At 35.1% G+C, this 57671-nt stretch carries 47 protein-coding genes, 3 tRNA genes and 3 pseudogenes (1 of these 53 only partly in view); 31 read left to right on the top strand and 22 right to left on the bottom strand.

Annotated features, from left to right (window positions below; translation table 11 throughout):
- On the bottom strand, positions 1 to 480 hold the 5' end (the start) of the coding sequence (locus ABWU36_RS04050) for a hypothetical protein (protein ID WP_264687810.1). The gene continues 1308 nt to the left of window position 1, outside the view; 480 of the gene's 1788 nt are visible here — the first part of the coding sequence; its start codon is at positions 478 to 480; its stop codon lies beyond the left edge, outside the window.
- Positions 481 to 625: 145 nt separating this feature from the next.
- Here ABWU36_RS04050 and pheS point away from each other — a divergent pair, with 145 nt between their 5' ends.
- The 11 genes from pheS to ruvC all read left to right on the top strand — a co-directional run bounded on the left by pheS (position 626) and on the right by ruvC (position 8600).
- A complete protein-coding gene (gene pheS / locus ABWU36_RS04045; RefSeq protein ID WP_265017357.1) occupies positions 626 to 1669 on the top strand; it encodes a phenylalanine--tRNA ligase subunit alpha in 1044 nt (347 codons plus the stop codon).
- A complete protein-coding gene (gene glmU / locus ABWU36_RS04040) occupies positions 1670 to 2962 on the top strand; it encodes a bifunctional UDP-N-acetylglucosamine diphosphorylase/glucosamine-1-phosphate N-acetyltransferase GlmU (RefSeq protein WP_253307320.1) in 1293 nt (430 codons plus the stop codon).
- Between the two features lie 71 nt (positions 2963 to 3033).
- Positions 3034 to 3501, top strand: coding sequence for a P44/Msp2 family outer membrane protein (locus tag ABWU36_RS04035; protein ID WP_353273033.1), 468 nt, complete (start codon positions 3034 to 3036; stop codon positions 3499 to 3501).
- A 330-nt stretch (positions 3502 to 3831) separates the two neighbouring features.
- The gene (gene rplU, locus ABWU36_RS04030; protein WP_096617066.1) at positions 3832 to 4134 is read left to right on the top strand and encodes a 50S ribosomal protein L21; all 303 of its coding nucleotides are present in this window, start codon (positions 3832 to 3834) and stop codon (positions 4132 to 4134) included.
- Positions 4135 to 4144: 10 nt separating this feature from the next.
- Positions 4145 to 4414, top strand: a complete 270-nt coding sequence (gene rpmA, locus ABWU36_RS04025; RefSeq protein WP_096617064.1) for a 50S ribosomal protein L27 — start codon at positions 4145 to 4147, stop codon at positions 4412 to 4414.
- A gap of 9 nt (positions 4415 to 4423) precedes the next feature.
- Positions 4424 to 4500: transfer RNA gene (locus ABWU36_RS04020), tRNA-Ile, on the top strand.
- A 63-nt stretch (positions 4501 to 4563) separates the two neighbouring features.
- Positions 4564 to 5736 carry a methionine adenosyltransferase gene (metK, locus tag ABWU36_RS04015; RefSeq protein WP_353273032.1) on the top strand — a complete coding sequence of 391 codons (1173 nt, stop codon included), beginning with the start codon at positions 4564 to 4566 and terminating at the stop codon, positions 5734 to 5736.
- Positions 5737 to 5861: 125 nt separating this feature from the next.
- Complete coding sequence (locus ABWU36_RS04010) at positions 5862 to 6536, top strand: TenA family transcriptional regulator (RefSeq protein WP_264687814.1); 675 nt, start codon at positions 5862 to 5864, stop codon at positions 6534 to 6536.
- A 40-nt stretch (positions 6537 to 6576) separates the two neighbouring features.
- Positions 6577 to 7236: a TenA family transcriptional regulator gene (locus tag ABWU36_RS04005; RefSeq protein ID WP_341816373.1), complete on the top strand. Its 660-nt coding sequence runs from the start codon at positions 6577 to 6579 to the stop codon at positions 7234 to 7236.
- Positions 7237 to 7283: 47 nt separating this feature from the next.
- Positions 7284 to 8111, top strand: a complete 828-nt coding sequence (locus ABWU36_RS04000; RefSeq protein WP_265017353.1) for a cytochrome c oxidase subunit 3 — start codon at positions 7284 to 7286, stop codon at positions 8109 to 8111.
- Positions 8112 to 8600 carry a crossover junction endodeoxyribonuclease RuvC gene (gene ruvC / locus ABWU36_RS03995; protein ID WP_253309367.1) on the top strand — a complete coding sequence of 163 codons (489 nt, stop codon included), beginning with the start codon at positions 8112 to 8114 and terminating at the stop codon, positions 8598 to 8600.
- 44 nt (positions 8601 to 8644) lie between these two features.
- Here ruvC and ruvX read toward each other — a convergent pair whose 3' ends face one another.
- Positions 8645 to 9112: a Holliday junction resolvase RuvX gene (gene ruvX, locus ABWU36_RS03990; protein WP_253309368.1), complete on the bottom strand. Its 468-nt coding sequence runs from the start codon at positions 9110 to 9112 to the stop codon at positions 8645 to 8647.
- Between the two features lie 374 nt (positions 9113 to 9486).
- Here ruvX and gatB point away from each other — a divergent pair, with 374 nt between their 5' ends.
- Entirely contained in the window at positions 9487 to 10911 is a 1425-nt protein-coding gene (gatB, locus tag ABWU36_RS03985) for an Asp-tRNA(Asn)/Glu-tRNA(Gln) amidotransferase subunit GatB (RefSeq protein WP_353273031.1), read from the top strand.
- A gap of 132 nt (positions 10912 to 11043) precedes the next feature.
- Positions 11044 to 12570: a hypothetical protein gene (locus tag ABWU36_RS03980; RefSeq protein WP_353273030.1), complete on the top strand. Its 1527-nt coding sequence runs from the start codon at positions 11044 to 11046 to the stop codon at positions 12568 to 12570.
- A gap of 189 nt (positions 12571 to 12759) precedes the next feature.
- On the opposite strand, the pseudogene ABWU36_RS03975 reads toward ABWU36_RS03980, so the two are convergent.
- A pseudogene (locus ABWU36_RS03975) lies at positions 12760 to 13775 on the bottom strand (IS110 family transposase).
- 223 nt (positions 13776 to 13998) lie between these two features.
- Between ABWU36_RS03975 and ABWU36_RS03970 the strand changes: the two are divergent.
- A pseudogene (locus tag ABWU36_RS03970) lies at positions 13999 to 14544 on the top strand (IS256-like element ISWpi15 family transposase); the annotation flags it as partial.
- 19 nt (positions 14545 to 14563) lie between these two features.
- On the opposite strand, the gene ABWU36_RS03965 reads toward ABWU36_RS03970, so the two are convergent.
- Together ABWU36_RS03965 and ABWU36_RS03960 are read right to left on the bottom strand one after the other, a co-directional pair.
- Positions 14564 to 15847, bottom strand: coding sequence for a M16 family metallopeptidase (locus tag ABWU36_RS03965; RefSeq protein WP_253309213.1), 1284 nt, complete (start codon positions 15845 to 15847; stop codon positions 14564 to 14566).
- A gap of 1 nt (position 15848) precedes the next feature.
- Positions 15849 to 16458 (bottom strand): annotated as a pseudogene (locus ABWU36_RS03960) (superoxide dismutase).
- Positions 16459 to 17416: 958 nt separating this feature from the next.
- On the opposite strand from ABWU36_RS03960, the gene ABWU36_RS03955 reads away from it, so the two are divergent.
- The 11 genes from ABWU36_RS03955 to dapA all read left to right on the top strand — a co-directional run bounded on the left by ABWU36_RS03955 (position 17417) and on the right by dapA (position 27045).
- The gene (locus ABWU36_RS03955) at positions 17417 to 18154 is read left to right on the top strand and encodes a hypothetical protein (protein WP_264735927.1); all 738 of its coding nucleotides are present in this window, start codon (positions 17417 to 17419) and stop codon (positions 18152 to 18154) included.
- Between the two features lie 191 nt (positions 18155 to 18345).
- Positions 18346 to 18636: a GIY-YIG nuclease family protein gene (locus tag ABWU36_RS03950; protein WP_253309210.1), complete on the top strand. Its 291-nt coding sequence runs from the start codon at positions 18346 to 18348 to the stop codon at positions 18634 to 18636.
- Between the two features lie 234 nt (positions 18637 to 18870).
- Positions 18871 to 19878: a tRNA (adenosine(37)-N6)-threonylcarbamoyltransferase complex transferase subunit TsaD gene (gene tsaD, locus ABWU36_RS03945; RefSeq protein WP_253309209.1), complete on the top strand. Its 1008-nt coding sequence runs from the start codon at positions 18871 to 18873 to the stop codon at positions 19876 to 19878.
- A gap of 558 nt (positions 19879 to 20436) precedes the next feature.
- Positions 20437 to 22182: a type I secretion system permease/ATPase gene (locus ABWU36_RS03940; protein WP_353273029.1), complete on the top strand. Its 1746-nt coding sequence runs from the start codon at positions 20437 to 20439 to the stop codon at positions 22180 to 22182.
- Positions 22175 to 22300 (top strand): hypothetical protein, encoded by a 126-nt coding sequence (locus tag ABWU36_RS03935; RefSeq protein ID WP_264687919.1) that lies wholly within the window; start codon positions 22175 to 22177, stop codon positions 22298 to 22300. The genes ABWU36_RS03940 and ABWU36_RS03935 overlap by 8 nt, the downstream gene beginning before the upstream one ends.
- Positions 22301 to 22505: 205 nt before the next feature.
- Entirely contained in the window at positions 22506 to 23945 is a 1440-nt protein-coding gene (locus ABWU36_RS03930) for a hypothetical protein (protein ID WP_353273028.1), read from the top strand.
- 4 nt (positions 23946 to 23949) lie between these two features.
- Entirely contained in the window at positions 23950 to 24558 is a 609-nt protein-coding gene (locus ABWU36_RS03925) for a hypothetical protein (protein ID WP_253309205.1), read from the top strand.
- A 4-nt stretch (positions 24559 to 24562) separates the two neighbouring features.
- The gene (locus ABWU36_RS03920) at positions 24563 to 25378 is read left to right on the top strand and encodes a hypothetical protein (RefSeq protein WP_253309204.1); all 816 of its coding nucleotides are present in this window, start codon (positions 24563 to 24565) and stop codon (positions 25376 to 25378) included.
- A 110-nt stretch (positions 25379 to 25488) separates the two neighbouring features.
- A tRNA-Arg gene (locus ABWU36_RS03915) sits at positions 25489 to 25562 on the top strand.
- A gap of 67 nt (positions 25563 to 25629) precedes the next feature.
- Positions 25630 to 26103, top strand: coding sequence for a single-stranded DNA-binding protein (gene ssb, locus ABWU36_RS03910; RefSeq protein WP_096616007.1), 474 nt, complete (start codon positions 25630 to 25632; stop codon positions 26101 to 26103).
- 9 nt (positions 26104 to 26112) lie between these two features.
- Positions 26113 to 27045: a 4-hydroxy-tetrahydrodipicolinate synthase gene (dapA, locus tag ABWU36_RS03905; protein WP_253309202.1), complete on the top strand. Its 933-nt coding sequence runs from the start codon at positions 26113 to 26115 to the stop codon at positions 27043 to 27045.
- Here dapA and ABWU36_RS03900 read toward each other — a convergent pair.
- The 4 genes from ABWU36_RS03900 to ABWU36_RS03885 form a co-directional block, all read right to left on the bottom strand.
- Entirely contained in the window at positions 27035 to 27580 is a 546-nt protein-coding gene (locus ABWU36_RS03900; protein ID WP_353273027.1) for a hypothetical protein, read from the bottom strand. The genes dapA and ABWU36_RS03900 overlap by 11 nt on opposite strands.
- 167 nt (positions 27581 to 27747) lie before the next feature.
- The gene (locus tag ABWU36_RS03895) at positions 27748 to 28653 is read right to left on the bottom strand and encodes an Rpn family recombination-promoting nuclease/putative transposase (RefSeq protein WP_353273026.1); all 906 of its coding nucleotides are present in this window, start codon (positions 28651 to 28653) and stop codon (positions 27748 to 27750) included.
- Positions 28654 to 28997: 344 nt separating this feature from the next.
- Positions 28998 to 30995: an NAD-dependent DNA ligase LigA gene (gene ligA / locus ABWU36_RS03890; RefSeq protein WP_253309199.1), complete on the bottom strand. Its 1998-nt coding sequence runs from the start codon at positions 30993 to 30995 to the stop codon at positions 28998 to 29000.
- A 4-nt stretch (positions 30996 to 30999) separates the two neighbouring features.
- Entirely contained in the window at positions 31000 to 31146 is a 147-nt protein-coding gene (locus tag ABWU36_RS03885) for a hypothetical protein (protein WP_264687924.1), read from the bottom strand.
- A gap of 78 nt (positions 31147 to 31224) precedes the next feature.
- Between ABWU36_RS03885 and gltX the strand changes: the two genes are divergently transcribed.
- Complete coding sequence (gene gltX / locus ABWU36_RS03880; protein ID WP_264687925.1) at positions 31225 to 32547, top strand: glutamate--tRNA ligase; 1323 nt, start codon at positions 31225 to 31227, stop codon at positions 32545 to 32547.
- Between the two features lie 163 nt (positions 32548 to 32710).
- A complete protein-coding gene (locus ABWU36_RS03875) occupies positions 32711 to 33592 on the top strand; it encodes an Rpn family recombination-promoting nuclease/putative transposase (protein ID WP_353273025.1) in 882 nt (293 codons plus the stop codon).
- Between the two features lie 9 nt (positions 33593 to 33601).
- Here ABWU36_RS03875 and ABWU36_RS03870 read toward each other — a convergent pair whose 3' ends face one another.
- The 3 genes from ABWU36_RS03870 to ABWU36_RS03860 are packed head-to-tail and all read right to left on the bottom strand — an operon-like array spanning position 33602 to position 35383.
- Positions 33602 to 33997: a cytochrome c-type biogenesis protein CcmH gene (locus ABWU36_RS03870; protein WP_264735675.1), complete on the bottom strand. Its 396-nt coding sequence runs from the start codon at positions 33995 to 33997 to the stop codon at positions 33602 to 33604.
- Positions 33981 to 35021, bottom strand: coding sequence for a hypothetical protein (locus ABWU36_RS03865; protein WP_264687927.1), 1041 nt, complete (start codon positions 35019 to 35021; stop codon positions 33981 to 33983). Before ABWU36_RS03865 ends, ABWU36_RS03870 begins: the two co-directional genes overlap by 17 nt.
- Before the next feature lie 2 nt (positions 35022 to 35023).
- The gene (locus tag ABWU36_RS03860) at positions 35024 to 35383 is read right to left on the bottom strand and encodes a ferredoxin family 2Fe-2S iron-sulfur cluster binding protein (RefSeq protein WP_064125547.1); all 360 of its coding nucleotides are present in this window, start codon (positions 35381 to 35383) and stop codon (positions 35024 to 35026) included.
- A gap of 919 nt (positions 35384 to 36302) precedes the next feature.
- Here ABWU36_RS03860 and murD point away from each other — a divergent pair.
- The 3 genes from murD to ABWU36_RS03845 all read left to right on the top strand — a co-directional run bounded on the left by murD (position 36303) and on the right by ABWU36_RS03845 (position 39764).
- On the top strand, positions 36303 to 37709 hold the full coding sequence (gene murD / locus ABWU36_RS03855; protein WP_265016666.1) for a UDP-N-acetylmuramoyl-L-alanine--D-glutamate ligase: 1407 nt from the start codon (positions 36303 to 36305) through the stop codon (positions 37707 to 37709).
- Between the two features lie 6 nt (positions 37710 to 37715).
- Positions 37716 to 38315: a COQ9 family protein gene (locus ABWU36_RS03850; protein WP_264329272.1), complete on the top strand. Its 600-nt coding sequence runs from the start codon at positions 37716 to 37718 to the stop codon at positions 38313 to 38315.
- A 90-nt stretch (positions 38316 to 38405) separates the two neighbouring features.
- The gene (locus tag ABWU36_RS03845; RefSeq protein WP_353273024.1) at positions 38406 to 39764 is read left to right on the top strand and encodes a hypothetical protein; all 1359 of its coding nucleotides are present in this window, start codon (positions 38406 to 38408) and stop codon (positions 39762 to 39764) included.
- Here ABWU36_RS03845 and rsmD read toward each other — a convergent pair.
- The 8 genes from rsmD to ABWU36_RS03805 all read right to left on the bottom strand — a co-directional run bounded on the left by rsmD (position 39761) and on the right by ABWU36_RS03805 (position 55190).
- Positions 39761 to 40309, bottom strand: coding sequence for a 16S rRNA (guanine(966)-N(2))-methyltransferase RsmD (gene rsmD / locus ABWU36_RS03840; protein ID WP_253309159.1), 549 nt, complete (start codon positions 40307 to 40309; stop codon positions 39761 to 39763). The two genes, ABWU36_RS03845 and rsmD, sit on opposite strands and share 4 nt — an antisense overlap.
- Positions 40310 to 40429: 120 nt before the next feature.
- Complete coding sequence (locus ABWU36_RS03835) at positions 40430 to 41062, bottom strand: hypothetical protein (RefSeq protein WP_253309160.1); 633 nt, start codon at positions 41060 to 41062, stop codon at positions 40430 to 40432.
- Complete coding sequence (locus tag ABWU36_RS03830) at positions 41046 to 44420, bottom strand: type IV secretion system protein (protein WP_353273023.1); 3375 nt, start codon at positions 44418 to 44420, stop codon at positions 41046 to 41048. The genes ABWU36_RS03835 and ABWU36_RS03830 overlap by 17 nt, the downstream gene beginning before the upstream one ends.
- Positions 44421 to 44510: 90 nt before the next feature.
- Entirely contained in the window at positions 44511 to 47504 is a 2994-nt protein-coding gene (locus ABWU36_RS03825; protein ID WP_353273022.1) for a type IV secretion system protein, read from the bottom strand.
- Positions 47501 to 49900, bottom strand: coding sequence for a type IV secretion system protein (locus ABWU36_RS03820; RefSeq protein ID WP_353273021.1), 2400 nt, complete (start codon positions 49898 to 49900; stop codon positions 47501 to 47503). Before ABWU36_RS03820 ends, ABWU36_RS03825 begins: the two co-directional genes overlap by 4 nt.
- Positions 49901 to 49933: 33 nt before the next feature.
- On the bottom strand, positions 49934 to 52486 hold the full coding sequence (locus tag ABWU36_RS03815) for a type IV secretion system protein (protein WP_353273020.1): 2553 nt from the start codon (positions 52484 to 52486) through the stop codon (positions 49934 to 49936).
- On the bottom strand, positions 52479 to 54884 hold the full coding sequence (locus tag ABWU36_RS03810) for a VirB4 family type IV secretion/conjugal transfer ATPase (protein WP_353273218.1): 2406 nt from the start codon (positions 54882 to 54884) through the stop codon (positions 52479 to 52481). Before ABWU36_RS03810 ends, ABWU36_RS03815 begins: the two co-directional genes overlap by 8 nt.
- A gap of 9 nt (positions 54885 to 54893) precedes the next feature.
- On the bottom strand, positions 54894 to 55190 hold the full coding sequence (locus ABWU36_RS03805) for a type IV secretion system protein VirB3 (protein ID WP_253307377.1): 297 nt from the start codon (positions 55188 to 55190) through the stop codon (positions 54894 to 54896).
- A gap of 116 nt (positions 55191 to 55306) precedes the next feature.
- On the opposite strand from ABWU36_RS03805, the gene ABWU36_RS03800 reads away from it, so the two are divergent.
- Complete coding sequence (locus ABWU36_RS03800) at positions 55307 to 56842, top strand: lysine--tRNA ligase (protein WP_353273019.1); 1536 nt, start codon at positions 55307 to 55309, stop codon at positions 56840 to 56842.
- 33 nt (positions 56843 to 56875) lie between these two features.
- Here the strand turns inward: ABWU36_RS03800 and ABWU36_RS03795 are convergent, their stop codons facing one another.
- Complete coding sequence (locus ABWU36_RS03795; RefSeq protein ID WP_253309168.1) at positions 56876 to 57472, bottom strand: RDD family protein; 597 nt, start codon at positions 57470 to 57472, stop codon at positions 56876 to 56878.
- A 24-nt stretch (positions 57473 to 57496) separates the two neighbouring features.
- Positions 57497 to 57579: transfer RNA gene (locus tag ABWU36_RS03790), tRNA-Leu, on the bottom strand.
- Positions 57580 to 57671 lie beyond the last annotated feature (92 nt).

The raw sequence follows: 57671 nt of genomic DNA, 5'->3' as shown, positions 1-57671 counted from the left end.
TTTTAGCCTTTCATTTAAAAATGACCCTATTTGGTGCAAATTATCTAAGTTAATGTCTTTAACATTTGTTTGTAGTATGATTGTTATTCCTTGCAGAAGGATTTGAGGCGGAGCATTATTTACGAATTCTTCTACAGTTTTATCACTACTAGTTTTACAGTAGTTATTATATAATTCACTGCTTTCTTTTGGTACTTTTATGTTGACTGTAAAATTTTTTTCCCGAGAAAGGCAGATTTTAAAAAAATCAATTAAAGATTTTATTTGAAATGGTCTTGTATTAAAGGTGTCTTTACCTGTTGCTGTTAGCTCAAATGAAAATTCTTGTATATTACTTTCAATACTTCTCGAGCGAATGGTACTGATCTTAATTATTTTGCTAGAAAATGCTTTACTTATGTTTTTGGATCTTTCCTTAAAGAACTTAGGTAAATCCTCTATTTTGTACTTATTATCAGTTTCAGTGTCACTGTTGTGCATGGTTGATACAGCAAATTCATCAACGCAAAGGTAAATAAAAAAAACTAATTGGTCAATAAATTAATAATCAAAATGGGACAGTTTTTAGATTGTTGATGCTATTCAAGATTTTACTATAATTAAAGTTTAAGCCAGCGTTTCTAAGATGAATAAAGAGCTACTGAATGAAATACCTTCACTTGAAGATAAAGCGGTCTCTGAAATTGAGAATGCTTCTTCTTTACAAGATTTAGAAAAAGTCAGGCTATCATATTTGGGAAAAAAGGGTGTAATTAAAGCTTATTTTGACAACTTAAAAGAGATAGAAGACGCAGGAAAAAAGCGCAATTTAGGCGAAGTTATCAACGTTTTACGTAATAAGCTAGATCAGCTTATAATGAATAAGGAAAATGCACTAAAAGCCGAAGAAGTTAACTTTAAATTGCAGAACGAGGCGGTTGATATCACGTTGCCCGTTAGACCAGAAAAAATGGGCAAGGTCCATCCACTCAGTAAGGTTCTAAATGAAGTAAAGCTTATTTTTGCACATATGGGTTTTAAAGCAGTTGATGGCCCTGACATTGAAGATGAATTTCATGTATTTGATGCACTGAATACTCCAAGTCACCACCCTGCGCGGGAGGAGCAAGATACCTTCTACTTAAAGAATAAAATAAACGACAAAAGAATGGTGCTGCGCACTCATACCTCATCTGTGGAGATCAGAACTATGGAAAAAGCGAAAACTTTTCCGATTAAAATCGTATCTCCTGGTAGAGTATACAGAAACGACTTTGATGCAACTCACACCCCTATGTTCCATCAAATAGAGGGGTTATATGTCAATGAGAATGTCAATATGGGCCAGTTAAAATTTACTATTCATCACTTCCTTAATAAGTTTTTTGGAGATAAAGGGCTGAAGATACGTTTTCGTAATAGTTTTTTCCCTTTTACCGAGCCTTCTGCAGAAGTGGACATAAGTTATAAAGGTAGTAAATGGATAGAAGTACTGGGATGCGGTATGACGCATCCAAATGTATTTCAAAATGTTGGAATAGATCACACTAAATACAGCGGTTTTGCGTTTGGCATTGGTATAGAAAGGCTTGCAATGCTAAAATATCAAATTAGCGACTTAAGGAGCTTTTATGACAACAAAATCAGATGGCTTGATCATTACGGTTTTCATTTTTCATCTTTAAGATAAGTGATAAGTAAAACTCATACGTTCGTTATACTTGCTGCAGGGCATGGCAGGCGGATGAATTCAGATTTGCCTAAGGTCCTACACAAAATAGGCAGTTTTTCCATGCTCCAGCATGTCATTTACAATGCAAAACAGTTAAATCCTGAAAATATTGCTGTTGTAGTTGATCTGCCTTTAATTGAAAGACTAAAGTGCTTTAAGGATATACAGTTAATTACACAAGAATTAACACTTGGCACGGGAGATGCAGTCAAAACTGCGATGAGAAACCTGAAAGAATTGCCAGATTCGAGCATAATTATTGTGCAGTATGGAGATACCCCACTCATAAAAAGCAGCACAATAACTAAAATGGTTAGTTGCTTAGAAGGCAAGGCTCTAGTTTGCCTAGGTTTTAGGACAAGCAATAAAGAATACGGTAGGTTAATTATTGAGAATGGTTCCTTAAGAGAAATCGTAGAAGCAAAGAGTGATAAAAATAATCATGAAGAGTTTCTTGCAAATGCTGGAATAATGGTTGCATGTGCAAAGAATTTACGTGAATTGGTGGAGAAAATAGAGTGCAATAGCTCAACTCATGAATATTATTTGACCGATATAGTTTCCATTGCAGTGAAGAGTAATTTAAATGTCGGTTACGTTATTACCGGTGGAGAAGAGGCAACGGGAATAAATAACAGAAATGACCTTATAAAAGCTGAATTTTACTTTCAAGAAAACAAAAGAAAATTTTTTACCAACTCTGGAGTAACGCTTGTTGCTCCAGAGACTGTTTTCTTTTCTCTTGATACGCAAATTGCCAGAGATTCAGTTATTTACCCATATGTTTTTTTCGGTACTGGAGTGAAAATAGAGTCTGGTGCGAAAATACTGCCATTTTCGCATTTAAAAAACTGCTTAATTAAAAGTAATGCTGAGGTCGGTCCATTTACCAGAATACGCGGAAACACAACAATTGGTAATAAGGCAAAAATAGGAAATTTTGTGGAAGTGAAAACAAGTGAAGTTGGTCAAAACACTAGAATAAAACACTTAAGTTATATAGGAAATGCTAAAGTAGGGCAGAGGAGTAATATAGGAGCAGGTACTATTGTTTGTAATTATGATGGGAAAAAGAAACATAAAACGAACATAGGAAGCAATTGCTTTATTGGTGCCAATAGCTCACTCATTGCACCGCTTAATGTTCATGATGACTCTGTAATTGCGGCAGGTAGTGTTATAGTGGAAGATGTACCAGAAAAAAGCCTTGCAATAGCAAGAGAAAAGCAGGTGATTAAGAGAATAAAGTAATTCGCTGTAATTATATTATTTTTAATGCTTATATTTGTATACATGCGTATATCAATATTTGGAGGGTAAAAATGAAAAAATTACTTACCTTAGTAGCTATATTGCCTGCTGTTTCTTTGTCAGTACCATGTTTTGGAGTTGATTGGGTTAGAGATAGGATCTATACTTCTTCGTCATACAGTTCTGGCAATTTTAGTCATAGTATCGGTTATCACTACACAAACAGCGTAAAAATTTCAGTTGAGCCTATGATTTCAGTTGCAAATATTTTTAAATACAGACTGCAAGGAGGAATTTTAGCAAATTTACGTTATCATTACGAGTTTACAAACACGGATATCACTCCGTATGTCAATATTGGTATAGGTGCTGCTATCGATTTTATTGGACAGTCAAAGTTTGGTTTCTCATATAAAATAAGCTCTGGTCTTGATTTTCCGCTTTCTTCAAGGACAAGTGCTTTTGCTGGTTATAGTCTATTGAAAGCATTTGAAGATTATAATCATGGATTTGAGCTTGGAATAAATTATAACTTATAAAACCCCAGCTGAATAGCAACAGGTTGTACTTTTTTCAAATTGAAGCTGAATTTTTGCTAGATAATTAATAAGCCATATTATGGAGTTTTAATTAGAGACCTACCGCAAAAGCAAAGTGAGGGAGATTAAAAATGATCAAGTTTTGCTTCTGTTCAAAACAAGATTTTTTGAGAATTAATTATTGTCTGAGAAAAAGCAGATAACAAGGTGAAAAAAGATAGAAGTATTTAAGTAGCTCAGAAGGAGCATTAAGTCATGTTTTTTATTTATATTGACAGCATATATGACATCGTTTACGATTAAAGTTAATAACAATAATTTATATTTATCATGTTTGCAGTAATTGAGACTGGTGGAAAACAATATTTAGTAAAAGAAGGCAGTATAATAAAAGTAGAGAAGTTAGAAGTTGAAGAAAAAAAAGAGGTAGAAATCAATAAGGTGATTTGTATTTCAAATAATGGCTTATCTTATTCATCTAATGCTACTGTTAAAGCTGAAGTATTGGAGCAGTGTAGAGGAGAAAAAATTATAATCTTTAAGAAGAAAAGAAGAAAAAATTACCGTAGAAAGACTGGTCATAGGCAGTATATAACTGTTCTTCGTATCAATGAAATTAATCTTCAAAAGTAAGAGGTAAGATATGGCAACTAAAAAATCAGGTGGTAGTTCCTGTAATGGTAGAGATTCAGCAGGTCGTAGGTTAGGAATAAAGAAGAATGGGAAGGTTATTCCTGGTAACATAATTGTGCGCCAAAGAGGCACAAAATTCCATCCTGGGAAGAATGTTGGTATAGGTAAAGATCATACGATTTTTGCCAAAGTAGAAGGCTGGGTCAGCTTTAGAAGGTCAGCAAATAAAAAGACTTTTATTGATATCTTGCCTACAGATAATATGAAAGCTTCAGCTTGAATAAATCAGGGGTCTGTAGCTCAGGTGGTTAGAGCGCACGCCTGATAAGCGTGAGGTCGGAGGTTCAACTCTTCCCAGGCCCACCATTTAGTAATTACTAACTGTGTTTTTATAGCGGTTTTGGTATTGTATAAGCAGAAACCTAAAGCATGAGTTTATATAAAAATTTAGTAACCAGTGAGTCAATGGCGGCTGGTCATCCAGATAAAGTAGCAGATCAAATTTCAGATGCAATACTTGATGAATACCTTTTCACTGATCCTTTTGCGCGAGCTGCAATAGAGACTTTAGTCACCAAAGATAACGTTATTATAGCTGGGGAAGTATTCGGACCTAACATCAAAAATAGCAGGATTGAAAGTATTGTACGGAATACAATAAAAGATATTGGTTATGAGCATGATGGTTTCCACTGGAGAAAAGTGAAGGTAAATATACTGCTGCATGAGCAATCAAATGACATTGTAATAGGGTTGGATCAAGGTGCTGGCGATCAGGGCATAATGTATGGCTATGCAACAACAGAGACAGAAAACCTTATGCCAGCACCCATTTTTTATGCACACTCGATTCTGAAAAATATCATGAGCGCAGTTAAAGAAGCAAAGCTTGGTCCGGATGCAAAATCACAAATCACTTTGGCATATGAGAATAACCTCCCGGTACGTGCTGAAAGTATCATTGTCTCAATACAGCACCCTGAGGATTTGGATCAATCAAAAGTAAAAGAAATAATTTATCCTTACATAGTTTCATCTTTACCTAAAGGGTGGATATGTCCTGAGGAAAATCTCTTAGTCAATCCAACTGGTAGATTTGTTATTGGTGGACCGGTTAGTGATTGTGGATTAACCGGACGAAAAATTATGGTTGATACCTATGGAGGTTATATTCCACACGGTGGAGGGGCATTTTCCGGAAAAGATGCAACCAAAGTTGATAGATCTGCAGCTTATATGGCAAGATACCTTGCTAAAAATATTGTCTTTGCAGGTTTAGCTGAACGTTGTCTTGTGCAGCTTTCTTATGCAATTGGTGTATCAAAACCTACTTCATTCTATATTGATACATTTGGTACGAATGCGGTGGAGGAAAGAGTAATTAAAGAGTTTATCGAGAATAGTATAGATTTATCAACAAAAGGCATAATCAAGCATTTATCGCTTAATCGCCCTATATATAAACGTACAGCCTGTTATGGACATTTTGGTAAAGAGTCAGAAAATGACGGTGGATTTTCTTGGGAAAGCATGAACTTGTCTGCTGATCTTTGTAGAGAATTCAATATAGAAGGTAATAGTAAAATTTCTTTAGATTGCTAAAATTTTTGATTTACAGCCTCATATTTATATACTAGCTTATTGTTGAAGTATAATTGCTTTTTCATAATAATTATACTATATTAGTGATAATTATTATATTCAGTTTTTATTATGAGGCTCATAAAGTGTATAACGAAATAGAAGGAGAACTGTACAACGTAATTGTAAAAGAGCTTTCCGATCTTATTGATAGGATGAAAGAACATCCTTTTTATGTTGAATTGATGAATGGTACTTTAGATTATAAAAGATTTAAATTTTACCTTCAGCAGGATTTTCTAGGTTCTGTAGATTGTGCTCGTGCTCATTTAGTTGTTGCAGCTAAAGTTAATGATGTTGAAACAATAAGTAGGTTAATTGATATAGCAAAAGGAGCATTTGATTTTCGAGAACAATATAAAAAATATTTCGAGGATTGTGATCTATCTGATAATCATAAAAAGTCAAGAGCTTGTTCTGCCTGTGTTGACCTTTTCATGAGTACTGCGTATCACAATTCTGTTACTGAGACCTTAGTATTGTCTTATTCTTCCTTTAATGTATACCAAATTGTTATATGCCATATGGCAAATGAGATAACAACTAAGGGGATTAAAAATAACAAATACAAAAAGTGGATTGATATCTGTAATAGCAAAGGAATGGACGCGGTGGTTGAGGAGGTTAGTGATATTACAAGTAGGCTATACAAAAGAGCTAGTGACTGTGAAAAGGAAAAGATATATGAGCTTTGTAGGAAAGGACTGGAGCTAGAGATAATGTTTTTGGATGAGGCATATTGCTCTAATATACCTCAATAAAAACGCATTAGCACAAGTTGTTTACGTTGGCAGTATTGTAGTGTTCAGTGGTATAATTAAGAGTTGTTATGGATCAAATCTTTTAAAGGATATAATTAAGCATCCTTTTAATGTTGAATTGGAGAATAACACTCTAAGTATAGAAAGTTTCAGATTCTATATTCAACAAGGTACATTACTCTTGAGTGATTATATTCGTACCGTCTTAATTACTGCATCCAGGGTAGAAGGCTGTAACAATGTTGTTTCACTTATTAGGGTGGCTCGAGGGGCAATTGCTATTGAGAGAATTTTGCATAACCACTACTTTGCTATATATGCTATAAGTCGTGGAGAGAAATCTCTTGAGTGCTTAAATTTTACTAATTTTCTTTTGTCTACCTCATATAGCAACACTTATGAAGCCATAACAGTTTTGTATTCTTATATGTTTATATACAAGACTATCGTTGATAGTATGAAAAATAGATTCAAGAAAAATAATAGATATAAGGATTGGTTTGATTATTATAGCGGTAGTTTTATAGAATCTGGATGCATTATTTTGGAAAATATTGTTGATGAATATTGCAGCAGGGCAAGAGAAAATGAAAAGAGCAGGATGCTTAAGTTATTTAGAATAAGCGCCCAATTCATGTTAGATTTTTTGAATGGTGCATATAATTTTTCAAGATTCAATCAATTTCCTAAGGAACATTGACAATTTTAAGCTAATTTGTATCCTTAGTAAGTATTTTTTAAAATGCTATGAAAAGTAAAGAACATGATTTTCATTTAGTGGACCCAAGTCCTTGGCCAATTGCTATATCAGCAGCAATTCTTATTCTTGCACTTGGATTAGTTGGCGCGCTTCATAAACAAATTTTCGGAATGTTTTGTTTAGTTCTGGGAATCTCCGCAGTATCAGGGGTGCTGTTCTATTGGTGGAGAGATGTAATAAGGGAGGCCATTTATGATAAATGTCATACTACCATTGTAAAACATGGACTCAAATTTGCAATGTACTTATTTATTCTCTCGGAGGTCGTATTTTTTATAGTGTTCTTTTGTTCATTCTTTAAAGCCTGGCTTGATCCAGTTTTTTTATTTGAGGCGTTTTCTCCTGCAAAAAAAGTTGAATGGCCCCCTGAGGGAATTTTGCCACCTGATCCGTGGTCACTACCATTCATGAATACATTAATATTATTGCTTTCTGGTACAACAATTACTTGGGCAAATCACTCTTTACTTGAAAATGATAAAAAGAGCACGATTAAAATGCTGTCCATAACTATATTGCTTGGGGTTTTTTTTATAATAGTGCAAGCAATAGAGTATCATGAAGCGAGTTTTTCTCTACAAGAAACAGGAGAAAAGCTTATTTATACATCCAATTTTTATATGATTACCGGTTTTCACTGCGCACACGTTATAATAGGAATAATATTTTTATCAGTGTGTTTATTTAGAGCGCGGAAAGGCCAGTTTACACCTCAGGACCATTTGTGCTTTGAGTTTGCCTCCTGGTATTGGCACTTTGTAGATGTAGTCTGGATGTTTTTATTTTTGTTTGTCTATTGGTTAAGCGTTTATTAAGTGGTTAAAATAATAGGTCTAGATCCAGGGATAAGCAAGACTGGTTGGGCCATTATCAGCCTGAACGAGAAAAATAATATTGAATTTTTGGGCGGCGGTACCATATCAACTGATGGAAAATTGGGTACAGGTGAACGCTTACATATAATTTTTGAACAATTAAAGAAAGTAATATTTCAATATTCTCCGAATGAAGCTGCAGTAGAAAAAATTTTTGTTAATAAAAATCCTAAATCTTCACTAACTTTAGGATATGCAAGAGGGGTTGTAATTTTAGCGTTAAAAATAACAAAGCTAACTATGAATGAATATGATGCAAACTATGTAAAAAAAAGCATTACCGGAAATGGCCATGCTGATAAGGATCAGATTATATTTATGGTGAAGCAAATAGTTAAAAATTTGAGTATAAAATGTCACCATGCTGCTGATGCTCTTGCTGTAGCAATTTGTCATGCTTATACGAAAGGTTCTTGTTTTGTTGAGTAACTTTTATATGAGATTCAGTTTGAAGATTTCCAGATCTGAAAAAACTATTTGATTGTATTTATTTTGTCTAACGTTCGTTGCAAAATAATACATGCGGAGATTTTATCATCTATTTTTTTTGATTTTGTGATTGATATTCCAGTGATTTTTAGTGTATGAGTTGCGATAGATGTTGAGAAGCTTTCGTCTTGTAAGTATATATGTACTTTATATTTTTTTATTATTTTATTTGCGAATTGGATTATGGTTTTACACCATTTAGTTTCTTGCTCGTCCATTTTTAATGGTAGTCCTATTACCATTGATCCAGCTTCATTTTCTTTGAATATTCTATGCAGATAACCTAAATCTTTGCTCATATTTTTCCTATAATATACACTATGAGCTGTGGCTATAAGCTGTGTTTTATCGCTAAATGCTATACCTATTTGCTTTTCTCCCATGTCAAGGCACATTATGCGCTTATCTTTTGGAATAGACTTTAGAAACTCATCTGGATTTCTATGTAGCATCTATTAGACTTCCTTTAAAGTGACCTTACCCAGAAAAAGTAGAGAGAAAGTCAAGAAAATTTTTTACAAAAAGAATAATGAATCAAATTGCTCAGGAATGCAATAATTAATAGCAGAATGTCTACGCTGTTTAATACACAGCTTCTAATTAAAACTCAACTGTATATTCTCTTCTTTTTGTCATTACTACTCCTTTTGAAAAAACATTTTTATTATAAAAAAACGCCTTTTCTTTCTCTTCACTCTTTCTGGGTAAGGTCATATTTTAATTACTATAGGTTAAAAAGTTAAGACAAAAAATAAAAATGTGGGTTTTGTTTTGACTTTTTGTGTTAATTTTGCAGAATATTAAGATTATCATTTAAATAAAATACATGACGAAAGAGGATTGGGAAGCGGTAATTGGGCTTGAGGTGCACGCTCAAGTTTCTTCTAATACGAAGCTATTTTCTAGCTCATCAACGGAGTTTGGTGCTGAGCATAACACTCAAGTTTCTCTAGTTGATGCAGCAATGCCAGGTACGCTGCCAATACTAAATTATTACTGCATAGAGCAAGCAATACGCACCGGTCTTGCAATTTCTGCAGAAATTAATAAGTGTTCTTACTTTGATCGGAAAAATTATTTTTATCCTGATTTACCGCAAGGTTACCAGATAACCCAGTTTTTTGAGCCAATAGTTAAAAATGGTAGAGTATTTATCAACGACAATGAAAAGGAAATAAGAATTGCGAGAATTCATTTAGAGCAAGACGCAGGAAAGAGCGTTCATGAGGAAAGCAAAACTTATGTGGATTTAAATCGTGCAGGGGTTGCTTTAATGGAAATTGTTTCAGAACCAGATCTCCGTTCATCTGCGGAAGCTGCAGAATGCATGAAAAAATTGAGGCAGATTTTGCGTTACATTGGTTCATGTGATGGTGATATGGAAAAGGGATCACTTCGTTGTGATGCAAATGTTTCTGTCCGCCTAAAAGGCAGTAGCACATTTGGCACTCGTTGTGAGATAAAAAATCTGAACTCGATACGTTATATTGTGCAAGCTATAGACTATGAAATACAAAGACAAATTGAAATTTTAGAAGGTGGGGAAGAAATAAGTCAAGATACCTTATTGTTTGACGTTGCTTCGGGAAAAACAAAAGTGATGCGAAACAAAGAAGATGCAAGCGACTATAGATACTTCCCTGAGCCTGATTTATTACCTGTTGAGGTAAGCCAGGAGAAAATTGATTTAATTCAATCATCTTTGCCTGAGTTGCCAGAGCAGAAAAAGCAGCGATACATTGAAAAATTAGGTATCAACGAATACGATGCAAATGTCATTACTTTCGATAAGGCGATTGCTGATTACTTTGAGGAATTGATAAAAAAACATGATTCAAAGCTCGCGGTCACCTGGTTAACTGTAGAGCTTTTCGGTCGTTTAAATAAAGCAAATATTGATATTGTGAGCTCCCCAATCAAAGCAAATGCTTTGTCAGAACTCTTAGATTTTATCGTTGATGGAACGATCTCTGCTAAACTTGGTAAACAAGTTTTTGATATTATGTTTGAAACTGGAAAGCCTGCATCCCTTATTATAGAAGAGCAGGATCTCAAGCAAATAACTGACAAATGTCAAATTTCAGAGGTAATAGATAAAATCATCAATGACAACCAAGATAAAGTTCAAGAATACAAAAGCGGTAAAACAAAATTATATGGTTTCTTTGTTGGTGAAGTCATGAAATTCACCAAGGGAAAAGCCAGCCCTGATGTTGTGAATTCAATTTTGAGTGAAAGATTAAGTAATTAGTCACATTTTTTTATTTACATAACAGCACATCTCGTAGATATTCCAAGGTCTTTGTTACGATATCTGTATATCATGACATATAACTTTTTTACCATTTATGGGTACTATTTATAAAATTATGTGAGGTTGAGGATGCCTGAAACTTATCCTGCTGGAGGGAGAAAACGCTCTTTTCATGGTGATATTTACCAATTGAAGTGGCTAATGCTGTTTCTCAAACGTGCAGTAGATAGAGAATATTCTTTCCGCTTAGCCACAGAAATGGAATCAGCTGCAGGTTTTGATGATATTGTTTTTCGATATAGGCAAAATGGAACAACAGTACATAGGTTTGTACAAATCAAACACAAGCAAAATGAATGCGAAAAAATCGGTGTAGGCAAATTGCTTTCAAAAGATAAAAGTGGTGAATTTAGCTTGGCAAAATATTTTGTTCCCTACCTAAAGACTAAAAATAATCAAGATTTTGCAGATGGTGACCTAGAGGACTTTATTATCTGTACTAATATCGGTTTCGATCTAGCTCAAAGTACAACACAAAATACAATAAAAAAGTTGAAAGTAAAAACTTCGGGACCAAACAAGGGAATAGAAATTGCAGTTGAAGTAATAAGCATTAGTGATATTTTTTTTAAATACGGCGGTACGAGATACAAGTTCTCTTATACTCACGATAACATGATTTCAATAGTGCAACCGGCATTTAAGAGTGCTGTAAAAGAAGCAATAGAAGAATTGGAAAAGGAGATAAAAGAACTTCAAGGTAAATCAGATCAAAACTCAAAAAGAAAATTGGAAAGAAATCAGGTATGGCAACGTGAGTTTGAGCGAATGACAAATGAAGGCAGGTTAGAAGAGAATATAAGGGAATTTTTTGATAAATTAGTATTTGCAGTAAATCAACCTAACGAGATAAAACTAGCGGAAATCATTGAGAATGAGTTAGGCAAAGAATTTAATAATATCGATAAAAAGAACGTTTATGGTCGCTTTCTGGTAGAAGTTCTGGATTGGATGAAAGCAAGAGAGGGAAAGTTTCTATCACATGAAGAAATAAATGAGTTTTTTGAAAAAATAAGAGAGGAAATTTTAGGAGCGATTTGGTTTGGCATAATAGAGCCAGTGGCATCTTTTACTGGTAGAAGTATTGAATTAAAAGCCTTACATGACGCACTACAAAGGAGCACGGGCAGGCAAGCGGTGATATCGCAGGTTGCTACTATTAGTGGTCTTGGAGGAGTGGGAAAAAGTGAGTTAGCTAGGAAATATGCTTACAAGTATGGAAAGTATTATGGTGGCAATGTTATATGGATAAGTGCTGAAAACTCTAAGACTATGGAAAGTTCTTTTCTGGACTTAGCTAAAGATGATAAACTAGGCATTTCTCCCCAGGATAAGTACGGAAATGACAAGATGATAGAAACTATTGTTAAAGAAACATATGCTTTTTTTGCAAGAAGGGGAAGGAGAAGCCTGTTCATTTTTGATAATGCTGAGGGATATAAAGGTATTAAAAGGTTTTTACCTTCATCTTTACATCCTAGGCATAAAAAACCTTATGTTTTAATTACTTCTCGTGACTGTAAGTGGAATGTGAGAGGAGATACCGTCTTGTTAGTCAACAAAAAAATTATAAAAATTTCCCAAGTTGCATCATAAAATCAAAAAATACTTCCAATTGTGTAACAGTACACAGATTATAGTTAGTGGATATGTTGATAAGTAAATTAGTTTTATACGCACAAAACAGATGAAGTTTACTTATCAACATATCCACTAACCAACAACATTCAATAAATTTGTGTAAGATACCACTTTACATAAGATAGATAGGAAGCATTTTTGATTTTAAAGTACTAAACCTTCAGTCAACCTCCTAGCCCTGTAGTTTTTGATATGGTTAGGATCAAAAGCACTTTTGGATGTCAGAATACCGAAAATGATATGGAGTAGCTTACGCATTGCAGCACCAACGATGGCCATATTATGCTTACCCTTTTCCTTTAATCTTTGGCAAAAGCTCATAATGATAGGATTGTGATTCTTAGCTACTATGGCAGGAAAGAAAAGTGCCTTACGTAATGTTTGTGAACCGGATTTACTTAATCTGGGTTTGGCATATACAGAGGAACCTGACGTCATATTTCGTGGTATAACTCCTGTATATGCTGCCAATTGCCTGGCATCTCTAAAAACCTCTATATCAGAAACTTCAGCTAAAATAGCTATTGCTGATTCTTCTCCTATGCCTGGAATAGTCAATAGAAGTTGAAAATTTTCCAACAATTCTTTGTGTTGATTTAATAGTTCACGTACGGAGTTTTTTATTGTTTCTATTTTTTGAGCTATATTCATTGCAAGGTCTTCCCAAGCATTTGCAACTTCTTTAGGCAGTCTCTCTTTTTTTTCTAAGTGGTTATTTACTAATGTTAACTCATCTTTTAACGCAACTGAGCAACGATAAAGATGTTTTAATTTTTTCATTTCAGGAGAAGGTGGTGTCCAACTAGAAGGTTCCTGTCTTTGGCAATAATCAGCAATAACTTCTGCATCGGTCTGATCATTCTTTTGTCGTATCAGCTTACTCCTTGCATAAGATTTTATGCAATAAGGATTTACAACACTTACAAAATGTCCAGCATTGTGTAGAAATTCAGCCAGTGCTTCGCTATAACAACCAGTAGATTCCATGCAGGTTTTTACTTTTTCTACATTATGTTTGTGTAGAAAATTCAGTAGACTTTGAAACCATCGTTCTTAAAGCTTCTTTTTCTAGTTTCACGCTTTCCTTTTTTGCTTATAAATGAGAGAAAAACATCAAAGCGATCTTTTGATATATCTATGCCCAAAAAGTTGTTGATCATATATAACCCCATACGTTACCATTAAAAATGAAAAGTAAGGCTAGTCTTGTGAATACAGAATTAGAACCATTCAGGTCTTTCTACGATACCGTCCAGCCTATACTTTTGAGAAGGGAATTCTTATCTCCTCTACAGATTTTATATCTAAGAAGAAGCACAGAGTTCCTCCCTTCTCCACCTAATGCTTAAGCTTAAAACATTAGATGCTTTTGACAAGATACAAGTAGAAGATATCCTTATTGCCTGCGTTGATGGGCTGAAAAGCTTTCCTGCAGCTATAAACAGTGTCTTTCCTAATGCGGAAGTGCAGATGTGTATAGTGCATCAGATACGCAACTCACTGAAGTATGTGGCCAGTAAAGATGCGAAGAGTTTTTTGAGCGATTTAAAGAAGGTATATCAAGCTTCAAGCAAGGAAATTGCCGAGAATTATCTGTTGGAATTGGATGAAAAATGGGGCACAAAGTACCCTATGGTTATAAAATCTTGGCAGAATAATTGGGAAAACTTGTCTGGTTATTTTAAGTATTCTGGTCCAGTTAGGAGGATAATCTACACCACCAATCCCATAGAGGGGCTACATAGGCAAATTAGGAAATTCACTAAGACCAAAGGCTCATTTACCAGCATAAATGCCTTGTATAAGCAGGTATATTGTGCTATAAAGAAGGCAGAGGAAAAGTGGACGATGCCTGTACATGATTGGGCATTAACTATCTCTCAACTTGATGTTTTCTTTCCTGGCAGATTGAAAATTGAGTTGAACTAAAAATGCGGTTTGACACAGTTTATTTAACACTCCCTTTAAGCATAGAAACCACTTTATCGTAACTTGGCAATGATTTAATTTCTCCAATTGCAGCTAGAGTGGTTTTTTCATGCTGAGATAACAATTCTTTTGCTGCTTTTTTTACGTTAGCAGTGGTAACTGCACTAATTTTTTCTATTAATTCATTTTTACTGATGTACCTATTATAGTTACCATAGTAGTGCCCCAATGTTTCAGCGCGTGAGCTAACACTTTCGCGTGACATTAAAATTTGGGATTTTATTCGCTCTTTCACTCTATTTACTTCTTCTTCCCTCAGATTATCTGTAGACAGCTTCTTCAACTCTGTCGTCATAGATTTTAAAAGCTTATCTAAGTTACTACTATCTGTGCCAGCAAAAATGGAAAACATCCCTGTATCAGTGTAGCTGGAATTAAATGAATAAACAGAGTAAGCTAATCCCTGCTTTTCCCTTACTTCCTGGAACAGACGTGATGACATTCCGCTCCCTAATATAGAATCAAGCACTTGAAACGTGTGATATTTATCGTCATAACGAGAAACGCTAGGTAGACCAATTAGCAAGTGCACCTGATCTAATTTACGATGTTCTAAATACTCACCACCAGTGTAGCTCGTCGCATTTTGGCTTTTTTTCAGCTTTTTAGAATGAATCTTTGAGAGAAAATCTTTGGTTAATGCAACAACTTCTTCATGTTCAACATTTCCTGCAACGGCAAATAGCATATTCTCGCCAAAGTAATGCTCATTTATGTAGTTATTTAGATCTTCTCGAGTAAAAGATTTTACAGTATCTTGCGTGCCTAAGATTGACCTGCCGAAAGGTTGATCTTCATAAGCTGCCTCAAAATATTTATCGAAAACAATGTCACTTGGTGAATCATTAGTTTGAAAAATCTCTTGTATTACAACGCCCTTCTCACGTTCCAATTCATCTTCTGGAAATGTTGAATTCATCAATATATCTATTAATATATCAATACCAGTTTTTATGTCTTTCTTGAGGACTTTTGCATAATAGGTGGTGCTTTCCCTACCGGTGCTGGCGTTGAAAACCCCACCTATGTCGTCAAAAGCTTTTGCAATTTCAAACGCAGTTCTTGTCTTCGTTCCTTTGAAAGCCATGTGTTCTAGAAAATGGGATATTCCATTTTGATTTGCACTTTCCGCTCTACTGCCAACACCAACTCGTATGCTTAAAGCTACGGAATCAACATCACGCACCTGCTCAGTTATTATGCGCAGACCATTATCTAATTTTGTTACCTGAGGTGTATTCATCTTATGTATTCTTTTTTAAATTTTCTTCTGCAAAATCCCAATTAATCAAATGGTCAAGGAAAAACTTTTATGTAGTCAATTCTACGGTTTTGACAATCTAAATAATAGGCGTGCTCCCAGACATCCATAGTGAGTAATGGAACTTGGCCATAAATTAATGGCAAATCTGCATTTGGAGTTTTGGTGATTTTGAGCTTTCCTTTTTCGAGCACTAACCATACCCATCCACTACCAAATTGGCTTACTCCATGATTGGCAAATTCCCCACAAAACTTATCAAAACCACCGATATCATCTTGAATTTTTTTTGCCAGAAAACCATCATCTTTAGGTTTACCATCACCATTCTTCTTCATTGAATTCCAATAAAAAGTGTGGTTCCAAACTTGCGCTGCGTTATTAAATATGGGAACTTTATCGCTATTACCATGCACTTTTGTTATTAATTCCTCAATTTTCACATGTTGATAATCTGTATTTTCAACTAGCTCGTTGAGTTTATTTAAATATCCTTTATGGTGCTTATCATAATGAAAATCTAAGGTTTTTGCAGATATGTAAGGCTCCAAAGCTGTTTTATCATATGGTAATTCAGGTAAAGTAAAACTCATGACAATCTCCTTATTTTTGACCTACTTGGATGGTATTGTAATATGTGCTCTTGTGCAACATATAATTAATAGCTAAAACATTAGGTATCTATTGCATTATTCTAAGTTTTATATCACAATAATGATTATTATATAAGCCATAGAAACGGATTAAATACAAAAACTTCCTTGACAAACTCCGCCAGCCCCCTTATCATGGTATTGAAGGTATTCAGTTATCTTCATCTGTGCAGATTAAACAGCAAAAAAACAACGTACTTGGCGTCTTATTTTTAATTTTTCGCACTATGTGCACCTTATGTCTTCACAATATTTCTAGGTTTTTACCTACACAAGCTGAAACGCGCTTATAAGTCGTTTAAGACAGTATAGTACGCCAATTTGCAGGATTAGAGAGTGACAACTAGCTAACGCGGGGTTTCTTTTGCCTTTTTTTCTGCTTAGTAAATTTCTTAAACATTTAAACTAAGGTGAGTTGCATTTAAAAGCAGCTAAATTGCAGTATTTAAGACTTAAAAAACGCCAAATACTGAAAATAGATAATGACCAGGGCTTCTTTTGCCTTTTTTCTTCGTTTAGTAAATTTCTTAATGTTTATAGCTAAAGTAACTTAGGTTCATCGACAATCGTCATCCCGCTACTTGTTAGCGGGATCTATGCTAAGAGATACCGCGAATGAATCGCGGTATGACGGTTCGTGACGGTATGACGGTTTGCGGTGGCATCTCGTCATCCCGCTACGTGTTAGCGGGATCTATGCTAAGAGATACCGCGAATGAATCGCGGTATGACGGTTCGTGACGGTATGACGGTTCGCGGTGGCATCTCGTCATCCCGCTACGTGTTAGCGGTATGACGGTTGTCAGTAAACCTGAATTACTTTAGCTATGCAATGAGATTTCCTAAAAAACACTTTATAGCTCTTGAGTATAAAAAAAAATTCCTTTAATAATAAGGCATGCTAATCAGGAATTTAATCAAACAAGCGACTAAAGTAGGAAGCAGTGAAAATGCAATACGATATATTGAGTATCTCTATCAATTTGAGAAGTTTAGAAACACATTAAACCTCACTTTATCACTAATAAAGCAAAATAAGCTTTCGTTTGAAATATACCAAGAGGGATTAGTGGATATGGAAGAAGGGGTGTGTAAGACAATCAGGTCTTCCGGTGTAAATAGGTATGTTATTGTGCTGAGAAGGTCAAATCCATACATTATAGTGCATGAACTTTCACATATGGTTGAAAATGAGCTTAACTTGAGCCTAGAGCAGGAATTTCTCCATAAGGTTTACCAGGATATTGAGCAGAATTTAAGGCAAGCAAATGTTCTTGTGCAGAAAATTATTAGCCAAGTTATATTTAAGGAGATACAAGCTTATCAAACTGCAAAGTCACGCGCATCTGAATTGTTTGCACGCTATTTTGAGCTATTTGCTTGGGCACAAGAGGTTTATCCTAAGGATAAAGAATACTTAATTCGCACTCAAGATTTAAACAAAGTGTTCCTTGCTACTGATCAATGGAAAAAGAGCTGCCTGGATCCACAAATGATGGATAGAATAGATAAGGAAATCAAGGAATACAGCAATAAAACCGCCACTAAAGACGTAACCAAAGTGCAAAGCAGTTGGACTAATAAATTTTCTCCTGGGGGCAAAAAAATTAGCTCCATATTTGGAGATGATGATTAGCTTATAGTGCAGGTTTTCCTACGTCATACCGCAATTCATTCCACGACTGTACGAACGTCTAGTTTAGTGATAAAATGTATATAATTATTGATGTCATTCAAGCATTTACATTTGTTACATCAGCACTCACATTTGTCATCTCAGTCTCCTCTTCCTGTCATCCCAGTGCGTGACACTGGGATCTAAATTTTATGAAAAACTATTATATTTATATACTTGCAAGTAGACACAATAAGGCTCTATGTATAGGTGTTACGTCGAATTTAATTAAACGAATTTGGGAGCATAAGAACAAGGTTATTCCCGGTTTTACGTCGAAATATAATGTACAAAAATTAGTTTATTTTGAAGAATTTCAAGACGTAGATTCGGCTCTTGATAGAGAAAAACTTCTAAAAAGTTGGAGAAGGGAATGGAAAATCAATTTAGTTGCAAGAAAAAACCCAAATTGGTATGATTTATATTACGAAATTACTAAGTGAGATCCCAGTGTCACGCACTGGGATGACGAGAGAGGAGACCTGGAATAACAAGAAAGTGCTCCATCTCAATAGCGCAATGTTCATACGATTGTAGATTCATTCGCGGTATCTCATCAGCTAACAAGCAGCGGAATGACGGTTGTCGGTAAATCTTTTAGCTATAGAAGTTAACTTTGCAGTTAACTTCTACAGCGTTTCAAGGTATAGTTTTTATAATAAAGTGCTCGAATATACATGAAAACCATTTTAGCTGTTGAAACAAGCTGCGATGAAACTGCAGTAGCGATTGTAAATAGTGACAAGCAAGTCCTTGCTCACGAAATTCTCTCCCAAGCAGAACACAAAAAACGCGGTGGGGTGATCCCTGAAATAGCCTCACGTGCTCATATGGAGCATTTAAGTGGTCTAATAAAAAGCGCCGTGGAAAAATCTAACCTTAACTTTTGTGATCTCAATGCAATTGCAGCAACATCAGGACCAGGACTCATAGGTGGATTAATAGTTGGTACAATGATGGCTAAAGCAATTGCGCATGTAGCACAAAAACCGTTCATTGCAGTGAATCACTTAGAAGCGCATGCATTAGTTATTAGGTTACTGCATGAGGTGAAATTTCCGTTTTTAGTTCTATTAATATCAGGTGGTCACTGTCAATTTTTAATTGCACAGGATGTAGGTAAATATATTAAACTCGGGGAGACACTTGATGACTCGTTAGGAGAAGCATTTGATAAAGTTGCTAAGATGCTGGGTTTAAGCTATCCCGGAGGGCCATTAATTGAAAAGTTAGCTAAAAAAGGCAATGGTGCAAGATTTAAACTGCCAAGGGCGATGATAAAACGTTCTGGATGTAACTTTTCGTTTTCTGGAATCAAGACAGCAGTAAAAAACTTAGTGCAGAAACTCGAAATGAGCGAGCAAGATGTGTGTGATGTGTGTGCTTCGTTTCAAGAGTGTATTAGTGACATACTGCTGGACAGGGTTAGTAATGCGATTATTATGGCCGAATCTTTAAATATCAAAATCAATGACTTTGTGATTACCGGCGGAGTTGCAGCAAATAATTTTTTGAGAGAAAAACTGAAAGAACACATAAACTTAAACATATTTTTCCCCCCTAATAATCTATGTACAGACAATGCAGTAATGGTTGGATGGGCAGGAATTGAAAGGTTACAGAAGAATTATATAGATCCACTTAATTTTGCACCAAGACCTAAGTGGGAGTTAGAAAGTTATTAAAAACTCTCAATTCTGAATTATAGCTAAAGTGACTTAGGTTTATCGACGATTTGAAAAACGACAAATTCGTCATTCCGCTACGTGTTAGCGGAATCTACGCCGCGAATGAATCTATAGCTGTACGAACATTGTGATTTGAGAACAATTTCCACAAGGGATGACAGCTACCCTGACAACCGTCATCCCGCTACGTGTTAGCGGGATCTCTTGTTAGCGCCGTGGCGGTATGACGTAGGATTGCTGTCATTCCGCTGCTTGTTAGCGGATGAGATACCGCGAATAAACCGCGGTATGACGGTTTGCGGCTGCATGACGATGGTTTATACCTCGTCATCCCGCTGCTTGTTAGCGGGATCTCTTGTTAGCGCCGCGGCGGTATGACGTAGCTCAGCTATAGGCAATGAAGGAAATATTAACTATACTTCTTTTTACCATTGTTTATATTTCCTATTCACATATATTAATATTTTACTCACTTAAAGCAGGCTAACTGCCGTTATTAATATTTTTGTAATAAAAATTGTATATGGTGCATGTAATTAAATTAAGAGGAAGATTGTGGAAATTACGCCATCAATAAAAAAAGAATTGAAGCAAAGTACTCTATATATTTGCCTAGAAAAATGCAAAAGTGCATTTTGGTTTATCTTTTGGTTTAGTGCGGGAATCAATTTATTAATGTTATTTCTACCACTTTATACCTCTCAAGTGCTTGATCGGGTGATATCAAGCGAAAGTGTATCAACACTAATTATGCTGACAATTATCACTTTATCTGCATTTGCATGTTCTGCAATGCTTGAAACTTGTCGATATTTAGCCATGGCAAAAATAGGTGATTGGATCGATAAAACTGCAACACCAGATCTGATAGTAAGGTCAATCAGGCTAACGTCAGTGCAGAGCTCAACTTCAAGTGGTGAAGCAATACGAGATCTCGGGGTAATAAAAAATTTCATTACAGGAAATGGTATATTCTCACTGTTTGATACTCCATGGTCGTTAATTTACCTTGTTGTGATTTTCATGATACACACCTCCACGGGGTTTATAGCTATTGCTGGAATCATTATATTAGTCTCTATGGCAATATGGAATGAACTTGCCACTAAACGAATATTACAAGAAACCAACGAAGAAACTATACGGAATATCAATGCTATAGATGTTGCAACAAGAAATGCAGAAGTAGTTGAAGCTATGGGCATGTCAGAATTCATAGTCTCTGATTGGTGTAAACGAAATGATCAGAATCGAGCAATGCAAATTAAAGCACAAAATCGCTCTAATGTAATTACTGGAATCACTAAGTTTTTGCGCTCAACTCTGCAAATATCAGTAATTGGAACAGGTGCATTACTTGCAATTACAGCTCATAAAACTGCTGGTAGCATCATCGCTGCTTCAATTTTAATGGGTAGAGTATTAGCACCATTTGACGCTGCGGTTCATACTTGGAAGTTTTTAAATCAGGCTAGAATGTCATATGGAAGGCTACAAAGACTTATATTAACATCACCAAAAAGAGAGCAAACGATGGCTCTACCAGAACCTGAAGGAAAATTGGAATTTGATAGAGTATTTTTTACTCCTTATGGAAGCAATAAGCCAACAGTAAAAGGAATATCATTTATTATAGAACCAGGGGACGTAGTAGGTGTGATTGGTGCAAGTGCTTCTGGTAAATCCACTATCGCAAAATTAACTGTTGGTGTATGGAAGCCAATATCTGGTGTAGTCAGACTAGATGGCGCTGATGTATATACTTGGAATCGAGAAAATTTTGGTAATTATGTTGGCTACTTACCTCAAGATATTGAGTTATTTAACACTAGTGTCAAAGCTAATATTGCTCGCATGAGACCAGATCCAAATCCTGAAGAAATAATCAAAGCAGCAAAAATTGCAGGAATACATGAACTAATACTAAGCTTACCAAATGGATATGATACAACAATAGGAGGTCCTGGAGGAGTAACGCTCTCTGGCGGCCAAAAACAGCTTCTTGGACTTGCCAGAGCTTTTTATGGTCACACAAAACTTTTAGTACTTGATGAACCAAACGCTAACTTAGATAGCAATGGAGAGGCATGCTTAATTAATGCAATTGGCATTGCAAGAAAGCAAAATACTACTACTGTTATCATCACTCACAAGCTACCGTTATTGTCCGTAGTTGATAAGGTGATCCTCATGTCAGATGGTGTCATTTACGCTATGGGACCAAAAGATGAGATTTTGAGCAAATTAGTTGCTCCATCATCAAATACCAAAGAAGATGAGCGCTCTTCAGCAAATGGTTAGTTTACTTACACTAAATTCTGTATCTGAAATAACAACTGTTCCAGTATTACTAGAAATGTTTACCATTAGAAATAATATTACAAGAATAGTAAATAGATTAATAACTCCTATTAATTAAAGTTAATCGGCAGATAGTGTATATTTCTAATTAATGAGTTTTCTTAATTTATTAATTAAATAGCTTAATATTAGTAGTGATTTTATAAAAAAATTATAATATAAATAATGTTGCTGCGAAAATTTATAACAATATTTCCCTCTAACGTTTAATGAATTTCAATAAATTGCCTTTTTAATTCTAGATAAGTATATGCTTTGTTAATATGTTTAGTTTAAAATCCAAAAGTAAGTTTATGCTTTCTATTGGAGAAGAAGGCATAATGTTACTATATTTTAAAAATAATACTTTAAATAAAAGGTATTTTGTTAAGGGCAAAAACGATAAAGCAGTTTCCGATTTAATTTCATGTCTTTCATCAGACAAAAAAGCACCTTTATACCTGGTGCTTAATCATGCAGATCAAAATTACTCGCTACAGTTTATTACAAGGGCAAACAAGATTAGTGCCTATCTATCAGCAAAAACAAAGATGGAGCATTTTTCTCGTAATAATGACATAAGTTCAGTTTTTTTGGTTGAGAAGCCAAACAAATTCAATCAAAACTGGTGCTATCTTCTTGTTTCATCAAAAGCAAAGCATTTAGTAGAATATTGGTTGAATGTGTTTATTGAGATAGGCTCCAACTTTAAGGGAATATTAATGTTTCCTATAGAAATAAGTAATATAACAAAAAAGATTCTACATAAAGATCCTAATAATTGGAAAATTATAGTTGCTGCAACTAAAACGGGAGGCTATAGACAAGTGGTTCTTAAAGAGAATAAAATGATATTTACGCGTTTAGTACCATTTACTAATGATAATTTACCAGGAATTATTGCTGGTGGAATATATCAGGAAGTGCAAGATACTATTCGATCCTTAACTAAGTTTGGGTTTGAAAAAAATAACCCTATCGACCTTTGCATCATAGTGTCAGAAGATATTAAAGCTAGTTTATCAGTCATAAATTTTTCAGAGAACAGTGTGAACATATTAACTCCATATGAGTTAGGCAAACTATTAGGAGCAGAACTAGCTATAAGTGAAAAAGATAACTTTTGCGATACCATAATTTTGTTTCACAGCTTTAAGAATAAATTAGCAGCTATTTTTAATACAAAGGAAACTAAAGAATTTTATCTATTCAATTATCTTTATTTAAACTCTCCTCAAATTTTTCTATACTTCGCTTTGGTTTTAGTCGTAATTAACGCCCTTTGTTTGCTAAATTTGTATTCAAACTTCAGTGTCGCTGATAATTTATCCGCAAAGCAGAGCACCTTAAATAACCAATTAACAAAACTTAGCCAAAGCTATAATGTAAAAAAAATAGATGAAATTTATGATTTTATTAATATCAATAATATTTTATCAAAAATAGAATACTCTCCTCTTACACAAGTTAAGTATGTAGAAAAGTTAAAAGTACCAGGTATAGAGCTTCGATCATTTGAATGGAATTATAATGAGGCAAAAAGTTATATTACCACAACTTTAAGGTTTAATTTTCGATCCGGTAAAAATATTTCCTATCAATACGAGAAACTACGAAAAAATTTAAACGATAATTTTCGTACCTATGACATTAATATTTCTAACTTACCTGCTGCTAAAGGGCAAAATCTATCTATTGATGTTGAAATAGGAGAGGCAATGTAGATTAATGACTATCTCTCAATTAAAAAGAAAAGCTACAATTCAGTTTATATCGTGTTTGTTATTATCTGTTGGATTAATAGGGTTATTAACATATGTTGTTATCTATAACGAAAAGGTTTATAATAAAAACCAAATTGCGATTGATAAAATACGTTCTATTAATTTACAGATTACTGGAATTCAAAAAAAGGAAGTTGTTCTAAATAAAAACCTAGATTTATGGAAAAAAATTTCTTCTTCAAATTTACACAGTAGCAGATACATTGCAAATTTAAATTTCGAGCTTAGCAGGTTATATAAAAAGTACTATATATTAGAACCTGAAATATCAATTTCTATACCCGAAGAAGTTGAGCTCCACAACAAAAGTGAACGCACAAAAGTAATAAAAAGTGAAGTGGTCCTAAATTTAAGTTCAATCAGCGATAAGCATATTTTTTTATTTCTACAGTCTATTCCAAATCTGCCCGGTTATGTTATGATCAAATCTCTTATTTTAAACAAGCAGAGAAATATTGATGCTGCAACTATGAATCAAATTTTGAATGGTAATATGATAGAGATAGTGAGAGTTAATATAGTCTTTGATTGGTATACTATATTAAGTAGATAAGGTGATGAACATAAAGCTGTTTTTTATTTTTACGCTACTCATTTCCAATGTTAATGCATATTGCAGTTGTGAAGATATCATAGAAAGCATAGAAATTTGTAAGGAGTATTCTTGCCGACAATATATTGGCAATGAAGATTTTATTGAGCATAAAATATTAGGATTAAATAGTGGAAATTTATGCGTATATATAGAAAAACAAGGTGATGATGAAATGGTTTGTCATCATTCTCAGTATGGAATGATGATAGAAAAAAGATATTTTGAAAGTATTCTTAAAGTTGGCAATCAAGAAATCGATGATTTTATTGATATAGCAAATTTGCGTGCAAAAGAGTGTTTCTTTATTAACAATCAAAAACTAAGCTATACAGATCGGGACGATATAATAAGAGAAGCAGTGGAAAGTGACTTTGACGTTTTGTCACAATATAGTAACGTAAAAAGCATTTTTTTTGATGAAGAGCCAGTTAATAGAATGGTCAATGAAATGGAAAAGTTCAATTTACGGTCTTCAAGAGCTGCAAAAGAGGAGGTATCAGATAATTTCAACTGTAAGGTAGTGAGTTTAGACTCAATTTTATATCTTTCTTCCGATACATGGAAAATATGGGTAAATGGAAAGCTGTTTATAAATACTAAGGACTTAAAGGTGCACTCAGTCACTGAAAATTGTGTGACTTTTGTATGGGCCGTAGATCAAAAAGCAATAAAAAAGCATGCGAATGATTCTCAAAATGTATATCTTGGACATGGGAGTGTTATGTTTACGCTTTATCCAAAACAAAAATTTGACTTGGATAGCTTATCTATTAAATAATTTAGTATATAGCCAAAGTGACTTAGGTTTACCGACAATTTGAAAAACCGTCATCCCGCTGCTCGTTAGCGGGATCTCAACATAGATACCGCGGGTGGGTAGCTATATATGCGCTTGTAGCTCAGTTGGATAGAGCGTTACCCTCCGGAGGCAAAGGCCGTGGGTTCGAATCCCTCCAAGCGCACTTTTAATTAAATTTGACAATAGTACTTTCACATAAGATAATAAAGGGATTTATTTAGAGCATAATTATGTCTGGTGGTACCATAAACAAAGTCATATTAGTTGGTAATTTAGGAAAAGATCCTGAAATTAGGACTACACAAAATGGAAAAGAGATGGCAAGTTTTTCAATAGCCACGTCTGAAAGTTGGACTGACAAACTTTCCGGTATGCGCTCTGAAAAGACAGAATGGCATAATATTGTAATTTTTAGTGAAGGATTAGTAAAAATCGTCAAAGATTTTGCACGCAAAGGCAGTAAAGTTTATGTTGAAGGTTCTTTGAGAACTAGAAAATGGACTGACCAAAACGGTAGTGAAAGATACACAACAGAGGTGGTTCTATATAATTTTAATAGCGCTCTTACTCTCTTGGATTCGCGACCAAATTCCGATTACAAGCCAAGTGAATACAAGCAAAATGAAACAGAACAAAAAAATAAGCACGAAAGTTTTGACAACGATATAAAAGATGAACTAATCGACGATGAAATACCATTTTAACAATTTAAATTGAAATTTATATTTTTATGGACTGCTTGTGTTACTCCTTTTAATTGCAATGGGGATGACATAGATTACCGCAGTTTGCAGCGTTTACTTACAATACAAGCTGAAGCTGAAAATGGCGTAGTGTTACTGGGTAGCACAGGTGAAGGCCTATCGCTTACTGATTCTGAAAAGCGTACATTAGTTGAATTTGTATGTAAGCTAAAATTAAATACGAAAATTATAATTGGTGTACCAGGAGTGAATCTATATCAAACTCTTGAATGGCTTGATTTTTGCAAGGGTATGCCTATTCATGGCTATCTAATGACAACTCCCATTTATGCAAAGCCCGGAATTATGGGGCAGACTTTATGGTTTGAAAAGCTGCTTGAGAAAGCACATGTGCCGGCTATGTTTTACAATATTCCATCGAGAGCAGGAGTGAGTCTTCACGCTGAAACTGTACGCAACTTATCCAGCCACGAAAAATTTTGGGCTATCAAAGATTCAAGTGGCACCGTTGATACTTTAGCTCAGTATAAGAAAGTTGCTCCAAATATTGAGGTCTTTTACGGAGATGATAATATGATATCCGATATGGCCGCTTATGGTGCGGCTGGTCTGGTTTCCGTTGCTTCCAATGTTTGGCCACATGTAGCACATGAATATGTTAAGCAATGCCTACTGTCATTCCAGCACGTAACTAGAAAAAAAACAACTCCTCAAATGACAGGAAATGACATGAAAAGTTCAACAGATATCTGGCAACAAGCTTGCAAAGCTCTATTTATTGCCAGCAACCCAATACCCACTAAAGCACTTTTGCATGATATTGGTCTTATAGAACATCAAACTGTCCGCCTACCACTCAGCACAGAAGACTTGCCTTCTGTTGAAAAATTGAGGCAAGCCAATAAAATGATTCTTGGATGGAAAGAACTGACTAATGACTAGGGCTAGGAACACAATCTGCACTAGCACCATTAACTTTCACACCGCTGTCAACCGAGCTACCTGGTGGTGTTGGTGGAGAAGAAGAGCGTTCAGTTATTGCACTAAAAAGTGACATAATAACTTTGCATGCTACTGCAGCTAAGACGGCTATAGCTAGGGGCGATTCAAGGCCAAGGGCAGCTAAACCTGCTCCAACTCCAAAAGAAACAACAGCCCCTGCTATAAGAGGTAAAACACACTTACTCAATTTATCAAACAATTCAGCTTTTTCATTTATCTTTTTTTGGTCATATATATTACCGTATATTTTATCGAGAGAGCTTCTATCTATAAGCAATAAAATGCCAACAAGCGTACACGCAACTAGCGGGAGCATAGAGCCAATCATCCCCCCTGCGATCAAAGGCGGTAAACTAGGATAATATTTAAGAGCTGTGATACTAGCTATAAGCCCTACAGACCCTATGGCTATTGCTGCATATGATGCAAACTTTTTTAGGTTTACCGACGATTTGAAAAACGACAAATTCGTCATTCCGCTACTAGTTAGTGGAATCTATGCCGAGATACCGCGAATGAATCGCGGTATGACGTGTTGCTTGGGTCAGCTATAGGACCTGTACCAGCACCATGACCTTACCCAGAAAAAATGGAGAGAAAGAAAGGAGTTTTTTTGTGGTAATCCAATCAATCCGTAACCGTTCACAGATTTCCACTTAATTCTTCAATCTCACTAATAGAAAGGCCTGTAAACTTGACAATAGTGTTGACATCAACATTATTAGCCAGCATTGCTTTTGCGACTTCAATTTTCCCTTCAATTTTCCCTTCAATTTTTCCTTTCTCTATACCTTTTTGTATACCTTTCTCTTCAGCAAGATCAAGTCTGTATTCAAGAATGGCTTCTTCTTTCCGTAGATCCATTATTCTTTCTTCGTAAGCTACTAAATCTTTTTCGTTCCAACGAAACTTGTCTAATTCATCATATGCTAGCTTTATTATTGGCGCTTTTTCTGCAATTTTCTTTAGATCTTCATCTGTCGTTTCTTCAGCATATTTAAAGAAAAATAGCCAACGATCTACTATGCTTTCTAGCTGTTCTACTTTGCTTTTTGTAAATTTAGGTAACTCAATAAAGAAAAATTGAAAATCTTTTAAGTAATGGCCGTTGGTTTTTATATCACGTATATTATGAGTAGAGATATAACCAACTTCTTCAGGAAGTAAGTTACAATTGGAAATAGCAATAAAGAAGACTTTCTTTAAATCAATGTAGTTGCCAGATTTATCTAATTGTCTTGAGTAGGCTTTAGCGGCATATAATTGAGCGCGTTTTTCGAAGCCCTTGTCTCTAGCGAGCTGCATTTCTGCTATATATCTATTTCCATGAGAATCCTTGCAGAGAACATCAACAATACTTTGTTTATCAGAGGCAACTTCGGGATCCATAATAGTGCTAAGAAACTCAACTTCTTGTATTGCATTTATCTCAGTAAACCCTAAAATATCGTTCAAAAAGTGGATCAGGATATTCTTATTTTTTTCCGTTCCAAAGATTTTTTTGAAACACAAATCATTGCGAGGATCGAGAAATTTTGAAAGAGCCATGGCAAAAATGCTTGAAAATATTAATAATTATACACTATTATTAACAATTATTCAACCATATTTTTGAAGATAGCTATAGCTAAAGTGACTTAGGTTTACCGATAATTTGAAAAACAAAAATTCGTCATTCCGCTACTTGTTAGCGGAATCTATGCTGAGATACTGCGAATAAATCGCGGTATGACGTGTTGCTTGGGTCAGCTATAGGACCTGTACCAGCACCATGACCTTACCCAGAAAAAATGGAGAGAAAGAAAGGAGTTTTTTTGTGGTAATCCAATCAATCCAATTAACAGCTTGCTCATTATAGTCTTGCAACTTTGATTTAATATACAATCCAAATGTTATTTGAACACTCCCAAACTTATCACTTTATGCCACTGGTCTTCATCTAAAATTTCTACACCTAATTCCACTGCCTTTTTATATTTGGATCCTGGTTTTTCTCCTGCAATTAGGTAGTCAGTTTTAGCAGAAAGATGTGAGCTGACCTTTGCTCCTAGAGTTTTGGCTCTTACTTTTGCCTCTCCTCTACTCATAGCAAGTAGCTTACCAGTAAACACTATAATTTTATTATTTAAAACAGAGTCACTAGAGTTGGAGTTCACAGGAAGAATTTGAAGACAAGCAGTAAGATCATTTAACATTTTGATGTTATGTTCCTTAGAAAAAAATGATTCCAAAGATTCAGCCCCTTTTTTTCCTATGCCGTCTATACCGACTAGCTCAGTATTATCTGATGACAGTTCAATCATCGAATTATACCAATTATCATAAGAAACATAATAATCTGCAAGCAATTCTGCTGCAACTTGGCCAATAAATCTAATACCTAAAGAAAATATAAACCTATCTAGAGTTATTACCCTTCTGCTTTGTATAGAATTTAACAAATTAGCTATAGATTTCTCGCCCCAGCCAGACTGTCCTTCCAGATTAAATTCATCCAATTTTTCTTCTAAAGTAAAAATATCATGGATTTGTTTTATCAGATCAAGGTCGTAAAAAAACTCTATCTGCTTATCACCAAGGCCAACAATGTCAAATGCATCTTTCGATACAAAATGCTTTAGTTTTTCTATTATTTGAGCTTTACAGGCAAATTCCTCAGGACATCTTACTGCCGCCTCTCCCTCAACCTGACGTACTTTACTACCACATTCAGGGCATACTCCAGGAAACACAAATTCAGGTGTATTTGGAAGACGAGAATCTCTGCTTACTTCAACGATCTGGGGAATTACATCTCCTGCCCTTTTGATTGTTACAATATCTCCCTCTCTTATGTCTTTACGTTTTATCTCATCTTGGTTATGCAGACTTGCTCTACTAACTAGCACCCCACCAATATTGACTGGCACTAAATCTGCAACTGGAGTTAAAACCCCTGTTCTGCCCACCTGTATAAATATCTTATTTAACTTTGTTTTTGCATAAACCGCAGAAAACTTGTATGCAAGTGCTGAGCGCGGTGCTTTGTGAGTATTCCCTAGACGATTTTGTAGTACCAAATCATTTACTTTATAGACTATTCCATCAATATCATAATCCAAGTTATAGCGACAATTATAGACCTCGTTATAGAACTTCAGCATTCCATCCAAACTACTCGTTAAGGACTGATGCTCATTTACGCAAAAACCAAGTGCCTCAAGCTTATTTAGTATTTCACTTTGACTTTTCTCTGCTCCACCAATCAAAGAATAAGCAAAATATCTAAGTGGTCTACTTGCTGTAATGTTTGCATCCAATTGCTTTAGAGAACCAGCAGCTGCATTTCGAGGATTGGCAAATTCATCGTTTTCATTTAACTTTAAAAAGTCGCTGTTACTGATGTATATTTCACCTCTTACTTCTAGTCTTCCTTGCACGCCTTGCAAAAACTTAGGAAAGCCTTTTATTGTTGCAACATTGTGAGTGACATCTTCCCCTAAAAAACCGTCACCTCGAGTTGCAGCTTTAACAAATCTCCCATCCTCATAAATTGCAGAAAACGACAACCCATCAATTTTTGGCTCACATAATATCTCTATTTTGTCCTCAATTAAAAACCTCTTTATTTTAGACAAAAATTTCTCTACATCTTGTTCATCATAAGCATTCTCAAGAGAAAGCATAGGTTCTTGATGTTCCACCTTAGAAAACCTCTCATCAGGTGGAGCACCAACACTATCTTGTGTTGCATAAATTTCTGGAAATTGTGCCTCTATTTCAGCTAACTTTTTCTTCAGTTCATCATATTCAGCATCACTTATTTCTGGCTTATTTTTTTGGTGATACAAAACATTATGATAATTTATTTGATCTTGCAGTTTTTCTCTCATCTTTTCTAAGTTAGTCATGATATCAATATGATGCTACATTAGCCTTTGTCGTCAAGTTGTGAATTTTCTTGAATTTATCATATGGTCTTAATCCATCAAATATCAAAGGTGCCACAATGCTATAGCCATACTTATTCTTCTCTTGCTCAATTGTATTAGCAGATCTCACTTGCTTTAGCCGTATATTTATATAAAATTAAAATAAATTAGAGTAAATAAGTTATTATTTTACAATATTGCTATTTAAATGCTAACAAGATTCGCTCCAAGCCCAACTGGCTATCTCCACGTAGGAAACGTACGGACTGCTTTGGTTTGTTGGATGTACACACGTAATCAAAATGGAAAATTTCTACTCCGTTTTGATGATACTGACCTTCAGCGTTCAGATGTCAAATATATAAATAATATCATAGAAGACCTAAAATGGATTGGCATAGATTGGGATGCAAGTTTTAAGCAATCAGAGCGCTTTGAGCGTTACAATGAGGTGTTTTTGCAGTTAATAAAAGAAGGGCATGTTTATGCATGCTATGAAACAAGAGAAGAGTTAGACATTAAACGAAAATTGCAGTTAAAACAAGGACTTCCCCCGGTATATGACAGAAGCGCGTTACTTCTAACTGAGCAAGAGAAAATTCATTATGAGCAAGAAGGAAGAAGACCACATTTCAGGTTTAAATTGGATAGAAATGAAGTTGTTAAATGGAATGATGAAGTTAAAGGTGAAATAAATATTGCAACAAGTCACATCAGCGATCCTGTGGTAAAAAGAGAAGATGGAATTTATACATACATGCTACCTTCTGTTATTGATGACGTTGACTTTAATGTAACCCATGTTGTACGTGGGGAAGATCATGTAACTAATACCGCAGTTCAGATCCAAATGATTAAAGCATTAAAAGCGAAAATTCCTATATTTGCTCACCTTTCTCTACTACATTTTGATGATAGCAAGATATCGAAACGGAAAGGCGGGCTGGATATCAAGTCCATAAGAGAAGATGAGACTGAACCAATGGCGCTAGTTAGTTATTTAGTGAAGCTCGGAACATCCAATCCAATTGAAGCTTGCGCCTGTATGCAATCTTTGATTGACTCATTTGACATTAAAAAATTTAGCTCAGCATCTGTACAATTCAGCTTGAGTGAAGTATACAAGCTAAATAGCAAAGTGCTGCAACAAATGTCATTTGAAATTGTACAAGAACGTTTAAATCAAATTGGAGTGGGCTCCTCAGAGTTTTGGTATTTTATAAGGAACAATATAGAAAGGTTTTCTGAGGTGGCCAAGTGGTGGAAAATATGCAAATCTGATATAGAGCCTGTGATTCTTGATAAGGAGCTTATAAAAATTGCGTTCAATGCATTGCCTCAAGGCGATTGTAACGAAAACACATTATCAGAGTGGGTAAAAGCTATTCGACAGACAGTGGATATAAAGGCAAAAGACTTATTTATGCAGTTGCGTTCAGCTTTAACAGGAACAGAAACAGGACCAGAGCTCGCTAAATTATTAATTTTTATCGGCAAAGAAAATATCATTGCAAGGTTAAAAAAAAAGTGAAAATCAAAAAATTATATAGTAACCAGACTGCATTCTGTGAAAAACACGATCTTTCATTTGAGCTTTCTTCAATTTAAAGTAAATACAGAAACTAGCTATCTTCAAAAATATAGTTGAATAATTGTTAATAATAGTGTATAATTATTAATATTTTCCAAGCATTATGGCTCTTTCAAAATTTCTCGATCCTCGCAATGATTTGTGTTTCAAAAAAATCTTTGGAACGGAAAAAAATAAGAATATCCTTATTCACTTTTTGAACGATATTTTAGGATTTGCTGAGGCAAGTGCAATACAAGAAGTAGAATTCTTAAGTACTATCATGGATCCCGAAATTGCCTCTGATAAACAAAGTATTGTTGATGTTCTCTGCAAGGATTCTATTGGTAATAGGTTTGTGATTGAGATGCAACTGGCTCGTGATAAAGGTTTTGAGAAACGCGCTCAACTATATGCTGCTAAGGCTTACTCAAGACAATTAGATAAATCTGGCAACTACATTGATTTAAAGAAAGTCTTCTTTATTGCTATTTCCAATTGTAACTTACTTCCTGAAGAAGTTGGTTATATCTCTACTCATAATATACGTGATATAAAAACCAACGGCCATTACTTAAAAGATTTTCAATTTGTCTTTATTGAGTTACCTAAATTTACAAAAAGCAAAGTAGAACAGCTAGAAAGCATAGTAGATCGTTGGCTATTTTTCTTTAAATATGCTGAAGAAACGACAGATGAAGATCTAAAGAAAATTGCAGAAAAGGCACCAATAATAAAGCTAGCATATGATGAGTTAGATAAGTTTCGTTGGAACGAAAAAGATTTAGTAGCTTACGAAGAAAGAATAATGGATCTACGCAAAGAAGAAGCCATTCTTAAATACAGACTTGATCTTGCTGAAGAGAAAGGTATAGAAAAAGGTATAGAGAAAGGAAAAATTGAAGTCGCAAAAGCAATGCTGGCTAATAATGTTGATGTCAACACTATTGTCAAGTTTACTGGCCTTTCTATTAGTGAGATTGAAGAATTAAGTGGAAATCTGTGAACGGTTACATTACATAAAAGGTTTAAATATACTGGACATACTGATATACTTTCGTATTAAAAAACACCCAATAAGCAGAGTTGTGAGTGGAATAAACCACAAAATGTAAGTGCTAGGTGGGGTAGTTATAATTGAATTGCCGTAAGAATTTTTTAACTCTGAGATTATCTCTTCATCTGTGTATCCATCATTGATTTTTTTACGAATTGCTTCTCGCATATCATACGCAATCTGAGATCCAGATTCAGACAATGATTCGCCAGAACATATTGGACACCTTATTATTTCAAATAAACTGGTTGCTCGTTTTTCCATGCTTTTATCTCTGAGTTTATTATCCAGAGTAAAAGCGTTTACGCCTGAGTGAAATATCAATATGAAAAGTAAACTAACTACTGCTCTCATCCTTGGTTAATTGGGTTATTTTACTGAGTTGGTTCATAAAATCAGTGGTGGATAACTTTCCAATAAAGCTTGACCCTACATCATCATCGTACTTTATTGAAAATTGAACGCTGTCATCAGTTGTTTTTTCTGATAAGGAAGACATTAATTTTTCAAACGCATCTGAAGTTTTTGAGTCACCAATCATAAACGAGATTAATTCTTTATAATTTGATATAGCCACGTTGATTTTGTCTTTAAATGAAGACGTAACCAAATTATAATTTTGCATTCCACCATCTGCAGCAAGAGAAAAATTATTACTTTGAATTAAAAATTTCTCTATGTTGAAATTAACTCTGGAAGCTGAGATGTGGTTTACAAATTCGTAATCAAATTTAGTGTCGATACTAAGGTAACTTTCAGGACTTGCAGTATTTTTATACCGATAAGTATAAAAATCAAATCCTAGTTTAGTATTTCCACTTGGTTCTTTATCGAGGTGAAATTGAATGTAATTGCTTTTATCATTCACTTCAGTTATAACACTTTGCTGATTTTCTGAAACATCACATTTTAATCCATAATCTGCGTAACGAAGTGTATCTATATAGTCTATCACGGTACTATTTCTGTTGAATCGCAATGAAGATGGTAAATCATTTAGTCTAACAACAAAGTGGCTGCTATCGTTTGTGTGGCATTTTATATTCTTTTTCTCATCACCATGAACAACAATGTTGACTTCATTGCTTGGTATGTAGATATATACTGATTTATCAAACAATCTATTTTTTATCAATAAAGCATCAGATGAGATGGTTAATTGCTTATTGGAAAATTTTGGGTTTGTCACACGGAAAATTAGGTTAGAAGGAAGTCCACTGAAATCATGTGAAATATCAAACTTTTCGTCGTTAATGTATAGTATTGCTTCAGCTAAAAGATTTTTTACCTTACATGCAGAAAAATACCAAAAACCACCATACGCTACAGGAATAAACAAAAGTAAAGAGATGATAATATAGATAAAAATCTTACGCATAGCTAATTATTCCCCTGTTTATCCAATGATATATTTCTTGTACCCCTTGGTATGGTTACACACAAACCGTCGATATCTTTTGTGATTTTTATTTGGCACCCAAGTCTTGATGTCTCTGTTAAGCCGAAGGCTAGATCTAACATATCGTTTTCCTCATCAGATATGGGATTATGCGTTTCTACAGCATCATAAAATTCTGGATCAACAATCACGTGGCATGTAGAACAAGCAAGAGAGCCTTCACATGCACCTTCAAGCAGATCTGGATCACTTCTGTGGGCTAAATTAAGCAGAGTTTCTCCCTCTGCAGCTTCATAGCTTTTCTTACTCCCATCAGGTAAAACAAAAGTAACAGATGGCATATTATTCCTATTAAAATCCTTACTAATTTCTCTGTATTCTACAGGTAATAACTAATATTTGCAAACTCTTTGCAATTCCAGTGCCTATTTTTTGTCATCCAAGTACCCCTTTCTTGTCATTCAAGTAGCTGACTACTTGGATCCAGATTGGATACTGAGTTGGTGAGTATAAAAGTATAGCTTCTACGTCATACCGCCACGAACCGTCATACCGTGATTTATTCACGGTATCTCATCCGCTAACACGCAGCAGGATGACGAGGTTATCGTCATGCCGCCGCGAACCGTCATACCGCCGCAGACCGTCATACCGCCGCGGTATCTCTAGATCCCGCTAACAAGTAGCGGGATGACGAATTACTTAACCGTCATACCGTGATTTATTCACGGTATCTCACATAGATCCCGCTAACAAGCAGCGGGATGACGAGGTTATCGTCATGTCACCACGAACCGTCATACCGCCGCAGACCGTCATACCGCCGCGGTATCTCCAGATCCCGCTAACACGTAGCGGGATGACGGTTGTCGTTTAGCTATAAATATTTAAGAAATTTACCAAACGAAAAAAAGGCAAAAGAAGCCCCGAGTAGCGAGTTTTGACTCTATATTACTGTAAGTGGCGCTGTAATAATGTGCTGACGCTTAGTTTAAGCGCGATTTGGCTGAATGTAGAAAAAATTTAAAAGACATGCAGCCGCTATAATTTTATGTAATCCGCCAATAAATACCTGAGTTTTTTTACTGAATTTTGTTGTTGAGCCCGCGCGGATCAAAAACAAGTTTTGAGTCATAAATACCCTTAATACTACAATAAGGGGGCTGGCGGAGTTTGTCAAGGAAGTTTTTTCGTTTCTACTGAATGACAGTTGTGACCTATGCAAGAAGTCTGTTGTAGTTTGTACGATATCTTTATAAAATGGTTCGCATAAGTTATCTAGCAGTGCAACTAAACAAATACAAAAATCAAAACGTCGCGGTTTTTGGTCTTGGTAAAACTGGTTTATCCGCCATTAACGCTCTAATAAAGAGTGGTGCAAGAATATATGCATGGGATGATCATGAAGAGCAAATAGCAAATGCAAAAATGATGTATAAAAAATGTAATTTTATTCATCCCAAGGAATACAATTGGCATGAGATCAGTGCATTGGTTTTAAGCCCTGGAGTGCCAACAGAGCCACATTGGATAGTAAAACTTGCAAGGAGATTTGATTGCAAAATAAAATCAGACATTGAGCTATTTCTTGAAGCTAAAACTACGAACCAGAAGGTAATAGGCATCACAGGAACAAATGGTAAATCAACCACTACATCACTAATAGGGCACATATTAAAATCTGCAGGGAAAAAAGTAGCTATTGGTGGAAATTTAGGCGTTCCTGTTTTGGATCTAGAAAGAGATGCAGAAATTTATGTAATTGAATTTTCCTCTTTTCAATTGGAGTTGATGAATGAAATTAACGTGGACATTTCAGCACTGCTCAATATTACACCAGATCACATAGATAGGCATGGAAGTATGGAGAACTACATAGCAACTAAATTAAAACTGATAAACGGTAGTGAGGTTGCCGTAATAGGATGTGACAATGAGATTACTGCTGACATATTCAACAAATTCACTGGAAACAAAATTCCAATCTCAGCTTCGATGTCATCCTCTTTGTCATTCCAGCCACTTCTTTTGTCATCCCAGTGCTTGACTACTCGGATCCAGAAGATCTCGTTAAAACTAGAGAGTCATAGCTTATCAGTAAGCGACGTGAAAATAAACCTAATATCCAACGCAGAAAACATAGCAGCCGCATATGCCGTATGTAAGCTACTTGGAGTAGATAGCAACACTATTATCAATGGAATCAAGTCCTTTTCAGGACTGAGGCATAGGAATGAACTGCTTGGCAAAATAAGAAATGTGTTTTTCGTGAACGATAGCAAAGCAACTAATGCAAAGTCGAGCGAAAAGGCGATCTTATCTTATGAAAACATAAATTGGATCGTTGGTGGAAGAAGCAAAAAAGGTGGAATAGAATCATTAAGCAAGCATTTCACGAGGATTAGAAAAGCTTTTCTTATTGGAGAATCAACCGAAGCCTTTGCAAACACTATGGAGAATAAAGTAGATTATGTTAGATGTTGCAATCTAGAAGATGCATTCAGATTGGCTTTTGAAGAGGCCTTAAATAGCGCAGAAGAAGTAACTATATTACTTTCTCCCGCGTGTGCTTCTTTTGATCAATGGAAAAATTTCGAGGAACGTGGTGAAGCATTTTGTAGAATGTTTGAAAATCTCAGGTACAATCACACATGCTGTTTAGTATAATGTTGCGTGGAACAAGATGAAATAAAGTTAATAATAGATAAGCTAATTAGGGTTATTCCATTTGAAGGGATAAGCGATGAAACCCTATTAAAAATTTGCACAGACCTTAATCTAGCTAATAGCTTTTGCAAATTTCAGAATGGAATATATAGCGCTTTGGAGCACATAGCAGAGGACTTAAATAGCTCAATGGAAGCTGAACTAAGAAATTCCAATTTAGAAGATATGAAAGTGCGAGAGCGGGTAAAATTAGCTATTCAAATACGCCTTTCAAACTACGCTAAGCTACCGAATTATAGAGAACTTTTAAAAAATGTTTTATCATTCTCCGTATCACCAAAAAATACATATTTTTCTAGTAAACTTTTATACAGAACTATTAGCGCGATTTGGTATGGCATTCATGACCAATCAACAGATTTTAACTACTATACAAAAAGAGCAATATTAGCTGGAGTGTACTTAAGTACGATACTTTTTTTTATCAATGATTATTCAGAAGATTTTGCGGATACTTTATCGTTTCTTGATAACCGTATCAACAATGTCATGACATTTCAAAAATTCAAAACTCGCTTAAAAGGAATCATAGGAAATTTCTTATAAGCTTTTCATCATACTGGTTATTCATATTTATATTCTCTTGTTTTTTTTTGATCTTTATGTTAAAATAACTAAATATTCATTAACGATAAAATGAAAGTTATTTATCATACCAATAGTGATATCAAGCCAGAAAAAAATACAAAACACGTGATAAACTTTTTTGGAGTACTTGGGTGTATTAAGGTTAATGCTCGTGGTAAAAATCCACTTAAGGGACAAGAAAGTAAGTTAGTTAAGCATTATTTTGACTATCCCTATTTCTCTAGAATTGTTAATCCAAGATTCTTTCAAGAAGAATTAAATGCTGAAGAAAAAAAATTCAATAGGAGAATAATCTCACTATGGTTATGTTCTGCTATATTGTCCACTGCTTCTATTGTGTCGTTATACTTGGCATACCAGAATCAAAAATCAAAAAAGGTACTTACAGGGTTAGCTTTTGCATCAGTAGTGCTATCAATTTTGGCTACCATATGTTTTATCGTACTTTGCCTATGGATGCTTTTTGACTTTATTAAGAAGAGATTTGTAGTACACAGAATTAAAAGCTTTTTAGAAAATGAAGTCAGCCCTGAGTGGATAAAGCGTTATAAAAAAGAACTTATAGATAAAGATTCGAAAAGAGATGCAGAAGCTTGTGATCAAGAGTTGGAAAAAGATATAGAGGATATTATAGAGTTCCTCTTGGAAAGAAAGAAAATTGTAGCGCTATATGAATTTCTAACAAACGGTGAAAAGTTAGTTCAAGCTGGAATGGCAATGGTAAACATGTTACTTGTAAAAGGTGTGCATCCAAACAATATAATTTTGGATACTAACTCTCTTGGAGGAGGAATTGCAGCAGAAGTTTTAAAAAGATTTGAAAAACAAGGTATCTATTTAACATTAATTCATAGTAATTCTTATAGCTCACTTAAGGATGCAACTAATAACTTTCCTCATTGGATAGGGAATTTTTTCATGAGACGGCTTCCTGCAAAATTCTTGAATTTTTGGTTTAATCGTTGCGGATTGGAATTTAATTCACGAGAGATTATAGAGAATACAAAATGCCCTGTATTAATTGCTGGCAGGAAAGGCGATACTGTAATTCCACAGGAAGCACAACTCGTTGGTAAACTTCCAGATTCATCCACATCTGACACATCTGAATGGTTTAGATGGAATATAGTACTTGAACACGATCCTCAAAACACGGAGTGTAAGAGCAAAAATATTCATGCTGATCATAAAGAACATTTAGTTTATCGTGAGGATAATGATGATATAACAAAATACACCAGTTACGAAGAAAAAGAAAATAAATTTATTGAAAAAGCACATAAGTATTTGTTGAAAGGTAAATTTAATAGAAATTTTAAGCTAAAAGACTACTGTAAAAGTAGTATCTTTGGAAGCTTGACGGAAATAGAACTGAAACCCATCAATGAAAAGCATATACAAGTTTAAGTTAATAGAGAAAGAAAAATTATTCTTGCTATACCGTAGGTACGTTCCAAGATTATACTGAAGTTTTTATTGCACTCAAAACCTTCGTTTTTCCTAATCTCTAGAATTATCAATGCATCATCACTTAACCAGCCTGAGTGAGCTAGTCCATTCAACGTTGATTCAACTAGATTGCTATTGTAAGGTGGGTCTATAAAAACTACATCGCACTTTGAAATAGGTTGTGGCAATTTGTTAGCACTGCAACAAATTAGCGTGACATTGTTCGTAATTCCAAAATCTTCTGCTGTTTTTTTAGGCAGTTGCAAATTGTAATAATCTGAATCCACCATGAATGCATGTTTAGCACCGCGAGAAAGTGCTTCAAATGAAAAAGAGCCACTTCCGCAGAATAAATCAAGTACATTCAAGTTATAAATAGGTTTTCTTGAGGAAAGTATACTAAATATTGCTTCTCGGACAACACTCATAGTTGGTCGTGCAGCTAAATGCTTACCTGTAGTTATTTTTCTTCCGCGATATTTGCCTGCAATGATGCGTAGCATACTAAATAAGCTCCAAAATAACTAATTATTTAATACTATATGATTAATGTCAATATGGCTTTAGCAGTTTAATAGAGAGAAGCTATCGAGTCGCTTGTAAGAAAAACACAAACACAAAACTCATCCGTTATTTTTTTCTGATTTGCCTACTGCATTAATTGCTTGACCAATCTCATCTTGTAAACCACCATAATCATTTCTTTCATCATGATTTATCCCTTCAATTCTGCTTTCTAACTCCAGCTTAATTATAGTATTAATTTTATCTATGTTATCGAGAAAGCTTTTACATTCTTCATCACTATACTCTTCGCCAGATGCTTTTTTTTCAACAAATAGGTTTTTAAATCCTACTAAATTGGAATTCTGATCGGTATTCAGTACAACATTTCTCTCTACGAAGCTAAGATCTGATAGTAATAAACTAACCTCTAATAGATCTTCACTTTTAATGTTTGCAAGATTATCAAGATTGTCTAAAATATTAAACACCTTAAGCCTTTCTTGTGCAATCTCTTTGTCTTCCTTATCAAATTCAGACAATAAACTATGATTATCTACAAATTTCTCACTCAAAGCTTTATTTAATTTAGTGAGGTCGATATTGTTGTCTAGTGTGTTGTCTAATAGTAGATCTACTCTTGCCCTACGCGCATTTAAAATGTCATCGTAGTCATTTAACTTTATATTACCATCACCGTCTTGCTGCAGACCATAATAATTTAATCCTTTAAAGTTATGATTCTTCGTCATTATCACCCCTGTTATCAGCCCTTTCATTATTCTCACGTTCTGTATCTTCTCCAAAAAGTAATGAGGTGTCGTAATTTTCGCCTTCTTGATCTCTTTCTTTTTTTCTTCTAGCTCTTTCAGCACGTTTTTCTATATCTTCCGGAGTATTAGTGTATTTTTCTGTGCCTAACTCTCGTGCTAATTCATTTGATTGATCAGACTTATTTTCCTTTAGTGGTTGATCAAGCTTGTCTTTTTCTGGTTCTCTCTTACGTCCGATAGTGTAATCATGAAGTTTTTCTAAGAAATCTCGCCTATGCGATTTTGCTCTACAGAGCAGATTACCTTGGTAACCATCTTTTTCTCCTGTACGGTGGCTAACTCCTATAGAATCAAGGCCATGCTCCCAAGTAAACTTCATAGCATCTTCTATTGTATAGCCCAAATGTGACCCTACATATCCTTTATAATAATCTAAATATTTACCAATCCTTCTATGTGTAATATCTTCTTTATCAACTCCAAATGCCCTGTAAATTTTTTCCTCAAGCTTATCAATGTCATTTTCAGGCGATGTCACAAATTTTGTTGCTTCAATAGTAGCATTTACAAGTTTACGTGGCGCATCAATAGCATGTTTCAGTACACCTCCAACTCTTGGTATCCTACCCAGTAGATTAGCTGTACCTCCGGCTAATCTGTCTGGTAAATGAGTAGCCCAACTGCCTAAAGACTCTAGTTTTCCACCAGCAAAATCTTGCCACTTCTGCTTTAATCCTTCTGCTACACCAGCTAAAGGTGACGCATGATACATGCTAGATATGCTGTAAACGCTGTATCCACCACCGGCAATACTTGAGCCCATTTGTTGCACAAACTCACGTAAGGAGAACATTAAGAATGAGAGCAAGAATAATACAAAGATTTCCCCCGCATTGATTAAATAGCCCCTCTGTATGTCTTGCACCCTTTGGTAATCGCTATTTTCTTGATAATTTTTGCAATCCTCACAATCTTTACATTTCTGACAGTATTCACTGTTGGGATCCCTATATAATTTGTGCAAATCCTGTAATTGGCAATGTGGCTCTCGTCTAATAACATCCTGCACCAAAGACTTTATCTCTCTTTTAAGATCTGGTCTTATGGTACCTTTTCTGTAGTCATCCACTATTTTCCTATAATTTTTACATTTTTCTTCATCTTGCTGAGGTTGACAGTAAAGCTCTGTTATTTTACTATTCATACCACCTATCTTTTTGTCTATATTGTTGATCAGTAATATAATGTTAGCCCTCTCTGATGCATGAGATAAACTATTTGTTAAGCGTACTAGATCCTTTGCACTACAGTTATTATCCACTACTATATCACTTTTCGCAATATAGTGGTCTGCTGGATTCCTTTTAGTACCAGGAATTGGATTAAAGAAAGGATAATCTATATAACGAAAACCTTTTTCAATGTAATCCGGTGGAAGCAGGATATATCCAGCGCCTCCAGTAAATTTTATTGTACCACCTTCTCTGCTTATCTTTTCTATACCTTCTATGTTCTTATCTACGTTCAGCGGAGAAGCTTCTCCAAGAGTGTAAGGTACGAAAATTTGCCCTGGGGTCCAACCAAAGTACTGCTTATCAACGATACAAAAACCGCCAAACACCCATTTTGGAGCACATAACCTTACCTCAAACCATTTATTGTAGCATACAGTAAAACCTAACTGCCTATAAAAGGTATTCATTATAATGGAAGCCAGTAATGACAAGAGAGCAAATATCATAATCGACTGTAAACAAAAGCTGATGCAGAATTTTATCCAACCTTCAAACAGACTTTTCAGCGGTGAAAATAAAATAGAGATCAGGAACAATGGCATGATAGCTATAAGAAAAGCTATACCCATAAAACCAGAGAGAAATATTATGTAAGCATATAAGCACAGCAAGAAATATAAAACTATCCCTATGAAAATTGCTGGTATCATAAGTAAGCTTGCCCACATTTGGTAATGTAAAAACGCTGCAAACTTTTTCCAAACAGAATAAGCAAAAAACTTATTGAACATGTCCTCCATGAACTTAAACAACTTAGCTTCATCTCCTTGAGCAATACTTCCGGTGTTCATGTTGGGAGCAAAATTAGTAATTATACTTATCAGTTGTTCAAGACCTTTAACGAATAGAACGAGAAAATGATCATAGAAAAATCTAAAACTTCCAGGAGATATAAGCACTATTACTAGAGTGATTTTCATCATTCTGATGAGCATATCATGCTTAGTTTCTCGTATCATGCCAAAAAGATAAAGAAGCGATGAAATCATTACAAATAGAACAAGCAAGGAAAGAACAAAATTGTGAAAACTTGAACCTTTTTTAACTATATTCTCAAACATAGTTTGCGCAGCCGCACACTCACTACCTTTACAATCTTTATTAGGTGAGATCAATAAAGTGTCTTTTAGATAATGATAAACTTCATTGAAAAATCCAAAGGTACCTGGTTTTTGTACTCCATACAAAAACTCAAAAGAGTAGCCACCTACATTATCTAAGTAATATCTATCTAATATTTTTACATATATTTTCCATCCCTTTTCTAACTTCAACTCATTACAATTTCTGTCCTTTAATTCAGTGCTATCTCTGTCTAAAGTAAAAAGTCCATTGGCGCCCTCTGCTGTGGAGTTATAACCTAGATGTACAGTAGGATATTGAGGATCGCGCATTAACTTTAGATTTTCGTTAGGATCATCTTTCCCCGTTTGAAACAAAAGATAAGCACCATGACCATTGGTAAACCAGCATGGAGCACCACGTGATACTGTATTTGCGCTATCATCTTCATTAATGCACTTGCAATTTACAGTGCAACTTGCATTAGGCTTACTTGAAAATTTTTGTATGCTAGGTTTATAATCATTACAAACTAAGTGAAAGTCAGGTAGACTATTATCACCTGACTTGCCTTCAAATTTAGTTGCATATTTTAACTGCTCCAAGCTTTGTAAGGTATAACTGCCTTTTTTAGATTCCTTCTTGTTATTATTGCTCCAAGATGTCCATGCACCATTAACTCGCACTCTTAAACTATCTCCATTGGTTTCGAGTCCGGTATCCTCCCACTTCACCACTTGGTTATGGTGAAAACCATAATTAATTTCGCCAGTTTCAGGATCAATAACTTCTCCATCTTCTGGAATAAACGCATCGTGATCGTTTGTAAAATGAGCGCTTACTGCAATAGGTTCAGGACCAAAATAATCGGCAGATATGCACCTTGGGAAAGGCATATCGTTCTTACTACAACCTGTGATCAGCACATAAGCTGCAAGAAGTAATACCCTAAACCAACATTTGCCTAAGCGTGATTGCATATCTAAACTTTTTCCAAATATAGAAATAAATTTCTAAAACTTTACTTAAAATATCTTTTTAATTAGTTACTCCATAACATCATTCATATCTTACTTCTCTCCATTTCCTTCCTTGTTTTTAGCTTTATCACTAGGATCACTTCTTATTGTTTCATCAGGATTTTTTTGCTGACCTGATTGTTTTGGTGCTTCAGGTTTAGAGCTCCCCCTCTCCTTTTTATCAGGACCTTCTTGCTTACCTGATTGTTCTGGTATTTCAGATTTAGGGCTCATGGAATTATCCTTCACGTCAACTTCCGTCCGATCTTTACCCACTTGTTGCCTAATGTTCTGTATCATACCTTGGGTGTTATTATCAAGGCCAACAGTTGACAGTATAGCTTGTGATGCGCTTGTGGCAACTTGACGAACACTGCCAGCAACTCCCCAACCAGAGCTGAATAGTGCTTGTGCCATAGTTTCTGATATAGTAACAAAAGCTTCCATTGCATTAGCAATAATTAAGTACATAAATGCTTGGATCAGATCTATGGGCAACGCTGCAAAGTGCCCACCAGCCCTTTCTCCGGTACTGAGTGCAACATCAACATTAGTGCCAGGACTGTATCCAAGAGGCAGTATTGATTTCATCAAGCACAGATCATACGATAAGAAATTTACGCTAATTAAACATTGATAGCATGCAGAAAAATTTGTGAGATTGTATAGAACTGAATACATCAACTGATTTAAAAGAGATAAAGATGAAAATAAAATAACTGGTTGTACTGCAACGTGAGCCAGCGTTTTTATCCAGTTATCAAACAAGGGTTTAGTCTGTTGAAATAAAATAAACACGATAAACAAAGGTGTTAATGACAGTAAAAACGCCACTAGAACAGTAGATATTACATATTTAAACGTAGCGCTAATAATGCATTTTAAAAACGCAAAAGTAGCGTAGAGTATTGCCAAAAATGCAATAAAGCCAAAAGGACCAGAGAGCATCAACGATAAAAACTTTAACCAAGTTTCTGCTGTGAATAATATTCCTGCTGTCAAGTCTAAGAATGCAAATTTTCTCCCCCCTTCCCCTATATAGCCAGAAAAGCTATCAACTAAATAAGTGCTACCATCTATAAAAAGTCTGGATAAAGTTGTACCAAAAAGTTCCCAGCTTCTATCGCTAAAGGCAAAAGCTATAAATGCTATCTTGAACATTCTTACAATGAAATCAAATTTACTTAGCTGTATTGTTCCAAGCATATAGCCAACGACAGTAAATATAACGTATAGAGTAAGCAAAGCTCTTACTCCTTGAAGAAGACCTCTTGCATATCCTTTGTATGAATCTTTAACGCTGTCACCAATTACTTCTTTTTTCATAAAACCAAATATCTTGTTTATATTTGATGAAATAAAATCATTAATTTTTCTTTTGACAAATAAAGTTACACTATACTTATTGTTTTCGTAATATTTGCCATTTTTGTCCGTAATGTCATCTCTCTCTACGTTGCTTACATCAATACCAAAATATATCTTCTTAGATTCTTCGTTCTGAAAGTGTTTTCCGCTTATTACATCTAATATAGTGTACTCATCTTTTCCGTCTACTCTTTCTCTCACTTCTACCACTTTGAAATCATTAGTTCCCACACCATGCAAATCTTTAGGTGGCTCATCACCCAAATACACATACAGTTTTTCGCCATTAATATATTCACATGATCTAGTCACTTTAACATGGTACCCACCCCTATTAGCTCCATAATGATCATAATCTGCAATGGCAAGCATCACACTGCTACCAGGTGTTACACTTCCTATTGGATAGTCATGATTTAATTTCAGAGAAAAATCTCCAAATTCATCTTTAATTTGTGAACACACATTATCCCCTTTTGCACCCCTTTCCTTTGGAAGACATTGAATACCTTTAGCAGTATCTTGATCACCAAGATCACCAATTTTTGCAACAAGAGCCTCAGCCCATGAGATATCTTCTTCAGTGTTTGATGTAAAATCAACGTTAATCTGCATGGGACCCCCTTTATTTTCTTCTATCCTCTTAAGCTTATCTTCAACTCCTTTAAGGTGAGAATACATGTCACATTTATTTCCTTTATCATATTTGCTATACCTTATAGAAGAGACACAGTTCCGTTCTTTGTCTTTATATGTATAATTCCATATACCCTTCTCGGTATAGCACACGTTCTGATAGTAACAATTAAGCTCATAAGAGCTGTACTTTTTCACCTCGTTAGAATCGCAGTTTTTTCCATCACATAATTCGTTCAATCCTATTTTAGCGCGGCGTAAATCGAGTAGCGAGCCATATATCCATGGTTCGTTGTCTTGAATATAACCTTTATTAAAATGTACCTTATTATCATATGGGGTGTAACCATTGCCAACTAGCACTTTGCTTTCCTTTGCTTTTGTTTTATCAAGAGGTAAAAATTGTATTTCATTTTTTGTACCATCTTTACCATCACAAAAAAACTCTCCCCCCTGATGTACTTCACTCACTGTAGCTTTCTTATATACAGTTTCCTTACGGTCATTTTCTACAGCTTTATAACAATTATCATCAAAATTGATGCCTTTCCCTTCTGGATTGTCATAATCAATTGTTATTTTTCTGGGAACTAAGCTAAAGCTTAACCTGTCACCAGGACTTACTTTTATTCCAGTGTCTACATAACGTCTATTGCTGCCAAATTCTTTACCGCCGCACAATTCGTTTTCATTTACGCCATAATTATTAGGCACATCGTTAATATTTGCAGCTTTACTATAATTTGGTTCTGAGCCATCAGCACAAAAGCTAGCTGGCACAAGTACTTTCCTTGGATTTTTGTCTTCTTTAAAAGGGCAAAAATTTACTGATCCATCGAGGGTGAATTTGATTTCCTCACCCTTGCTAATTATCTGACCAGAATCAACCCAATGAATTTTAACTCCTTCATCTGCTTTATGAACTGGAACATCCACATTAACGCTGGTGTTTCTGCTCTGCAACCCAGGCTCAACACACTCCATAGTACAACCAGTGATTGCAAGACACAGTATCAATAATAGTGATCTTTTACTTATCATTGCTGTCTTCCTGGTTGTGGTATCTGAGGCGTTGACCTTTGAGTCCCTTGTGGTATTTGAGGTCTTGACGCACCTGACTGTTGAAAAGTACCTCCTCCTCTTCTTTGAACGCTTTGTTCATCTAACCCTACTGTTCCCATTAAGCTTTGTTGATATTCTTTTCCAGGTTCGTTTTGCACATAAGCACCAAACAACGAGTCAGATATTGCCGAAGAAGCTTTAACTAAAGCTTTCATAGCGTGTCCCAAAATAACAAAAGCCATCATAGCGGTAATATTAGGTGTATATTTGGAAGCATAACCATAGAAGATACAAGGGTTAAAAATCTTTAGGTTAATACTAAGTATACACGTAGAGCAGACTTCAAAATCAAATACTGAATATATGATATAATCCATAACCTGACTTATCAGTGATATAAAAATTAAAAGCACTACTGGATGAATCGCAAATCTTGCTAAATTTTTAACCCAGTTGTGAAACATCTGCCTAGTATACGCAAATAAAAGACAAATAATAAAAATAGGTGCTAAAGAAAGCAATAACGCAATTATTGCTATAGATGTAATAAAAGAAAATAAGGCATTAAAAATAGATAAGCTCACTGTGATTAAACCCCAAATCACCAAGCAAAAAGATACAATGCCCAAAGGGCCAGAAAATATAAGAGATACTATTAACAATACTGAATGCGATGACAGAAATCTATTTAACGGCAAATCAAGAAACTCAAAAACATTTGAAGTAGTGCCTCTGAAATTTGCTATTTCTATTAACTGTTTTGGGGTGTTAATAAAAATAGAAAATGCATTGTTATAAAAAAAATTCCAACTGTTGTCCTGCAGCAGCTGGGTAATAACTCCTATCTTTACGCATATAATTAGAAACTCATATATAGAAATATGAGTTAATCCAAAAAAGTAGTAAAGGGTATATAAGATTATGTATAATACTAACAGCGATATTATCGTAGATCTAATGATATTTGTTTTGCTTGATTTTAGAAAACTTTCGTAAAGATGCTTTACAGGACTAGTATCAGAGTGAATCGCGTTGGAGTCTTTATAGCTGGAACCAAAAAATGCAGTTTTTACTTTTTCGTCAAAAAAATTATAGATTGCACTAAAAGTTCTTGTAGGTGGCTCTTTAGTTGTTAGGTTAATGCTAAACTGACCTTCATTTTTGTAATCGCAGCCATGGTCTCTTATTCCGTAATATATGGTGCCTGTTTTGTCTTTTAACTTTTCTTTTAAGCTTTCCATGTATTGAACGTCATGAACTTGGCTAATATCCACAGATATATCCGCTTGGTCTTCACCAGGCTTATGGTCAGGGAATTTATCAGAAACACGTATATATAAGTTATTTTTTAGGCTATGGTTCTTTGTTACTCTTATGTTGAAACCACCTTTGTCATTTCTATCGTAGCAGTGCTCGTCATTTCTACTACATAAACTAAAAGTTAAACTTGGTGTTCGATGGTATTTTTCTATCTTATAATCACAGTTAGTACATATGCCACCTGTTGGAATGTATTCAAAATCTTCACCATCCATGTGAATTTTCAAAAGTGTAATGCCAGTTTTTATCTGTTTTTCTTTTAGTATTTTACTAATAGCTTCAACATCAGACCGGGATATCTCACCTTCTACACTATTGTATTCAATATATGCGCAACCTTTGTTTCCGCTGCCGGAAGGAAATTTACATATACGTCCGCAGAGTAAATTCAAAATGCGCGTATCTATTTCGCTTGCGCTGCTATCTGAAAGGCTCCTACAGTCTATATTTTCTCCTTGTTTTATAGAATTGATGATATTTTTAATCTTTTTTTCATCTTGATCTAACTTCGAAAACCAGTACTCTTTTCCATTCAACCATTGCGCATCGCCTATTATATATTTATTAGAACATATTCCATCTTGAATACTACCTTGACATTCTTCTTGATTTAAAACATGTGCAAAATGTTCCGTTTCTTGCTCGCTACACTTTTCATCGATTTTCACATACCTGATTTTTGTCTCACTCTCTTTATCTTTACACACTTTACTTCCAATAACACTAAAGCTTATCGTATCGTCTTTTTTAAGTGCAAATGGTAATGTAACGTCATTTCTCCCAGGCCTAATTGCAAAATCTGCATACTGCTTAGGACAAAAATTAACCTTACTAGGCACTATATTAATCTCTGTTACGCTTCTTATCCCATCTGAGATGTAAACACCAGAATCAACCCACTTCTGCTCTGTTGACACTATATCTAGTTTTTCACGCAAACCTGATAAATTTTCTGGCTTAATACAGTGATCCTCCCCGCATCCAGACAATAAAAAAAGTACCACAAAACTTATGCATAGCTTACCCAAGTTTTGGTTACTTAAACGTTTAAGCATCTGTTACTTACCTTAACTAGCATCACCGCCACCTTAGTTAATCTTTTCGCTGGAACCTTTACCACTATCTCCACCTCCTCCACCAGCACCACCTCTTGCCTTCTTGACAGCCGCAGCAGCAGCTTGACCAACACCTCCAGCAGTGGCTTTGGCAGCAGATAAAGCTTTGCCCACCATTTGTCCAGGTGTACTACCAGAACCGAGTAATGCTCTATGGTTACCAGCAAGTTCAGCAGCCATGTTAGGAAGAATGTTTAAAAAGTGGTAAAAGAGGAATAACACTAGACACAACTTTAATAACTCTCCGATGAGAGAGCTGCCAAACTCCATGTATTTAAAGTAGAATAGACCAAGTATGTTGCTCTTTTTAAAGCTATAATTTTGCATCATACATGCAAGAGTAGTTTCATTTTTATCACATTCACCATCCTTCAATTTGAACCACTGTTTTTTCTTACTATCTGAGGTTTCTGCTTGTTTCTTTTCATATAGCTTATCCGATTCAAATTTCAAATTTTTAAAATATATTTTATCACATGCTATGAACATAAAGGACAAAAACGCAAAAAGGATAACCGGGTATAAGCTATAGGTAATCAACTCTTTCACCCAGCCGTCAAAATATCCTTTGGTGTGTTGGAATAAAACCATAGGAATAAATAAAGGTGATAGAATAACAATTACACTTAAAGCAACTAGAGATAAAATAAATACATAGCACAGCCACAAAATAACCATCATCATCAGAACGGCCATAAATATACAGACAAGAGCTACTAAAATTTGTCCACCAGCGAAAATAATACCAATCACCGAACCTGCAACTAACAAGACAGGAGCAGCACCAAGCAAGACTGCTAACGTTGCAACACCTCCAGTACCAATTTTGCCACCAATTCCATCTAAAGGGGCACCTAAATAAAATAAAATTCTACAATCAAGCCTATCCCAAGGTGCAAGATAACTGTAAGATACCTTCTTTCCTTCACGAGTATATTCATAATCTGTACCTGCTTTATAATTACATATGCCTTTACTTTCAGATGACGCTTTTAGCACTATCTCTGACAAACCATTTGAGAGACGAGTTAATTCTCCATAATAATGAGACATGGTACTGCCTGTTGTGAAGTAAATCACTAAAGCGAATTTAATAATCAACATGTACATTTCTTGTGGGCTGCGAACTCCACCAGACATAGCTTTTATAGAGAACAGTATTAAAGCTAAAACCAAAACAGCAGTTACAGTGTTTTTCAACCTCTTTTGTGCTACAGATAAGAAACTGCCCTTGTTATGTCCATCTTTATCTTTAAGTGGGCTGCCACTTGAATCAATACCTGCAACTAAATTATCTAACGATTCCTTAATGCATTGCACTATCATAGAAGTGATGGGAATAGGAGCTAATGATTTACTTCCTGCCTGATTATAGCAAGCTTTAGAGACATACGAGCTAAAACAGCCAGCATTATCATAACCTACAAAAATTTTCCCCCCTTGTCCGTTGAGTCCTTTTTCTTTAGATCTGATAATAGTTTTATAGTCATCATTATTACCAATAGAAACTTTTTCCTCTCCTGTACCATCTTTATTTTTGAATGTCATCATAGATTTTTCACACATAGGAGCAAGTGAGTCAGGTGGCAATTCCGTGCACCCCATATCAACCCCTTGCGGCCAAGGAGTCATTTCGATACCAAGCATGCTCACACTTCCCAGCTCCACACACAACCTGCCCATTTTTCTTACTGCTTTAAATGTTGACCCATGTATGGTTTCGCTTTGCCCAGCTTTAAGAACTTTACATTTCAGCTCACCATCGACCGTCGGGGACCATGACCCATCTACATATCCAGTATCTTTTTCCCTTACATCAAAGTCTATGTATCCAGGTTTTTCTCTGGAATCAAAGTCTTTCTTGTTAAAAAGATTACCAAAAGTTAAAGGATTTCGATGACATATTTCTATATATTCACTGTATTGCACACCGTTTTTTGGCCAGTAATAACTTTCTGTACTCTCCTGAACGTTAGAATTTAAGGCTTCTTTTTCTGCTCTTTTCCCGTCATAGTCTTTTTTGTTCACGTCTTCCCGAGCTTTATCTTGCAAACAAGAAAAATATTCATCTTCTGTTTGGTAATTTTTATTGGTGCAGCCACTATAACCTGTGTCTTCTTTAAAATTTTTGTATTTTCCATCATGACCACGTGCAACTGGGTGTTTAACAAAACTATGTTCACAAACAACAAGCCCCCCTATTGCTTTCCAGACTCCAACAATTGCAGCTATCATTCCAACAATAACAAGAGCGGTAAACAAACCAGCAGAAGAGACGATTAAGACAATGCCAGTAAATATTGCGCCAACAGCAATCGCTATTCCAGCAAGTGCTGCAGCTGTTTTAAACGCCCCACAATCAGGATTAGAGGCACGACTGAAGCTGCCAGTGGAATTAAATCTGCTAACAAATTCTGTCTTGTCAGTACCACTTACTCCATCTGCAAGCACTGGATATGAGAGTAAAAAGTCTATATTTAGTAAAAATATCGCAATTAATAGCAATGACAGCTTAGTCTTAAACATTTTTTACCTTCTGATAAAATATAGGCAACCATACTTTTGGGTTGTCCCCAACTTCATTTAATATATCGTGTAACAATAGAACACTTTCTGCACGTCCGGATAATACGTTGATTATATCATCTAAGTCTTTTAAGTCTATTCTAGCTACCACAGCATTAACTCCTTGTTTTACCAAAAAGAATCTAGTACTCGGATCTGTGTGCTTAATTAATATATATTCACGTTCAGTTAACATAAAAACATCCCGATAGACACTAGTAGCTTTCAGATTTGGTAAAAAAATCTGTGTCGCTGTTTGTTGTACAAGCGTATCGCTAATAGCACTTTTACTTGCATCCTCAACACTCTGAGTAGCAAAAATCACAAAAGCATTTAGTTTTCTCAGTACCTTCAACCAGTCTTTTATCTTGGGTGCAAAAACTGGATTATCTATTAATGCCCATGCCTCATCAAGAACGATAATAGATGGAGTGCCATCAAGAGATATACTAATCCTATGAAATAAATAAATCAATACTGGTCCAAGGGCAACAGGATCTTTGAGCAAGCTAGCCATCTCAAAACCAAATACTCTTGCTCGTGAAAAATCTAGCAAATCTTCTTTATTGTCAAATATTACAGCATGAGAACCATTATCATGCCACATAGATATTGCCCCAGCTAGAGTATCAGGACCTGCAAGTCCTAAAAACGGTACAAGGTTTCTCAAGAACCTGTCTTCTTTTCTTAATTTAAAATTTCCTTCAATTGCATCATTAATTCGTGCAATATCTTCTGAAGTAAATTTATCATTATATACCGAAATTAAAGACTTTATCCACTCCATTAAAAATGTTCTATTATCAGAGGTGTCATCAAGTTGCAAAGGATTAAAATTTGTTTTAGTTCTTGGTTCTATTACAGTATAGATACCACCAAGTGCTCTTAAGAAAATCTCTGCACCGCGATCTTTGTCAAAAAAGAATATCCTTGGAGAAAATTTTATCGCTTGAGCACATAAGAAATTCATTAAAACAGTTTTACCAGCACCAGTTGGGCCAATTATCATAGTGTGTCCAACATCCCTTATATGAAAGTTGAAAAAAAATGGAGTACCAGATGTCGTGTCGAAAACTGTAACGGCATCTCCCCAGTGGTTATTGAATTTATTACCAGTAGGATAATTATGTTGAGATGCAAATCCAGCCAAATTAAGACTACTTATTGTAGCTTTTCTCACTATATAATCGAAATTACCAGGAATTTGCGCCCAAAATGCTGGTTCAAGGTTAACTCTCTCACGGACAGGGTAAACACCGCAATTAGAAAGCTCTGATTCTACCAACGACAGAGCGTTATCCAATGATTTAGGACTTTTTTCTATACATAAAATAGTCAGGTGATGTTGACCAAATGCAATCTTACCACTCATTGCGTCATCAAGCGCTTGAGAAATTTCTGCTATTTGAGAAATAGCTTTATCTGCAGACTGTATCATTCGATTTTGCTGTATCTGCATTTTTCCAATCGCCATTTGCCTGTTTATAAATTGAAAAGATTGCGTAATTATAAACTCGTAAGGAAGTTGTAAAAACGAATCAAGCATTCCTGCAGAAGTATGATTTCCATATTCTTTGATACTAACTACTCCAGCATATTTACTCTCATTATGAGTCACAACCTGTATCATCTTACGGCCAAAGAATAACCTATGTACTGGTAAGTATCTTGATATTTCAGTTCTTAGCGGAAAAAGCGTATTTGTAACGAAGCCACAATTTACGATTCTAGATAGAAACTCCATTATTTCGCAGAACAAACCATCTGGAGTTTCTTTTACTCCAAGAATTTTAGGCGAATAATTTCTAAGGCTTGTCACTACACGATTTGTCGTTTCCTCTAAATCTTCATACGTGGCACGCATATCACTTTCCCAAGCATGTTTTGAAGTTACATGTCCGAATTTTTTTAGTAGATATGACAAAAATTCTACTCCTTTTGTGTCTGCTCTACGGATAATCGTAATGTATAGGTCATTAATAAATGATTGCCTTGTTGCGTGTTTTTCTCTCCATTTTAGATTTACGTGATTAGCGAAAAAATTCGGCAAACCTTGACTTGCAAATTCATCAGAAAAAATATTTTTTTTACGTCTGATAGTATGAAAATACAAACTAAATGCCGGAGATGAAATGCTTCTGAGCATCTGATTCCTGATATTATTTTGTATTACTAAATCCTCGTCATCGGCGGTTTCAAATGCAAAGCCACTTAGTTTTATAACCTTAACCAACCAATTTTCTTTTGTCATCAAGGTTGTGCTATTCCAATAGCAAGAATAAGGAATAAATTCAGCAGCGTGAACTTCCCTGCTCAGAGTAGATTTACTCTTTGATTGAATAGCCCTAAACCTCAGCATCACACAACATTAAGCAATATCATAAGAATTGGCTCCATGATAAAAACGATTTAAACATTTCGAGCACTTTCCTAATTTTACCATAAATAATTCAATAAACAAAGGTTCTTTTGCAGAAGCTATATAGCCAAGTCCATGTATACCTGGTAACATTAAAAGAATCACTCTCAAATCATTTGAATTAATGAAAATTAGCAGGCAAATCAGGACGTTTAATATTGCAAACATATAACTCACACCAAAGAGCATTGCAGGTCTTGTAAGACCTTTAAATAATTGATCTGTTTGTATACTACCTGTGGACATATCTTTAACCTTCTAATAATAGCTCTAACACTAATACTATATCATTATATTAAAAATCCATTGAAACTAGTAGCACTTTAAGTTAAGATACATTGATTAATAATTTAACCCAGATAATGACAAGTTGGCCATTTCAAGAAGCAGAAAAAATATTGCAAGAGTTTCCTAATAAAAAAGAAATAATATTTGAAACTGGTTATGGACCCTCTGGTTTACCCCACATAGGAACCTTTGGAGAGGTTTTCCGCACTACAGTTGTTGTAAATGCATTAAAAAAAATAGCTCCTGGTATAAAAACCAAAATCATTGCAGTTTCAGATGATATGGATGGTTTGCGAAAAATACCAGATAATGTGCCAAATCAAGAGATGCTAAGGGAGCACTTAAATAAACCATTGACTATGATACCCGATCCATTTGGCACTCATGAGAGTTATGGTCATCACATGAATTCGTTGTTGTGTAAATTTCTTGATTTGTTTGAATTTGAATACGAATTTAGGAGTGCAACAGAGTGTTATAAATCTGGCGTTTACGATGAAAAACTTTTACTCCTGCTGAAAAATTATGATAAAGTGATGGACGTAATGCTTCCATCATTTCGGGAAGAAAGGCAGCAGACTTACAGTCCATTCTTGCCGATATGCCCAAAAACTTCCCAAGTTTTACAAGTTCCAGTAATTGAAACAAATACAGATAAAGGAACAATCACGTATGAAGACCCAAACGGGGAAAAAATAGAAGTTCCAGTGACAAAAGGAAAATGTAAACTGCAATGGAAACCTGATTGGGGAATGAGGTGGGCCGCATTTGGAGTAAATTATGAAGCTCACGGAAAAGATTTAACTCCATCTGCTGTGCTTTCAAGTCAAATATGTGAAATACTTGGAGAAAAGCCACCACTTCTGTTTTGCTACGAGCTTTTCCTTGATAAAGAAGGAAAGAAAATATCAAAATCAAGAGGAAATGGCATTTCGATTGAAGAGTGGCTAACTTACGCACCAACGGAGAGTTTATCACTGTATATTTTTCAGAGTCCTAAAAAAGCTAAACGTTTATATTTTGATGTGATACCAAAATCAACCGATGAGTATCTAGAGTTTGTAAGGTGCTATAATGAGGGTAAAGAAAAAGATATAAATAATCCTGCATGGCATATTTATCAAGGTGAAGTTCCCAGTATAGAAACTTCAGGTATAAATTTTACGCTACTTTTAAACCTAGCGGCGGCTTGTAACGCTGAAAACAAAGAGATTCTCTGGGGTTTTATATCCACTTATGCACCAAGCGTCACACCAGAAAATAATAAAATGCTTGATAGACTTTCAGACTTTGCAGTAAAGTATTACCACGATTTTATCAAACCAACAAAATCATATAAAACTCCAAATGCAAAAGAGAAAGAAGCGTTACTAGATTTGAAGGACACTTTACATTCTCTATCTACAACTGTTACTGCTGAAGAAATTCAATCTCAGGTATTTTCTATTGGAAAAAAATATGATTATACCAACTTACGTGACTGGTTTCAGCTATTATATGAAACGTTACTTGGCCAAAAAACCGGTCCAAGAATGGGATCTTTCATAAAGCTTTATGGAATAGATAATACGATTTCTCTCATAGAAAGCGCTACTAAATGTATACTGTAGAGTTTACCTTCTTTCATTTGAGCTCTTTAGTTTTTAGTTCTGCCTTCTAAGGCTTTTACTCGTGACAACCACTGTGCCTGCGATCTTGTCGTGCCAAGTTTGACAGCGTTTGTTGAAATTTGACCATAAAAAGCCCAAGAATAATGGTGCAGCTGACAATATAAAGGAAAAAAATCTCTTTGTTGCTTGTCTTAGGGTCATCTTTTCGAAAGTTTGTGCATCCACAACTCTAAGCCCAAGTAATAGTTTTCCAGGTGTAGCAGCAAACCTTACCCACATATATGTTACATAGCAAAAGAGCATAATGCATTGGACTATTTGATTTAGGATTTGTAATTTTATAAGTCTACTCTGCGTTGTCTTTTCTTCTGCAGACAGTGGCGCTTGCATTTGGTATTTTGCAGCAATTTGACTTAATATTTTGCTATCCTCTGAGTTCATAAAGAGCTTATTTAAGGCTTGGCTGCAAAACTGCAAGAACAAAACGATAATAATCAAATCAAGCAATACTGATATATAGCGCCTAAGTCCTGTTACATAACATATCCCATTTTCATCTTTCTTTACCTTTTGAATAACATTTATAGAAGAAAAAATAGAAAATAAACGATTAAAAAATTTATGTAACATATATATACTTTCCAATATTTAACGTGCCCCTGGCCGGACTTGAACCAGCATGCTTTTGCAAGCAACAGATTTTGAGTCTGCCGTGTCTACCATTCCACCACAGGGGCATTAAGTTTTAATGCTATAGGCAACACGGAATTAGTCAAATTTTATATGTCTTTCAAATGAGGACTAAATATTCTACAATAATCAACAGTTA

The sequence above is a fragment of the Wolbachia endosymbiont (group A) of Portevinia maculata genome, from assembly GCF_964028525.1.
Classification (GTDB): Bacteria; Pseudomonadota; Alphaproteobacteria; order Rickettsiales; family Anaplasmataceae; genus Wolbachia.
This window is presented reverse-complemented; position numbering and strand designations above follow the sequence as displayed.

Bases quoted from the DNA above. Each gene is read 5' to 3' on its own strand.
- ABWU36_RS03800 (WP_353273019.1), top strand. From the start codon at position 55,307: ATGACAAGTTGGCCATTTCAAGAAGCAGAAAAAATATTGCAAGAGTTT.
- murD (WP_265016666.1), top strand. From the start codon at position 36,303: ATGGTTCGCATAAGTTATCTAGCAGTGCAACTAAACAAATACAAAAAT.
- ABWU36_RS03925 (WP_253309205.1), top strand. From the start codon at position 23,950: ATGACTATCTCTCAATTAAAAAGAAAAGCTACAATTCAGTTTATATCG.
- pheS (WP_265017357.1), top strand. From the start codon at position 626: ATGAATAAAGAGCTACTGAATGAAATACCTTCACTTGAAGATAAAGCG.
- ABWU36_RS03810 (WP_353273218.1), bottom strand. From the start codon at position 54,884: ATGCTGAGGTTTAGGGCTATTCAATCAAAGAGTAAATCTACTCTGAGC.
- gatB (WP_353273031.1), top strand. From the start codon at position 9,487: ATGACGAAAGAGGATTGGGAAGCGGTAATTGGGCTTGAGGTGCACGCT.
- tsaD (WP_253309209.1), top strand. From the start codon at position 18,871: ATGAAAACCATTTTAGCTGTTGAAACAAGCTGCGATGAAACTGCAGTA.
- ABWU36_RS03955 (WP_264735927.1), top strand. From the start codon at position 17,417: ATGCTAATCAGGAATTTAATCAAACAAGCGACTAAAGTAGGAAGCAGT.
- rsmD (WP_253309159.1), bottom strand. From the start codon at position 40,309: ATGCTACGCATCATTGCAGGCAAATATCGCGGAAGAAAAATAACTACA.
- ABWU36_RS03805 (WP_253307377.1), bottom strand. From the start codon at position 55,190: ATGTCCACAGGTAGTATACAAACAGATCAATTATTTAAAGGTCTTACA.
- ABWU36_RS03875 (WP_353273025.1), top strand. From the start codon at position 32,711: ATGGCTCTTTCAAAATTTCTCGATCCTCGCAATGATTTGTGTTTCAAA.
- ABWU36_RS03845 (WP_353273024.1), top strand. From the start codon at position 38,406: ATGAAAGTTATTTATCATACCAATAGTGATATCAAGCCAGAAAAAAAT.
- ABWU36_RS03965 (WP_253309213.1), bottom strand. From the start codon at position 15,847: ATGAATACACCTCAGGTAACAAAATTAGATAATGGTCTGCGCATAATA.
- ABWU36_RS03920 (WP_253309204.1), top strand. From the start codon at position 24,563: ATGAACATAAAGCTGTTTTTTATTTTTACGCTACTCATTTCCAATGTT.
- ABWU36_RS03815 (WP_353273020.1), bottom strand. From the start codon at position 52,486: ATGTTTAAGACTAAGCTGTCATTGCTATTAATTGCGATATTTTTACTA.
- rpmA (WP_096617064.1), top strand. From the start codon at position 4,145: ATGGCAACTAAAAAATCAGGTGGTAGTTCCTGTAATGGTAGAGATTCA.
- ABWU36_RS03830 (WP_353273023.1), bottom strand. From the start codon at position 44,420: ATGCAATCACGCTTAGGCAAATGTTGGTTTAGGGTATTACTTCTTGCA.
- ABWU36_RS03980 (WP_353273030.1), top strand. From the start codon at position 11,044: ATGCCTGAAACTTATCCTGCTGGAGGGAGAAAACGCTCTTTTCATGGT.
- ABWU36_RS03865 (WP_264687927.1), bottom strand. From the start codon at position 35,021: ATGCGTAAGATTTTTATCTATATTATCATCTCTTTACTTTTGTTTATT.
- ABWU36_RS03795 (WP_253309168.1), bottom strand. From the start codon at position 57,472: ATGTTACATAAATTTTTTAATCGTTTATTTTCTATTTTTTCTTCTATA.
- ABWU36_RS03935 (WP_264687919.1), top strand. From the start codon at position 22,175: ATGGTTAGTTTACTTACACTAAATTCTGTATCTGAAATAACAACTGTT.
- ABWU36_RS03825 (WP_353273022.1), bottom strand. From the start codon at position 47,504: ATGATAAGTAAAAGATCACTATTATTGATACTGTGTCTTGCAATCACT.
- ABWU36_RS03870 (WP_264735675.1), bottom strand. From the start codon at position 33,997: ATGAGAGCAGTAGTTAGTTTACTTTTCATATTGATATTTCACTCAGGC.
- ruvX (WP_253309368.1), bottom strand. From the start codon at position 9,112: ATGCTACATAGAAATCCAGATGAGTTTCTAAAGTCTATTCCAAAAGAT.
- ligA (WP_253309199.1), bottom strand. From the start codon at position 30,995: ATGACTAACTTAGAAAAGATGAGAGAAAAACTGCAAGATCAAATAAAT.
- ABWU36_RS03820 (WP_353273021.1), bottom strand. From the start codon at position 49,900: ATGCTTAAACGTTTAAGTAACCAAAACTTGGGTAAGCTATGCATAAGT.
- metK (WP_353273032.1), top strand. From the start codon at position 4,564: ATGAGTTTATATAAAAATTTAGTAACCAGTGAGTCAATGGCGGCTGGT.
- ABWU36_RS03930 (WP_353273028.1), top strand. From the start codon at position 22,506: ATGTTTAGTTTAAAATCCAAAAGTAAGTTTATGCTTTCTATTGGAGAA.
- ABWU36_RS03835 (WP_253309160.1), bottom strand. From the start codon at position 41,062: ATGACGAAGAATCATAACTTTAAAGGATTAAATTATTATGGTCTGCAG.
- ABWU36_RS04000 (WP_265017353.1), top strand. From the start codon at position 7,284: ATGAAAAGTAAAGAACATGATTTTCATTTAGTGGACCCAAGTCCTTGG.
- ABWU36_RS04035 (WP_353273033.1), top strand. From the start codon at position 3,034: ATGAAAAAATTACTTACCTTAGTAGCTATATTGCCTGCTGTTTCTTTG.
- gltX (WP_264687925.1), top strand. From the start codon at position 31,225: ATGCTAACAAGATTCGCTCCAAGCCCAACTGGCTATCTCCACGTAGGA.
- rplU (WP_096617066.1), top strand. From the start codon at position 3,832: ATGTTTGCAGTAATTGAGACTGGTGGAAAACAATATTTAGTAAAAGAA.
- ssb (WP_096616007.1), top strand. From the start codon at position 25,630: ATGTCTGGTGGTACCATAAACAAAGTCATATTAGTTGGTAATTTAGGA.
- ABWU36_RS03860 (WP_064125547.1), bottom strand. From the start codon at position 35,383: ATGCCATCTGTTACTTTTGTTTTACCTGATGGGAGTAAGAAAAGCTAT.
- ABWU36_RS03950 (WP_253309210.1), top strand. From the start codon at position 18,346: ATGAAAAACTATTATATTTATATACTTGCAAGTAGACACAATAAGGCT.
- ABWU36_RS03895 (WP_353273026.1), bottom strand. From the start codon at position 28,653: ATGGCTCTTTCAAAATTTCTCGATCCTCGCAATGATTTGTGTTTCAAA.
- ABWU36_RS03900 (WP_353273027.1), bottom strand. From the start codon at position 27,580: ATGACGAATTTGTCGTTTTTCAAATCGTCGGTAAACCTAAAAAAGTTT.